The 57,671-nt window shown below is 51.5% G+C and carries 49 protein-coding genes and 1 riboswitch (2 of these 50 cut by a window edge); of the genes, 38 read left to right on the top strand and 11 right to left on the bottom strand.

Annotated features, from left to right (window positions below; translation table 11 throughout):
• A protein-coding gene (locus HMPREF9469_RS10545) for a NanQ anomerase/TabA/YiaL family protein (RefSeq protein WP_007861777.1) crosses the window boundary here: on the top strand, window positions 1–171 show its 3' portion. 288 nt of this gene lie to the left of the window's left edge; 171 of the gene's 459 nt are visible here — the last part of the coding sequence; its start codon lies off the left edge, out of view; its stop codon occupies window positions 169–171.
• A gap of 13 nt (window positions 172–184) precedes the next feature.
• Window positions 185–1,978 carry an L-fucose isomerase gene (locus HMPREF9469_RS10540; RefSeq protein WP_007861775.1) on the top strand — a complete coding sequence of 598 codons (1,794 nt, stop codon included), beginning with the start codon at window positions 185–187 and terminating at the stop codon, window positions 1,976–1,978.
• A gap of 4 nt (window positions 1,979–1,982) precedes the next feature.
• Here HMPREF9469_RS10540 and HMPREF9469_RS10535 read toward each other — a convergent pair whose 3' ends face one another.
• Entirely contained in the window at window positions 1,983–2,774 is a 792-nt protein-coding gene (locus tag HMPREF9469_RS10535) for a creatininase family protein (protein ID WP_007861773.1), read from the bottom strand.
• A 39-nt stretch (window positions 2,775–2,813) separates the two neighbouring features.
• A complete protein-coding gene (locus HMPREF9469_RS10530) occupies window positions 2,814–3,431 on the bottom strand; it encodes an ECF transporter S component (protein ID WP_007861771.1) in 618 nt (205 codons plus the stop codon).
• A gap of 194 nt (window positions 3,432–3,625) precedes the next feature.
• A riboswitch (FMN riboswitch) is annotated at window positions 3,626–3,743 on the bottom strand.
• 214 nt (window positions 3,744–3,957) lie between these two features.
• On the opposite strand from HMPREF9469_RS10530, the gene HMPREF9469_RS10525 reads away from it, so the two are divergent.
• The 9 genes from HMPREF9469_RS10525 (at window position 3,958) to HMPREF9469_RS10485 (ending at window position 11,596) form a co-directional block, all read left to right on the top strand.
• Window positions 3,958–4,629 (top strand): aspartate/glutamate racemase family protein, encoded by a 672-nt coding sequence (locus HMPREF9469_RS10525; protein ID WP_007861758.1) that lies wholly within the window; start codon window positions 3,958–3,960, stop codon window positions 4,627–4,629.
• A 49-nt stretch (window positions 4,630–4,678) separates the two neighbouring features.
• Complete coding sequence (locus tag HMPREF9469_RS10520; RefSeq protein WP_007861756.1) at window positions 4,679–5,698, top strand: DctP family TRAP transporter solute-binding subunit; 1,020 nt, start codon at window positions 4,679–4,681, stop codon at window positions 5,696–5,698.
• 14 nt (window positions 5,699–5,712) lie between these two features.
• Window positions 5,713–6,195, top strand: a complete 483-nt coding sequence (locus tag HMPREF9469_RS10515; RefSeq protein ID WP_007861755.1) for a TRAP transporter small permease — start codon at window positions 5,713–5,715, stop codon at window positions 6,193–6,195.
• Window position 6,196: 1 nt separating this feature from the next.
• A complete protein-coding gene (locus HMPREF9469_RS10510) occupies window positions 6,197–7,468 on the top strand; it encodes a TRAP transporter large permease (protein ID WP_007861754.1) in 1,272 nt (423 codons plus the stop codon).
• Window positions 7,469–7,635: 167 nt separating this feature from the next.
• Window positions 7,636–8,376, top strand: a complete 741-nt coding sequence (locus HMPREF9469_RS10505) for a FadR/GntR family transcriptional regulator (RefSeq protein WP_007861753.1) — start codon at window positions 7,636–7,638, stop codon at window positions 8,374–8,376.
• A gap of 179 nt (window positions 8,377–8,555) precedes the next feature.
• The gene (locus HMPREF9469_RS10500; protein WP_007861752.1) at window positions 8,556–8,909 is read left to right on the top strand and encodes a cupin domain-containing protein; all 354 of its coding nucleotides are present in this window, start codon (window positions 8,556–8,558) and stop codon (window positions 8,907–8,909) included.
• Window positions 8,910–8,979: 70 nt separating this feature from the next.
• Window positions 8,980–9,792, top strand: coding sequence for a beta-keto acid cleavage family enzyme (locus HMPREF9469_RS10495; protein ID WP_007861751.1), 813 nt, complete (start codon window positions 8,980–8,982; stop codon window positions 9,790–9,792).
• 33 nt (window positions 9,793–9,825) lie between these two features.
• The gene (locus tag HMPREF9469_RS10490; protein ID WP_007861750.1) at window positions 9,826–11,247 is read left to right on the top strand and encodes a four-carbon acid sugar kinase family protein; all 1,422 of its coding nucleotides are present in this window, start codon (window positions 9,826–9,828) and stop codon (window positions 11,245–11,247) included.
• 85 nt (window positions 11,248–11,332) lie between these two features.
• Window positions 11,333–11,596, top strand: coding sequence for a hypothetical protein (locus tag HMPREF9469_RS10485; protein WP_157140286.1), 264 nt, complete (start codon window positions 11,333–11,335; stop codon window positions 11,594–11,596).
• 17 nt (window positions 11,597–11,613) lie between these two features.
• Here the strand turns inward: HMPREF9469_RS10485 and HMPREF9469_RS10480 are convergent, their stop codons facing one another.
• The 6 genes from HMPREF9469_RS10480 to HMPREF9469_RS10455 form a co-directional block, all read right to left on the bottom strand.
• Window positions 11,614–13,896, bottom strand: a complete 2,283-nt coding sequence (locus tag HMPREF9469_RS10480) for a GH36-type glycosyl hydrolase domain-containing protein (protein WP_007861747.1) — start codon at window positions 13,894–13,896, stop codon at window positions 11,614–11,616.
• A 41-nt stretch (window positions 13,897–13,937) separates the two neighbouring features.
• Window positions 13,938–14,786: a carbohydrate ABC transporter permease gene (locus HMPREF9469_RS10475; protein WP_007861746.1), complete on the bottom strand. Its 849-nt coding sequence runs from the start codon at window positions 14,784–14,786 to the stop codon at window positions 13,938–13,940.
• Between the two features lie 11 nt (window positions 14,787–14,797).
• On the bottom strand, window positions 14,798–15,709 hold the full coding sequence (locus HMPREF9469_RS10470; RefSeq protein ID WP_007861745.1) for a carbohydrate ABC transporter permease: 912 nt from the start codon (window positions 15,707–15,709) through the stop codon (window positions 14,798–14,800).
• Between the two features lie 82 nt (window positions 15,710–15,791).
• Complete coding sequence (locus HMPREF9469_RS10465; RefSeq protein WP_007861744.1) at window positions 15,792–17,204, bottom strand: ABC transporter substrate-binding protein; 1,413 nt, start codon at window positions 17,202–17,204, stop codon at window positions 15,792–15,794.
• A gap of 95 nt (window positions 17,205–17,299) precedes the next feature.
• Complete coding sequence (locus HMPREF9469_RS30640; RefSeq protein ID WP_007861741.1) at window positions 17,300–19,009, bottom strand: response regulator transcription factor; 1,710 nt, start codon at window positions 19,007–19,009, stop codon at window positions 17,300–17,302.
• A complete protein-coding gene (locus tag HMPREF9469_RS10455; protein WP_007861739.1) occupies window positions 19,006–20,763 on the bottom strand; it encodes a sensor histidine kinase in 1,758 nt (585 codons plus the stop codon). Before HMPREF9469_RS10455 ends, HMPREF9469_RS30640 begins: the two co-directional genes overlap by 4 nt.
• Before the next feature lie 288 nt (window positions 20,764–21,051).
• Here HMPREF9469_RS10455 and HMPREF9469_RS30635 point away from each other — a divergent pair, with 288 nt between their 5' ends.
• The 17 genes from HMPREF9469_RS30635 (at window position 21,052) to HMPREF9469_RS10370 (ending at window position 43,097) form a co-directional block, all read left to right on the top strand.
• Window positions 21,052–22,545, top strand: a complete 1,494-nt coding sequence (locus HMPREF9469_RS30635; protein ID WP_007861736.1) for a serine hydrolase domain-containing protein — start codon at window positions 21,052–21,054, stop codon at window positions 22,543–22,545.
• A 15-nt stretch (window positions 22,546–22,560) separates the two neighbouring features.
• The gene (locus HMPREF9469_RS10445) at window positions 22,561–24,468 is read left to right on the top strand and encodes a sigma 54-interacting transcriptional regulator (RefSeq protein ID WP_007861734.1); all 1,908 of its coding nucleotides are present in this window, start codon (window positions 22,561–22,563) and stop codon (window positions 24,466–24,468) included.
• Between the two features lie 309 nt (window positions 24,469–24,777).
• A complete protein-coding gene (locus tag HMPREF9469_RS10440) occupies window positions 24,778–25,914 on the top strand; it encodes an enolase C-terminal domain-like protein (protein WP_007861732.1) in 1,137 nt (378 codons plus the stop codon).
• Window positions 25,915–25,995: 81 nt separating this feature from the next.
• Window positions 25,996–26,913, top strand: coding sequence for a carbohydrate ABC transporter permease (locus tag HMPREF9469_RS10435; protein ID WP_007861731.1), 918 nt, complete (start codon window positions 25,996–25,998; stop codon window positions 26,911–26,913).
• Window positions 26,913–27,755, top strand: coding sequence for a carbohydrate ABC transporter permease (locus HMPREF9469_RS10430; protein ID WP_007861730.1), 843 nt, complete (start codon window positions 26,913–26,915; stop codon window positions 27,753–27,755). Before HMPREF9469_RS10435 ends, HMPREF9469_RS10430 begins: the two co-directional genes overlap by 1 nt.
• 123 nt (window positions 27,756–27,878) lie before the next feature.
• A complete protein-coding gene (locus HMPREF9469_RS10425; RefSeq protein ID WP_007861728.1) occupies window positions 27,879–29,264 on the top strand; it encodes an ABC transporter substrate-binding protein in 1,386 nt (461 codons plus the stop codon).
• A gap of 110 nt (window positions 29,265–29,374) precedes the next feature.
• On the top strand, window positions 29,375–31,399 hold the full coding sequence (locus HMPREF9469_RS10420; RefSeq protein WP_007861726.1) for a hypothetical protein: 2,025 nt from the start codon (window positions 29,375–29,377) through the stop codon (window positions 31,397–31,399).
• Complete coding sequence (locus HMPREF9469_RS10415) at window positions 31,386–33,068, top strand: glycoside hydrolase family 43 protein (protein ID WP_007861724.1); 1,683 nt, start codon at window positions 31,386–31,388, stop codon at window positions 33,066–33,068. The genes HMPREF9469_RS10420 and HMPREF9469_RS10415 overlap by 14 nt, the downstream gene beginning before the upstream one ends.
• Window positions 33,052–34,179, top strand: coding sequence for a mandelate racemase/muconate lactonizing enzyme family protein (locus tag HMPREF9469_RS10410; RefSeq protein ID WP_007861722.1), 1,128 nt, complete (start codon window positions 33,052–33,054; stop codon window positions 34,177–34,179). The genes HMPREF9469_RS10415 and HMPREF9469_RS10410 overlap by 17 nt, the downstream gene beginning before the upstream one ends.
• Window positions 34,180–34,310: 131 nt before the next feature.
• A complete protein-coding gene (gene spoIIID / locus HMPREF9469_RS10405; RefSeq protein ID WP_007861720.1) occupies window positions 34,311–34,589 on the top strand; it encodes a sporulation transcriptional regulator SpoIIID in 279 nt (92 codons plus the stop codon).
• 97 nt (window positions 34,590–34,686) lie between these two features.
• On the top strand, window positions 34,687–35,775 hold the full coding sequence (locus HMPREF9469_RS10400) for a glycoside hydrolase family 88/105 protein (RefSeq protein ID WP_007861718.1): 1,089 nt from the start codon (window positions 34,687–34,689) through the stop codon (window positions 35,773–35,775).
• Between the two features lie 57 nt (window positions 35,776–35,832).
• Window positions 35,833–37,797 carry a sigma 54-interacting transcriptional regulator gene (locus HMPREF9469_RS10395; protein ID WP_007861716.1) on the top strand — a complete coding sequence of 655 codons (1,965 nt, stop codon included), beginning with the start codon at window positions 35,833–35,835 and terminating at the stop codon, window positions 37,795–37,797.
• 207 nt (window positions 37,798–38,004) lie between these two features.
• On the top strand, window positions 38,005–39,105 hold the full coding sequence (locus HMPREF9469_RS10390) for a TRAP transporter substrate-binding protein (RefSeq protein WP_007861715.1): 1,101 nt from the start codon (window positions 38,005–38,007) through the stop codon (window positions 39,103–39,105).
• Window positions 39,106–39,155: 50 nt separating this feature from the next.
• Window positions 39,156–39,659 carry a TRAP transporter small permease gene (locus tag HMPREF9469_RS30630; protein WP_007861714.1) on the top strand — a complete coding sequence of 168 codons (504 nt, stop codon included), beginning with the start codon at window positions 39,156–39,158 and terminating at the stop codon, window positions 39,657–39,659.
• A 4-nt stretch (window positions 39,660–39,663) separates the two neighbouring features.
• Window positions 39,664–40,962: a TRAP transporter large permease gene (locus HMPREF9469_RS10380; RefSeq protein WP_007861713.1), complete on the top strand. Its 1,299-nt coding sequence runs from the start codon at window positions 39,664–39,666 to the stop codon at window positions 40,960–40,962.
• A gap of 18 nt (window positions 40,963–40,980) precedes the next feature.
• Entirely contained in the window at window positions 40,981–42,018 is a 1,038-nt protein-coding gene (locus HMPREF9469_RS10375; RefSeq protein ID WP_007861711.1) for a mannonate dehydratase, read from the top strand.
• Between the two features lie 23 nt (window positions 42,019–42,041).
• Window positions 42,042–43,097, top strand: a complete 1,056-nt coding sequence (locus HMPREF9469_RS10370; protein ID WP_007861710.1) for a mannonate dehydratase — start codon at window positions 42,042–42,044, stop codon at window positions 43,095–43,097.
• A 38-nt stretch (window positions 43,098–43,135) separates the two neighbouring features.
• On the opposite strand, the gene HMPREF9469_RS32915 is transcribed toward HMPREF9469_RS10370, so the two are convergent.
• The 3 genes from HMPREF9469_RS32915 to HMPREF9469_RS10355 form a co-directional block, all read right to left on the bottom strand.
• Window positions 43,136–43,870, bottom strand: coding sequence for a hypothetical protein (locus tag HMPREF9469_RS32915; RefSeq protein ID WP_007861709.1), 735 nt, complete (start codon window positions 43,868–43,870; stop codon window positions 43,136–43,138).
• A 125-nt stretch (window positions 43,871–43,995) separates the two neighbouring features.
• On the bottom strand, window positions 43,996–45,531 hold the full coding sequence (locus HMPREF9469_RS10360) for a sodium/proline symporter (protein ID WP_007861708.1): 1,536 nt from the start codon (window positions 45,529–45,531) through the stop codon (window positions 43,996–43,998).
• 226 nt (window positions 45,532–45,757) lie between these two features.
• A complete protein-coding gene (locus HMPREF9469_RS10355) occupies window positions 45,758–46,360 on the bottom strand; it encodes a TetR/AcrR family transcriptional regulator (protein ID WP_007861707.1) in 603 nt (200 codons plus the stop codon).
• A gap of 253 nt (window positions 46,361–46,613) precedes the next feature.
• Here HMPREF9469_RS10355 and HMPREF9469_RS10350 point away from each other — a divergent pair, with 253 nt between their 5' ends.
• The 10 genes from HMPREF9469_RS10350 to HMPREF9469_RS10305 all read left to right on the top strand — a co-directional run.
• A complete protein-coding gene (locus HMPREF9469_RS10350) occupies window positions 46,614–47,585 on the top strand; it encodes an ABC transporter ATP-binding protein (RefSeq protein ID WP_007861705.1) in 972 nt (323 codons plus the stop codon).
• A 57-nt stretch (window positions 47,586–47,642) separates the two neighbouring features.
• Complete coding sequence (locus HMPREF9469_RS10345) at window positions 47,643–48,770, top strand: ABC transporter substrate-binding protein (RefSeq protein ID WP_007861703.1); 1,128 nt, start codon at window positions 47,643–47,645, stop codon at window positions 48,768–48,770.
• 18 nt (window positions 48,771–48,788) lie between these two features.
• On the top strand, window positions 48,789–50,450 hold the full coding sequence (locus tag HMPREF9469_RS10340) for an ABC transporter permease (RefSeq protein WP_007861701.1): 1,662 nt from the start codon (window positions 48,789–48,791) through the stop codon (window positions 50,448–50,450).
• Between the two features lie 143 nt (window positions 50,451–50,593).
• A complete protein-coding gene (locus HMPREF9469_RS10335; protein WP_007861696.1) occupies window positions 50,594–51,619 on the top strand; it encodes a branched-chain amino acid aminotransferase in 1,026 nt (341 codons plus the stop codon).
• A gap of 79 nt (window positions 51,620–51,698) precedes the next feature.
• Complete coding sequence (locus HMPREF9469_RS10330) at window positions 51,699–52,124, top strand: protease complex subunit PrcB family protein (RefSeq protein ID WP_007861695.1); 426 nt, start codon at window positions 51,699–51,701, stop codon at window positions 52,122–52,124.
• Window positions 52,125–52,241: 117 nt separating this feature from the next.
• A complete protein-coding gene (cysE, locus tag HMPREF9469_RS10325) occupies window positions 52,242–52,901 on the top strand; it encodes a serine O-acetyltransferase (RefSeq protein WP_007861694.1) in 660 nt (219 codons plus the stop codon).
• 43 nt (window positions 52,902–52,944) lie between these two features.
• Window positions 52,945–53,826, top strand: coding sequence for a tRNA 2-thiocytidine(32) synthetase TtcA (locus HMPREF9469_RS10320; protein WP_007861693.1), 882 nt, complete (start codon window positions 52,945–52,947; stop codon window positions 53,824–53,826).
• Window positions 53,827–53,897: 71 nt separating this feature from the next.
• The gene (locus HMPREF9469_RS10315) at window positions 53,898–55,508 is read left to right on the top strand and encodes a DUF3794 and LysM peptidoglycan-binding domain-containing protein (RefSeq protein ID WP_007861692.1); all 1,611 of its coding nucleotides are present in this window, start codon (window positions 53,898–53,900) and stop codon (window positions 55,506–55,508) included.
• Between the two features lie 183 nt (window positions 55,509–55,691).
• Window positions 55,692–56,603, top strand: a complete 912-nt coding sequence (locus HMPREF9469_RS10310; protein WP_007861686.1) for a DUF2156 domain-containing protein — start codon at window positions 55,692–55,694, stop codon at window positions 56,601–56,603.
• Window positions 56,600–57,671 carry the 5' portion of a GNAT family N-acetyltransferase gene (locus tag HMPREF9469_RS10305; protein ID WP_007861685.1) on the top strand. 41 nt of this gene lie beyond the right edge of the window, so 1,072 of the gene's 1,113 nt are visible here — the first part of the coding sequence; it begins with the start codon at window positions 56,600–56,602; its stop codon lies beyond the right edge, outside the window. Before HMPREF9469_RS10310 ends, HMPREF9469_RS10305 begins: the two co-directional genes overlap by 4 nt.

Below are 57,671 nucleotides of genomic sequence, written 5' to 3'. Positions count from 1 at the left end.
ACTCCGGAGGAAGACATCCTCTTTTATGAACCCAGAAGGGACAGCGGTGCGGATGTCTTAAAAAGCGGAATGTTCGGATACTACGAACCCCAGGACGCCCATATGCCCTGCATAACGTATCTGAACAGCTGTGATGTGGTAAAGGTGGTATTTAAAATTAAAATGATCTAAAGGAGGATATGTAATGTCGGAAAAGAGATTGATAGGAGATTACCCGGTGATCGGCATCCGTCCCATCATAGATGCCAGAAAGGGGATTCTGGATGTGAGGGGCTCCCTTGAGGGACAGACCATGGCAATGGCCCAGGCGGCAAAGCAGCTGCTGGAAACGAATTTAAAATATACGGACGGCAGTCCGGTGAGAGTGATCACTGCGGACCAGACCATTGGACGTGTGGCGGAGAGCGCTGCATGTGCGGAGAAGTTCAAAAAGGAAGGGGTGGATATTACCCTTTCCGTAACCCCCTGCTGGTGTTACGGGTCCGAGACCATGGATATGGACCCCATGACGATCAAAGGTGTGTGGGGCCTGAATGCCACAGAGCGCCCCGGGGCCGTTTATCTGGCCTCTGTGCTGGCCGGATACGGGAGAAAGGGGCTGCCCGCTTTTGGAATCTATGGGAAGGATGTACAGGATGCGGATGACACAGAGATCCCAAGGGACGTGCAGGAGAAGCTTCTGCGTTTCGGACGTGCCGCAGTGGCCGCAGCCACCATGAGAGGAAAATCCTACCTGCAGATCGGCGCTGCCTGCATGGGTATTTCCGGTTCCGCCATTGACCCTGACTTTTTTGAGGAATATCTGGGTATGAGGGTGGAATCCGTGGATGAGGTAGAGGTGCTGCGCCGGATCGAACTGGAGATCTACGATCAGAAGGAATATGAGAAGGCCCTGGCATGGACCAAGGAAAAGTGCCCGGAAGGGTTTGACAAGAATCCGGAACATGCAAGGCATACCAGGGAGCAGAAGGAGAAAAACTGGGAATTTACAGTGAAATGCGCCCTGGTGATCAAGGATCTGATGAACGGAAACAAAAGACTTGCACAGGGCTGTTCAGAGGAGATGCTGGGCCACAATGCACTGGCAGCCGGTTTTCAGGGGCAGAGGCAGTGGACGGATTATCTTCCCAATACGGATTTCCCGGAAGCGATCCTCAACTCCTCCTTTGACTGGAACGGAGCCCGTGAACCGTATATCCTGGCCACAGAAAATGATACGTTAAACGGGGCCAGTATGCTGTTCTTAAAACTTCTGACAAACCGCGCCCAGATGTTTGCCGATGTGCGCACCTGCTGGTCGGGGGATGGGGTCAGACGGGTTACGGGATATGAACTGGAAGGACATGCAAAGGAGGCTGACGGTTTCATCCATCTGATCAATTCCGGGGCCTGCTGTCTGGATGCATGCGCAGAGGCAAGGGATGGATCGGGAAAACCGGTGATCAAACCTTTCTGGGAAATGTCAAAGGAGGACGTGGATGCCTGCCTGAAGGCCACAACCTGGTGTGAGGCGGATCTGGGATACTTCCGGGGAGGAGGCTATTCTTCACGCTTTGAGACTAAATGCGAGATGCCTATGACCATGATCCGGCTGAACATAATAAAAGGGATCGGTCCGGTGGTACAGATTGCAGAAGGATGGAGCGTGGAGCTTCCAAAAGAGGTTTCGGATGTGATATGGAAACGGACGGATTACACCTGGCCCTGTACCTGGTTTGCACCCAGGACAACACCGGCGGGCGTCTTTAAAAGCGCCTATGATGTGATGAATAACTGGGGAGCCAACCATGGCGCCATCAGCTATGGCCATGTGGGAGCGGACGTCATTTCCCTCTGCTCCATGCTGCGCATTCCTGTATGCATGCACAATGTGCCGGAGGAAACCATATTCCGTCCCGCATGCTGGAACGCATACGGGATGGATAAAGAGGGGCAGGATTTCAGGGCCTGCGCCGCTTACGGGCCATTATACAAATAACAGATCAGTTTTTCCAGTTTCGGATCTCCAGCAGGCCGGGCACCAGAACATTGGCGCTGGTCTGCAGGATGATCCTTCCTTTTTCAGCTGTGGCACCGGAGGGATCGCCCCCAATGCCGATGGGTTTTCCCTCCGCTGTTTTCCAGTCCTCCGATACCCAGCCGATGGATACGGGGCCATAGGGCTGCAGGGACTGATTGTCTTTAAAGGCTGCCGGAATGCCTGGTTCTGAGGTCTCAAGCTTTACAAGGGACGGGTCCACGGCCATGACCATGGAAGTCTCCATCTCGCCGCCATGGAAATCCCATATATTTCCTTCCGAAACGGTGGCCTTTACGTCAGGATGGCTGAAGGCGCCGGAGGACAGGATAAAGGGGGAGATCCCCAGTTCACTTCTCAGCTCGCGGCTCAGAACCTGTGCAATGGGGGCATTTCCTCCATGGCAGACAAGGAGGGCCAGTTTTTTGAAGCCATGGTGGGCCAGGCTGGCGCATATGTCATACAGCATGTGGTAGTAGGTATCCGGCTTTAAGGTGACGGAACCGCAGAAATTCCTGTGCTCAGTGCTGAGCCCCACGGGGATGACCGGGAATATGAGCATGGGGAAGTCCGGGTCCTGGGCTTCCAACGCCTTTTTCAGATACTCCGTCATTGCCTGGGCAATGATGTCATCCGTGCCCAGGGGAGCCTGGTTCCCGTGCTGTTCCAGGGCGCCCAGGGGGATGAGGACAATGGTCTCCTCCCTGTCAATTTGTTCCATCTCAAGTCTTGTAAGTTCACTGTAATTTCTAATCATATTCTGCAACATCCTCCTGAACATCCATTCCCATTCGCTCTAGTGCTGGTTCGCCGGTTTCAGGGCCGGATAGACGGCCTTCAGACGGTTATACAGCAGATATCCCACAAAATAATTTAACCCCAGCTTCAGGATATTAAAGGGGATGGTGGCCATGACAATGAAGGTGGTCAGGTTGGTGATGGCCGGGTTTACGGAAGCCACCATGGAAACCACGCTGTCAAGGGATACACCCATTGCCTTTGCGTACAGGGGCAGGGTGATGAATGCGTTGCAGAAACAGGCAAAGGCGGTCCTCACAACAATACTGGCAGCCAGTCCTGTGACGGCAGCTTTGCGGCTTTTGCCCATCTTGTTATATACCGCCCATAATGGAAGGACAAACAGGGCCACTCCGATCAGGTTGGACAGTTCGCCAACGTACATGGAATTTGTTCCCACGGTTATAAGCTTAATAAGGATCTTGATGATCTCCACCCAGGCGGCGGAAGCAGGGCCGAACATGAACAGGGCCATGATGGATGGGACATCGCTGAAATCCACCTTGTAAAAAGGCGGCATCAGGGGAACGGAAAATTCCAGGGACATGAGGGCGCCTGCTATGGCTGCCAGCATGCCGGTGTAGATCAGTTTCTGAATACTCCACTTTGATTTCATAACATAACCTCCTTAAATTCAATATCAGATGTTTTGCAATGAAACAAGTCCTTTGGTAAAACCTTGTTAAACCGTTGGATCATAAAGCTGCGCGGCACGTCTTTACATCAAAAAAACCCAGAGCCATAGGGGCCTGGGAGTCATAAACAATTCAATATAAATAACGGCATATGCTTCATTATCCATATGAATTCAATCGCCTTCTCTCATCCAGACTATACTGTCGGTTTTGGAATCTCACCAAATCAACCGCCTAAGCGGGTCGCGGACTATACCGCCGGTAGGGAATCACACCCTGCCCCGAAGAACTTATTCATTTGCTTATTTTAGCGTAGCACAAATGGCCCCGGAAGTCAATGGGGTTACAGGGAGTTCGTTTGGAAAAACTGCACAATTTTCTTTTTGTAATGATGTGCAGAATCACTGTTTACAACCAACGTAGGATGTAGTATATTAATGACATGAAACATAGAACGTAGGATGTAGGATATATAGAAAAAAGGACAGGGATCAAAGGAGGATCATCATGAAAGTGGCATTGGTTTACACAAGTACAACACCTGAACTGATTGAGCTGGTGGAAAAGGAAGTAGGGGCAGCGCTCCCGGCGGATACGGAGGTTGCAAGCTATCAGGACCCCTCCATTCTGGCGGAAGTCAGGGATGCGGGTTATGTGACGGCCCCTCCCGCAGCCCGGCTGGTGGGGATGTATATGAAGGCGGTTACGGAGGGAGCGGACGCGGTCCTGAACCTGTGTTCATCCGTGGGAGAAGTGGCGGATGCGGCCCAGGATATCGGCAGGTTTACAGGTATCCCCATTGTCCGAGTGGATGAGGAGATGTGCAGGGAGGCGGTGAGGCAGGGCAGAAGGATCGGCGTTATGGCCACCCTTCCAACCACATTAAACCCAACCAAGAATACCATACTGCGGGTTGCCAGGGAGATGAACCGCCGGGTGGAGCTGGTGGATGCACTGGTGGACGGGGCGTTCGGCCTTGACCAGGAGCAGTTTAAGGCCCTGATGAGCCGGTATGCAGGGGAGATCGCGGACCAGGTGGATGTGATCCTCTTTGCCCAGGGGTCCATGGCATACTGTGAAGAGTATATTCATGAAAAGTATGGTAAAGTAGTACTATCCAGTCCCAGGTTTGGGGCGGCCGCTTTAAAAGATGCGCTTGTGAGAAAGGGATTGCTGTAAGGGGCCGGAATGCGGTCTTTAAGTGCTCGTAACGAAAGGAGAGGGAAGCATGTTTAAAAGGTTAAAAAGGACAGCTGCAGTCATATGCGCCGCAGCCCTGATCTGCTCCATGACAGCCTGCGGCTCGGCCCAGGACAAGAAAGTGGTACTTCATTTTACACACACCCAAAGCCCGGGATCCATCAGCGACCTGACAGCCCAGGAGTTTAAGCGGTTGGTGCAGGAGAAAAGCAACGGACGGATCGAGGTTAACATATATTCCAACTGCGGCCTTTCAGGCGGCGACCTGACAAAGGCCATTGAACTGGTACAGGCGGGCAATATCGACATCCATTCCTGCGCGCCGCCTAATATTGCCAACTATGATAAGAAGTTTTACTCCTTCTGGCTCCCCTTCCTGTTTCCCAACTCAGATGACCTGCTGGCTTTCTGCCACAGTGAGAAGGTCTATCAGGTGGTAAACGGGTGGTGCAACGACCTGGAGATGGAGATGCTGGGGATCAACAACGCAGGTTCCAGACAGATTTCCAACAGCAAAAAAGAGATCACAAAACCGGAAGATTTAAAGGGGATGAACATCCGTGTGCCGGGCGCCAATATTTTCATTGATCTTTACAGGAATTATTTTGGGGCAAACCCCACGGCCATGGATTTCTCAGAAGTATATACCTCCCTTCAGCAAAAGACCATTGACGGACAGGAGAATCCCATTGCCGTGTTTGATTCCTCCAAGTTTGCGGAAGTTCAGCAGTATGTAACTTTGTGGGACGGTGTCAGGGATACCACCATCTGGGTGATGAGCCAGAGGACCATGGAGAAGCTGTCGCCGGAGGACCAGGCCCTGGTAAAAGAGTGTGCAACAGAGGCCCTGGACTGGGGGAATGAGTACCTGGCGCAAAACGAGGAGGCCATTATCCAGAAACTGAGGGACGGCGGGACAACCATCACAGCGCTGACGGATGAACAGAAGGCGGAGTTCCAGAAAGCCTGCGCCGGCATTTATGATGATTACGCCCAGTCAGTGGGACAGGATGTGATCGATCTGTTCACCGGCGGTTACAAAGAATAACGAGGAGGAACGTTATGAAGGAAAAAGGCTTATTAAAGGATTTCTGGGAGAACTTTGAGGAATACCTGTGCTCCGCTGCACTGCTTATCATGACCCTGGTTACGTTTATGAATGTATTTTCCAGAAAGATCTCCTGGTTTAACATGTCATTTACCCAGGAACTGGTGACCACCATGTTTGTGTGGGTGTGCTGCCTGGCAGCTGCCAGTGTGTTTAAGACAGATTCCCATATGGGGTTTAATTATCTCACAGATAAGTTTCAGGGCGCGGCCCGAAGAACTTACCGTATGTGCCGGCTTTTGCTGTGTACGGCCAATTATGGGATCTGGATCATATGGGGAATCCAGATGGTTTACAGGCAGTATCATTACAATCTGCTGACCGGCGTCCTGGAGATGCCCCAGTGGACCATCGGGATCGCCATTCCCCTGTCGGCCGTGTGTTCCATTATCCGTATGGTACAGTATGAGATCAGGTTAGCAAAGGAGGGAGAATAGTATGTCAGCAGCAATTCTTTTTGGTTCCATGGCAGTGATGATCGTCCTTGGCATTCCCATTGCCATTGTGCTGGGAGTATCCAGCGCCCTCACCCTCCTGTTCTCGGGAGCGCCCTTGGGGGTGATTCCGTCCATGATGCAGGCCACGGTGCAGAAGTTTTCCCTCCTTACCATCCCTTTGTTTGTGCTTGCGGGGGCGATCATGGATAAAGGCGGCATTTCCAAGCGCCTGATCAACCTGGCGGACAGCATCATCGGGCCGGTTCACGGTGGACTTGGGTACGTGGCAGTGGTGGCAGCCCTGTTCTTTGCAGCCATATCCGGCTCCGGTACGGCCACGGTTGCTGCCATGGGTTCCATCCTGATACCGGCCATGGTAAAGCAGGGGTATGACGCAGGATTTTCCAGCGCCCTTTCCGCCATATCCGGCTCCCTGGGAACCGTGATCCCGCCCAGCATCACTTTTATCATCTATGGCATGATCACCGGTGAATCCATAGGGGATCTGTTCCTTTCCGGTATTGTTCCGGGACTGATATTCGGATTTGTACTCTGTATCATGGTCTTTATCCAGTCCAAAAAGCATGGGTGGAAGGGCGAGACAAAGAGGGCGTCCGCCAAGGAGATCGGAAGGCTGTTTTTAGACACGGTGTGGGGGCTGTTAAGCCCGGTCATTGTACTGGGAGGCATCTATTCAGGGCTGTTTACACCCACCGAGGCAGCGGCCGTTGCCGTTGTGTACAGCCTGATCGTGGGGATCTTTGTCTATAAGGAACTGCGCTTTAAGGAACTGAAGGAGACGCTGTTCTCAACCGCCAAGACAACGGGCATGATCCTTCTGATCATCATGAACGCAGGTATCTTCTCCTGGGTACTGACCCAGCAAGGCATAGCCGCTAACCTTACGGAGATGGCCCTGGCCCTTACGGATAACAAGTATATTATGCTGTTTATCATCAATATTGTGTTCCTGTGTGCCGGCTGCGTAATGGACAACACCAGCGCCCTTTATATCCTGGTCCCCATCATCATGCCCATTGCCAAGTCTCTGGATATCAACATGATCCAGCTGGGCGTGATCCTGGTGCTGAACCTGTCCATCGGCCAGGTGACACCTCCCGTAGGGCCAAACCTGTATGTGGCCGCGGACATCGGAAAGGTGAAATTCGAGGTGATCTGCCGGAAAATGGTGCCGTTGCTGCTGATGTCGCTGATCGCCCTGTTTGCCATCACATACATACCGGCGCTGAGTCTCTGCCTGATTCCTTCATAACAGTATTTTAACGTAAGATTGCGCTGAACCAACATATGATGTATACTTATGGATAAGTGGGCCGCCCGGCCGGTTAGCAGGGAAGCTTACCGGACCAGGACGGTATACATCCCGCGTAAGCGGCCGCAGCAGGCAGGCTGACGCGTTTGCAGCAAAGGAGGTTCAGCATGGAGAAAACCAGTTTTTTAAAGGAAGCTGTCGGAGGACAGTCGGTTGTAAATAAGATTGTAGATAACATTACCAATGCTATTATAAATGGAGAACTTAACCCGGGAGATAAGATCCCCACAGAGGCAGAATTGTCGGAGTCCATGGGAGTGGGAAGAAATTCGGTCAGGGAAGCCATTAAGGTGCTGGAGGCTTACGGCGTGGTACATATCAAGCGGGCGGAAGGTACTTTTGTGAGCCAGGAGTATGACAGTAAGATGATCTATCCCGTACTGTACGGGATCATTTTACAAAAGGATTCCACCAAGCAGATCGTGGAGCTGCGCAAAGTAATTGACGTGGGGCTTCTTCAGCTGGCCGTGGACAAATTAAAGTCCAGGGAACTGGAAAAGTCCCAGATGGAAGCCATCGAACATGCCATGGAGGAGCTGGAGCGCCAGGCCCATATGGATATGCCCCAGGTGAAGAACCTGTTTGAGGCGGATGTGCAGTTCCATATGGCCATTGTGGGGATTACGGAGAATGTGATGCTCCAGTCCATCTGCAATTACGTGGATAAGATCACACGCCGTTCCCGCATGTCTACCATAGACCAGATATTCCAGGCAGGGGATGTTGAGAACTTTCTGGATATGCACCGCAGGATCGTAAAGCTTTTGCAGGACAGGGATGCCGCGGGGATCTACGGGATCGTGGAGGAGCATTACCAGTACTGGGCAAAAGTAAAAGATGAATCGTGAATGATCGTGAATGGTAACAGCATGGCAATGCACCGGGTCTGAGACAGTGGGGCGCCGGCTGGCGGTTGCTGCAGAGGATGACTGTGGGCGTGAAAGTCGCTGTGAAGGTCGGTAATGCAGCAGCCGCTTTTTATTTACCAGGATAGAAACAAAATGAAAATGAAACTTGGAGGCAGGATATGATATACAGAAAAAAATGTGAACTGGAAACAGTCCCCATAGAGGGATGCATGGGCGGCAAGGGAACCGTCAAAATGGAAAAGCTTCTCTGCGCACCGGAAGAAATGATGGGAAAGGGAAGGGCCTATGTGCGCCACACCTTAAACCCGGGTGTTTCCATTGGGATGCACACCCATGAAGGCGAGATGGAGACCATGGTGATTATCAGCGGAAAGGCGGTGCACACGGTCAACGGGCAGGAGCAGCATCTGGAGGCCGGGGATATGATCGCGGCCCAGCCGGGGGATACCCATGGGATCGCCCAGGAGGGAACGGAGCCTCTGGTACTCATTGCACAGGTCCTTTACGCCTAGACCAGAGAACAGAGGGCATAGAGAAAGACATGAACGCTATAAATGATGTAAAAGGATAGGGAGAATGACCATGAAAGATATGGAACAAAAGGTCCTTGTAAACGTTGCCCCGGTGGCGGCCACGGACAAGGTGATCATACCGGAAAAGATTGCAGAAGATGTATATGAATGCTATAAGGCAGGGGCCGCCATGGTGCACCTGCATGTGAGGGACAGGGAGGGGAACCTGACCAAGGATATGACATTGCTGGAAGAGACACTGGCCATGATAAGAAGGGATTCGGATATTGTGATCGAGGTGTCCACAGGCGGTGTTTCTGACCTGACCATTGAGGATCGGTGTGCCCCGCTGTACTCTGGCCTTGTGGAGGCGTGCTCCCTGAATGTGGGCTCCACCAACCTGGGAAAGGCCGTTTACTGCAATCCCATGGATGATGTGGAATACTGCGTCAGGGAAATGCTGAAACAGAAAAAGACGCCTGAGGTGGAGACCTTTGAGATCGGACATACCTGGGCCATGACGCAGCTGATGAAAAAATATGAGTTTGCGGACCCGGTACTGTTCAGTGTTGTGCTGGGGCATGAGGGGGAAGCGCCCGCCACCCCGCAGGCATTGGCAGCCATGATCCAGATGATCCCCGCAGGCACGATCTGGGGCATCACACAGGCAAACCGAAGGGATTTTTCCCTTTTGGCCGGAGCAGTCGGAATGGGGGCCAAGACGGTGAGGATCGGCTTTGAGGACAGCAATTATCTGAATGCCGTAACGCAGGCGGATACCAATGCGCCCCTTGTTGCAAAGACGGTGCGGATGCTGCGGGCCATGGATAAGGAACCCATGACGCCTGGTGAAGCCAGGGAGTTTTTTGGTATAGGAAGATAGGAAATCTATACCGGGGAAGAGAGGAAGACAAATATGCTGGATGCAGATGTGTTAAAACAGTACCCTCAGATCGACTGCGGTGCTGTCCAGGCTTTACTGGAAACCAGATGCCGGGAGGACCGGCATAAGATTGTAGTGTTGGATGACGACCCTACCGGGGTACAGACGGTACACGGCATTTCCGTGTATACGGACTGGTCCTATGAAAGTGTAAAAAAGGGCTTTGAGGAGGAGAACAAACTCTTTTACATACTGACCAATTCCAGGGGCTTTACAGTGGAGCAGACCACCAGGGCCCATGTGGAGATCGGGGAGACCGTGGCAAAGGTGTCTGAGGAGACGGGGATCGATTATGTGATTGTCAGCAGGGGAGATTCCACCCTGAGGGGACACTATCCCCTGGAGACAGAGCTCCTTGCCCGGGTGGAGGAGAGCCATAGGGGAAAACCTGTGGACGGTGAGATCATCTGCCCGTATTTTAAGGAGGGCGGCCGTTTTACCATTGACAACATACACTATGTAAAGTATGGGGAGCAGCTGGTACCGGCAGGGGAGACGGAGTTTGCAGGCGATAAGACCTTTGGATACCATTCCTCTGATCTGAGGGAATATGTGGAGGAAAAGACAGAGGGCAGATACAGGGCCGCTGATGTGTTGAGCGTTTCCCTGGAGGAACTGCGCAGCCTGGATTACGATGGAATTACCCAAAAACTCCTGTCTCTCAGGGATTTTGGGAAAATTGTGGTCAATGCTGCGGATGCATGTGACCTGAAGGTATTCTGCATTGCTCTTTACAATGCCATGGATCATGGACACAGGTTTATGCTGCGCACAGCCGCCGGTTTTGTGAAGGAGTTTGGAGCGGTCAGTGACCGGCCCCTGCTCACCAGGGATGAGATGGTGGAAGAGGACCGGAAAACCGGGGGGATCATTGTGGTAGGCTCCCACACAAAAAAGACCACCATCCAGCTGGAGGCCTTAAGGCAGGTGCCTGGAATTGAGATGATCGAATTTAACTCCGACCTGGTTCTGGATGAGGCTAAATTCCAGGAGGAAATAAACACTGTCCTCATGCATGAGGAGGAATTGCTGGAGCAGGGCGTGACAGCAGTGGTATACACAAAGCGGAAGCTGCTTTCCCTGGAAAGTGACAGTCCCGAGGCAGCGCTTTTGAGGTCGGTCCGGATATCGGATGCGGTACAGTCACTGGTAGGACGGTTAAAAGTTACTCCCGCGTTTGTGGTGGCAAAGGGAGGGATCACATCCAGCGATGTGGGGACCAAAGCCCTTAAGGTCAGACAGGCCACTGTCCTGGGACAGATCCGCCCGGGGATACCGGTGTGGAAAACAGGCCCGGAGAGCCGGTTCCCAGGTACGCCCTATGTCATTTTCCCCGGAAATGTGGGGGAGGCGGAGACGCTGAGGGAAGCGGTGGAGGAATTGATGGGAAGATAGTAAGATATATAAAGAAGTTAAAACCCATTGGAGAAGCGTGATTTCTCTGATGGGTTTTGTTTGTTTTCTGTTGGAGAAAGAGAAGATGTATGACAGGTTTCTGGAGGAGGTGCTAAACTGTGGTTCTATCCATACTCTGAATCAGTATGAAACCGTTCTGAAAAGGATGTACCCGGACAGAGAGATGTCGGCTTACATTGCTTATGTAATTAAAGAAGGCCGGCTTTTAATATGTATGGGCGCTATTCTCCTTGCTGAGAGCATAGCGCCGTATGTTGTCAGATTTCATCCCATCCGGACCGGAAAACATGTAGTGCAGGTGATGCCAGGGAGGCTTTGGTGGTCTTGATCACATGGGATCAGCCGTTACTTCACCAACCTTACATCCACCTCATATACCATCCCGGATCCACATGGAAGATAAGGCTCTGTCCAGGGGGACCCGTTAACCATAACAGAAGCGATCCGGTTGCATCCGTGGTCCTCGGTCTGGGTATAGCGGATGTTGTAAACCGCTCCCCGGAACTCCTTTGTGACAGAGCATTCCTTCCAGTCCGGCGGCAGGCATGGCTCCAGGCGCAGGCCGGGGATTTCGGCTTTGAGGCCAAGGACGTATTGGAACAGGGCCTTGGTCAGCCAGGCTCCGGTTGCACTCCGCCAGGTCTGTCCCGCCGTTCCCAGACGGTAGCCTGTCTCCTCTGTAAAATAGGAGTTGCACATAATGTAGGGCTCACAGTATTTTTTATGGTATTCATGGTGGAAGGGAAGGATCTTTTGAAGACCCATCTGTACCTTTTGGTTGTCCTTTTGCATACTGTCCACAGCCAGCTTCCAGCAGCAGGGATGGAGGTAAACGCCCCCGTTTTCATGGACGCCTGCGGGTTTCTGGGTCATCTGGCCAATGGTATCCACATAGCTGTGGTAGGAGGGCCAGGATACCAGGGTCCCCAGATCGGTTTCCAGGTATTTGTCCACGGCATCCATTATCTTCTGCTTTCTCTCACCCTCGGCAACCTGGGCCAGGACTGCCCAGAGCTGGGGGATCAGATAGATCTTTCCCTCCCGGCAGGACATGGAGCCCAGAGGCTCGCCCTGGTCATTAAAGGCATCGATGTAGTATTCACCGTCCCATCCTGTCTCGTTTATGATATCCTTCATTTCCTGGCCGCGGAGCCGGGAGAAGAACAAGTCTTCTTTCCTGTCAAGGGCCAGGGCCAGGGCGCCGAATCTCTCATTGGCCCGGCACCACGCAAGGGAAAGCCAGACGCTGGAGCCTTTTCCCTCTAATCCGGCCTGGTTCATCATATCATTCCAGTCACCGCCCCATAATTTGACCAGCCCATGGATTCCCCGGAAATCCCAGAGAAAATCCACGGCGCGTTTTACATGCTCATAGACGCTGGCTTCTGAACCGTCATTAAAGGGCACGGATTCCTCCAGGCATTTGACATCGCCCAGTTCCTCAATGATGGAAGCCGCAGCCATGGGGATCCATACCGCGCAGTCTGCAAAGTTGTTGTCACGTATCTCCCCGTCCAGCCAGGTTCTGGGAGCATACCCATTGCTGTACTGAAAGGTCAGGGCACGCTTGAAACGTTCCCAGGCCAGCTGCGGGTTAAAGGAAGCCAGGCATTCGCTGTCGCTTACCATGTCCCTGTATCCGTTGTGGCGCACCCTGGCCCAGCGGCTGCCCATGTTGGTCTGGTGCTTGGTCCAGAAGTTGATGAGGCAGTTAAGGGACTCGTCAGGGGTGCGGATGGTTACGCCCTTTTCCTGTGCGGCATACTGCTCCCTGACATCCATGAGTCTCTGCTCCACGGTCCGGGCATTGTTTCTGCGGGCGGCTTCCTCCAGTTCACCGGAGGCTAGGGCCACGCCCAGTGCGTAATGGAACTGGGCCTCTTCTCCGGGCTTAAGGGTAACGGTGTGTTCAAGGGCCAGACAGATCTTTTCCCCAATGCAGCAGCTTCCCGTACATCCGCCCATTGCCAGGGCGTCAGGCTCCTGTTCATTGCCGTAGGTTCCGATAAAAGCGTTCTTTCTTGTATCATATCCGCTTACCTCGCGGTCTGCCAGGAAGTAGGCGGAAACTTCCTGGAAGTTTTCCGACTGGATCTTGGCATAGGAGCGGGTGGCAACCCCGTTTAATTCAGGCCGGAAACCGGCTGTGTCCACGTTGTAGCCCTGGGGGCGGTACACACCATCGGTCTCAGTCTTGGCGTAGGGGATGACTTTGATGGTACGGATTCGGTTGGATGTATTTTTTACTTTGATGCTCCATATCTCCTCATTGGCATCCTGAGGCACAAAGATGCGGAAACTGCTGGAAATACCCATATATTGGGAGAATATCTCCGTATAACCGATTCCGTGCACACAGGAAAAATCCTGGTATTCCTTTTTTACGGGCAGTCCGTTGGCAGTCCAGTATTGGCTGCTTTCCGTGTCCAGGATATAGACCTGGCGGCTGTCCGCCAGCAGGATCCGCCGTCCCAGATGTCCCTGGATCAGGCTTTCGCCGTAGCCCACCTGGGAGGTAAATGTTATATAGCTGTCATTATATAGGTAGTTGTACCAGTGGCGGGGCGTATGGGGGGTGGTAATGACAAACTCGCTGCCCTGGTTTCTGAAATATCCGTATTCTTTCATGTGTTTATACTATCTCCTTCCGGGCCATAACCCTTTGTGCATTACCCTTTGATCGCTCCTGCGGTGATCCCCTCGATAAAATACCGGTTCAGAAACAGATAGACGATCAGTATGGGGACAATGGACATTACGGTTCCGGCCAGCATGGTACTCCATGCAGCCACGCCGTCACCCTGGTCCTTGAGCAGCACCACGCCCACTGTCAGGGGACGCAGTTCGGAGCGGGACAGGGTAAATGCCAGGGGCATCATATAGTTGTTCCATGTATCCCTGAAGGCCAGGATACCGGTGGTTGCAAGGATGGGTTTCATGATGGGCATCAGGATCGTGGTATAGACCTTAAAGAAGCTGGCGCCGTCAATGGTAGCCGCCTCGTCTATCTCCTTGGAGATCCCGTTGCAGTATCCCATGACCAGGATACAGTAAAAGGGCTGGGCGGTTGCGATCTGGGTGATGACCATTCCCCAGATGGAATCCAGAAGCCCGAGCTTGCGGCAGAGCTGGAAAATAGGGAATAGGGTAACTGCCCCGATCAGGAACATCATAAAGCCAAAGGTGCCGGTGAGCAGTTTTTTGCCCGGGAAATCGCACCTGGACATGGCATATCCTGTCATGGAGGATGTGATGATGATACCGATCACCGATGCCACGGCAAAGAACACGCTGTTTAAGGTGTATCTGGCAAAGTTGGCCTGCTTCCAGGCTTTCATATAGTTCTCGGGACGCCATGTTTCCGGAAATATCTTAAGACCGCCTAACAGGAATTCCTCTGTGGATTTAAAGGAACCGCCCACTGCGTATACCAGCGGAAATACCAGCAGGAAAATGATGACTGCCAGCAGGGCGTATAATAAGATCATATCTCTTCTGTGGTTTGCTTTTTTCGACATGAAGATCCCTCCTAGTAATTCATGTTTTTGGTGGCGCGGATATAGAGCAGCGTAATGAACATAACCAGCACCGTGGACAGGATACTGATGGCAGAGGCATAACCCTGCTGGGCAGTGCCCATGGTCTCAAAAAAGTATCTGTAGATGTACATGGTCATGACTTCCGTGGAATTTCCCGGACCTCCGTTGGTCAGGGCTTTTACGGAGTCAAACAGCTTCAGCGCGTTCATGATGCACAGGGCCGTGATGGTCTGGAACATGCTTCCCATCATTGGGATGGTGATCCTGAAAAAGGTCTGGATCTTGTTGGCCCCGTCCACCCTGGCGCTTTCGTATACATCGGATGGGATGCTCTGAAGGGCTGATAAAAACAATACCATGTAAAATCCCACGCCGCTCCAGGTACAAAAGAGCACAATGACGATCTTGGCCATGGTTCCGTTGCCGAACCATTCAATGGCTTTTTCGATCAGGCCCATTTTGATCAGCACACCGTTGATAATTCCGTTGTAGGAGGCGAACATAAAATAAAATACGATTGCCATGATGGCAGTACTTGTGATATTGGGTACAAAGATGATTGCCCTGGCCAGGCTCTGGCCTTTGAACCGCTGGTTTAACAGCACGGCCAGCAGCAGTGAGCAGGGGATCTGCACCAGCGGGATGGCAACACCCATCTGCAGTGTGTTGATCACCGAGTTCCAGTAGGTCGCGTCCTTAAACAGGCGCGTGTAGTTTCTTAGCCCCACGAACACGGCGGGGGAAAAACCGTCATATTTGAAAAAGCTGTAATACAGTACGTACAGCAGCGGATACACTCCAAACAGTATTACCATGAGGATGGTGGGGGACATCATCAGATACGGCTGTTTATATTTGCCCAGACGGGCCAGGAAACCCTTATTTGTTCCGGCAGTTTTCACTTTTTTTACCTATCCTTTCTGAATTTTGGTCAAAAATAGAGCTGCTGCAAAACATTACATTTTACAGCAGCCCTGCTTTCTCCTATTTCACGCTGCTCTCATCAATGGATCCGCTGGCAATGGCGTCCTCCAGGCCTAATGTATAGCGCTGGTTCAGGTCTTCCACGGCCGCATCCAGGTCAGCCGAAATATCGGCTCCCTCAGCAGCCTTGGCAAACAGGTTGGTGAATACCGTGTTACGGTCATCACCCTCCAGGCTGATGAATTTGTGAGGTTCAAATTTAGGGATATCCAGGTCATCTGTCTTAAAGCTGTACTCCACACCCTGCAGGTTCAGATCCTCGATGCCCAGGGAATCCAGGTCATTGGCGCGGTTGTCATTTCTGGGAACCGGCATGTACTGGTTGGCAATGGTCTGGTTGGACAGCCAGTAGGTGTAGAACTTCTTGGCAGCCTCCACGTTTTTGCCGTTGCCCACAACCCAGTTTACGCCGCCCTCTGCCCAGTACTTGTCGGCAGTATCGCTTTCAAATACGGGAAGGGGTGCTGAATCCCAGTTGCATTTTGCATCCATCTGGGTTGCGTAGCTTCCGGGCATCCAGGTTCCGTCAATATACATTCCAATGGTCCCCGCTGCAAAGTTGGCCCTCAGGGTGTCGATTCCCAGTGTCAGGTATCCTGGGAACAGGGAGCCGTCCTTCATCATATCCACATAGAAGTTAAAGTAATCCTTGTTGGAGCCAAAGTCATAGGACTTGGTGGCATTGTTCCATCCGTAACGCTGTACATCGCTGGTGGCGTAGAGAATGGGGTCGATCACACGTTCCCAGATCTGGGCCACGCCCAGAGGCAGCCCGAAGCCGTATGCTTCCCCGCCGCCTGTCTCGGTGATCTTCTTGGCATATTCCCGCATTTCCTCCAGGGTTTTTGGCGGTTCCTCAGGATTTAAACCCGCCTTCTCAAAAAGGTCTTTGTTGTACAGCAGACGGTAGGCGCTGACACGTACCGGTACGGAGTAGAGTTCGCCGTTGAGATAGAACTCCTCTGGTGTAAATGCGCTGGGGTTGTAGTTTTCCTTTATCTCATCCGTGATGCAGTCATCCACGGGAACGATCTGTCCCTGCTTTGCCAGGGTCTGGACCGTGATGCCGCCGCTGCATTCCAGAATATCGGGGGCTGAATCCCCGGAGATGGCCATCTGTACCACGCTGGAATAGTTTTCTCCATAATATTCATAGGTGGCATGGACTTCACTTTGTGACTCGTTAAAGGATTCGATCAGTTTCTGGATGCCCTCATCCGGGCCGCTTCCCTTGGTCCAGATTCGTATTTCCGTGGTCTCTCCAGACGCTGCAGAGCTTCCTGCCGAACTTCCGGCTGTCCCTGCCTCGGAACCTGATTTTGTGCTGTTGGAAGATGTGCTGCCGCATCCGGCGGTGGTAAATGCCATTGCCCCGGCCATGGCAAGAATGGTGATTCTTTTTAGGTTTTTCATAACTCCCTCTCCTTATATTTGATAGTGACATTATATCGGATTGAAAAACCCTTTTGTGAACCTGAGATTATATGGTTTTAACTTTTTGTTAGGTCTTATTTGTGTTTCCGGTATTCCACCGGGAGCATGCCCGCGTACTTTTTAAAGGTACGGGTAAAGTGCTGGTTGGATGTATAACCCACCAGTTCCGCTATGTACTGTATCTTGTGATCCGTTGTGGACAGCAGCCGTCTGGCTTCCTCCATGCGTACCTGGGTCACATAGTCGGTAAACGCTTCTCCTGTCTCGGATTTAAACAGCTGGCTCAGGTAGGAGGGGTTCAGGAAAAAGTAATCAGCGGCCTTTTGCCTGGTCACTGTCTGGTAATTCTGGGAAATGTAATGCTTCATCCGGTCAATGAGACGGGTGGAGGCTTCCAGGGACTCCTGCCCCAGGAACGCTATGATCTGTTCCGTGACAGTCTCCAGCCAGCGGCGCAGTTCCCCCGAGGTCTTAAACTGATACAGATAATCGGGCTGGAAGATCTGGGATGTGTCGTAGGCTCCGTTTTCAATCTGGTGCTGGAGCAGGATACCCTGGTAATCCGTAAGCAGCCGGATGATCTCCGTGTAGATGCCCTCCCTCTCCATGCCCATTCCGTCAAACATACCGTGACAGAAACGGCCCAAGCGGACCATGGCATTTTTCTGTTCCCGGTGCTGTACCGCGTCCAGCAGTTTTTCTTTCCATTCCAGCAATTCCTTGTAATCCACATCCTCCCTTTTTCCGCCTCTTTGAATGCCTCCCTGGTAAATACCGGTTTCCCCGGATTCATAAAAACGGCGCTCCAGGGCTTTTTCAGCCTCTGTATAGGCGGTGCGCACATTGTCCGGAAATGTAACCCCGCTGCTGATCCCGGCTGACATGGGTACGCGGCAGAACTGTTTTACGGTGTCAAGGAGACGGGAAATAACGGACTGAAAGGAATCCTCCGCCCTTTCCCGTGTCTGCCCATGGCTCTGTACCTCATGGGAGGAAGGAGCATGGAGAGAAGGAGCATGGAGAGAAGGGTCATGGAGGGAAGGATCATGGATGGAGGGGAGATGGATGGAGGGGGTATACAGAAACAGGATGGCGGAAGTTTCATTGCCCAGGGAAACGCACTCGCAGCTGCCCGCCTCCAGGCAGATCTCCTCGATCATATTGTCAATAGCAAACTTGATAACGGCCTGTTCCGTGTCCCGAAGGGGAATGTCCGTATCCAGCAGGGCCACCATGGCCATGGATTTGGGAGGACACAGTTCCATGTTTTCCCACATATGCAGGATATGGGAAGGGGAGAGGTCTTCCCTCAGCAGCTTGCGCAGAAAATTCTCCTTGGCCCCGCGTTTCAGGTGGTAGAGGCGGACCGTGGCCTCCTCCTCCTTTTGTTTCTGCAGGCGTTTTTCATCCAGTTTTTTTACCGCCTGAAGGATCCTCTCCCGCAGATCCTTTTCCAGCACAGGCTTTAGCATATAGCAGGCAGCGCCTTTTTCCAGCGCTTTCTGTGCGTATTCAAAGTCACTGTAACCGCTCATGATCATGATCACCACATCAGGAAACTGTTCCTTTACATGGTCGATCATTTCCAGTCCGTTCATGGACGGCATGCGGATGTCCGTAATAATGATATCCGGTTCCGTCTCATTGATGATGTCAAGGGCCTCATCCCCATCATAGGCAGCCCCTTCGATCCGGCATCCCAGGGATTCCCAGTCCACCAGCTGCTTCATTCCTTCAATGATCAGCTCCTCATCATCCACTAAAACCACTTTGTACATGTTCATACTTCCCCCTTATCCTGTGAAGCCCGCGGCAGATGCAGGCTCAGTGCTGTTCCTATCCCCTCCTGGCTGTCAATTCTCAGTCCGTATTCCTTTCCGTAATACAGCTTCAGGCGGGTGTTGATATTGTTTAGTCCGATGTGCTCGCTTTCCAGCGTGTCCGGCTGGTCCAGGGTTGCCCGTATTTCTTCCAGCCGCAGGGGGCTGATCCCTTTTCCGTTGTCCTCCACCGTGATATCCACGGTCTGATCCGTGCACTGGGAACTGATGCGGATCTGCCGGTTCATCCTCCGCTTTTCCAGTCCGTGATGGACCGCATTTTCAATGAGAGGCTGCAGGGAAAATTTAGGGATGATCATGTCCATGACATCCTCCGGAATCTGTACATCCAACTGGAACTTGTACCTGAACCTGAGATTCTGCAGTTCTATGTAACAGGTGACATACTCCAGCTCTTCCCGTACTTTTACGTACTCGGTTTTCATATCTGTTGTGCGCCGCAGCAGAAGGCTGAGCTTTTCGATCATTTCAGCCGCCTCGTGGTCCTGGTTCAGCAATGCCTTCATACGGATGCCGTCCAGGGTGTTGTAAAGAAAATGGGGGCGTATCTGGCGCTGGAGCATCATGATCTCCGCTTCCTTTTTCTTGATCTCAATCTGGGCCTTTTCCTCCATCAGTACTTTGATCCGGCCCGCCATGTGGTTCAGGCCCGCGGCAATGGTTCGGATCTCATCATTGCTGTCCACCTGAATCTCCACATCCAGGTTTCCCCGCTCAATGGCTTCGATGCCTTCCATCACCCTGGAAACGCCCCGGCTCATCACCTTGGAGGAGCCCACAGCCAGGGCAACGGCCAGACCGCCGCCCAGGACCAGGAGCATGACGGCAATGCGGCTGAGTTCATTGAGATCCCTGAGCAGCACATCCTGGGGAACAATGTAGGCCACATACATGTCCAGATAGTCGGAGTGTTCCATGCTGATATTCCATGCCTGACCGCCCAGAACTACCTGGAACGGGCCTGATTCCCTGTCCAGCCTGTGTTGGATCTCCTCCATGACCCGGCTGCCCGGGTCAGTCCCGGAAAGATAGAACAAATTCTGCTTCCGGTCAAACAGGGCCACGCTGTTCTGGTCCAGCCTGTTTTTGCGGCATATCTCGTCCAGAAGCCGCCGCTTCATATCCACCCGGACCACCCCGTTGATCTTCATCTCGCTGTAGCTTCTCAGCTTTCTTGCAATGGAAAACACCTCGTCCGCATTGGTCTTGTGAAGGGGCATGACACAGAACATTTCCGGGTCATCCATAAAGGTGAGGTACCATTCCTCCTGGGAAATGTTGACGCCCTGGCGGTAAGGCACATTGGGGCCCCCGGTGAACACCCGGCCGCCGGAATCCGCTATGAGGATCCCGTCCGCATCGATCCTTACATTGAGGATCCGCTCAATGGAAGCCATAACCTCATTGTAGTAATCCACATACCTGGGGCTGTCCTCAGGGATCTGTTCCCCCAGCTTTCTGATCATATCCTCCTGAAGCAGGAAGGTCATGCTCAGGCGGTCGATCTCCCGCACCATATTGGTGATGGAACTGGTAATGCTGTCCACATAGACCTCGGAATATGCGATCATATTCTTTTTCAGCACCTGTCTGGATATTCCATAAAAGGCGGCAAACACGCTGCCTGAAAGCAAAATTGTGCCCAGCAGAAGAAGCATCAGCTTTTTTTGGAACCCCATCTTCTGTTTTTCCCGCATTTATTATCCCCCCGCAATAGCATTTCCTTTGTTTTTTGACTAAAATTATAACATACAAAGAAGGGAATTACGAAAGATGGGGAATTTTAATGTTAACATGGTTATCAACCCTGTGGTATTCATGCTATAATTGTAACTGTTTAGGACATCCGATGTAAAAATGGGTCTGTTACCTATAATTTAGGGATTAAGGAATAGGCGGAGCCGAAAAGGGCGGACCGGGATACCCGGAAGACAGGGAAATGTAATGGGGATGACCGGAAGATAAGGAATGGGGGAGGGCTTGGCATGGACAAGATCATGGGACGGTTTATCAGGGAGTTGGAGGAGGCGGAGGTCTGTCTGCACAGCGTGGCCCTTATTTATAGAGGGAAGGTTATAGGTGAGCGGTATTTCGGACCCTTTGGGCCGCATACTCTGCAGCGCATGTTCTCCGTGAGCAAAAGCTTTGTATCAGTGGCGGTGGGGCTTTTGTGTGAAGAGGGCAGGATCGGGCTGTCTGATCCAATCCTGCAGTATTTTCCGGAATATGCCCCGGACATCATTCCTCCTCAGCTGGCCAGGATGACCATCAGGGATATGCTGAGGATGCAGACCTGCTATGATAAGACCACGTACAAAAGGGACCCCGGACAGCCATGGGTGCCCAGTTTTTTCCATACACAGCCCCATCATGAGCCAGGGATGGTCTTTATGTATGACACGTCATCCTCCCATACCCTCTGTGCGCTGGTGGAAAAGCTGTCAGGAAAAGAGATCATGGAGTATCTCAGGGAGAAGTGCCTGGACGAGATCGGATTTTCTAAGGAGGCATATTTCATAAGGAATGAGTTTAATGAGGCCATGGGGGGCAGCGGCCTTATGGCTAAAACAGGGGATATGATCAAATTTGCCAGGCTGCTGATGGAAGGGGGAGTGTTCCGGGGAAAGCAGCTCTTGCCAAAGGGATATATGAAACAGGCTGTCTCCTTTCAGACTCCCACCCGGATGAGGGGAGCTGTGAAGGAAGAACGCCAGGGATACGGCTACCAGTTCTGGCGCCTGACCCATCACGGATTCGGTTGTTACGGCAAGGGCGGACAGCTGGTCCTGTGCTATCCGGATCATGACCTGGCCGTGATCACCACCGCGGATACCACCAGCCTGCCTGAGGGAAACCAGGCGATCTACGACAGCTTGTACCGGAATATCTTTCCAGCACTGTCCTCCCGGGGACATTCAGGAAATCCGTCCCGTGGGAGCGATGGACCATGTCCAGGCGGTTTGTCCTGTGGGGACACCTTGGCCGGTTACCGCGGCCGGTCCTGCGCGGGCAGGGGATCATCGGAGGATGCCGGGGCTGGCGGCATGACCTGGTCCGGGGAATGCCCCGGGGATTTCCTGTCCGCCAATGCCAGAAGCAAGGATGCCAAGGAAGCAGGATCCGACCTTTGGGGAAAAGAGTATTGGTGCGAAGATGCAGGCGTCTGGAAAAAGATAGTGTTTTTCAGCGACAGGATCTGTTTTTGCACAGGGGATGAGGTATATGAACTGCCGGTGGGATGGGAAACCGCCCGGCCCGGAAGCTTCCCTCAGTACAATGATGCCTGTGTCACAAAGGCGGAGTGGCTGGATTTTTGCTCCCTTTACATAAGATCAGACATGCTGGGCGAAAACATGGCTGTTTTTGAAATGCAGGCTGTCTTTAAGGGCGCCGGGCTGCTGTGCTATATGAAACATACCCAGGAATTCCGGTTTGAGGAGTTTGCCGGGATATGGGAGGGGAAGCTGAAGAAGAAATAACCAGGAGGTATTAGCGTGTCAGGGATTGCTGTATTTTTACCCAATGAGACCATGTGCCGTCAGGCGGAGGCCATTCTCAGCAAACGGAAAAACCATGTGATTGTCAACAAGCCCACCACCATTGACAATGTGGTGGAGGAAACCAGGAAAGCCATTGAACTGGGGGCGAACATTGTTGTGGCCAGGGGACATCAGGCCAGTGACGTAAAGCTTTATACCAGCATTCCCACGGTTGAGGTGGTGATGACCGCCCAGGAGCTGGGACTGCTTATCGTTAAGGCAAAGAAGATGGTAAACAAACCGTTTCCCAAAATAGGGATCTTCTGCTGGGAGGGAATGCTCTGTGACACTACTTATTTTGAGCAGCTCTACGAGGTAAAGATCACCACCTATCATCTGGAGAATCAGGATGATTGGTATGAATTGGTGGAGCACGGCATTGCGGAGGGGATCGATGTGCTCATAGGAGGAGAAAAATGTGTGCGCTACGCCACGCAGAAGGATTTTCCCTCAGTGTTCCTCTCAACCACAGGAGAATCCATTGAAATTGCCATCAACCAGGCAGAGACCATGTATGAAATGGCTGAGTCTGAAAAGCACAGTTACGCCCAGTTCTCCACAGTACTTGACAGCTCCTTTAACGGTATTGTAAAGATCGGGGCGGACGGGCAGATCCAGACCATGAACCGGGTGATGGAGGAAATGCTTAAAACCAGCGTCAAATCAGCTGCCGGCCAGCACATATCAGAGATCATGCCATTCATGGACGGGGAAAAGATCGGGAAAGTGCTGGCAGGGGAAGAGGAAACCTATTCCGCCTTTATCAGCAATGAGAAAAACGCCATGGTGGTGATCGCGGAGCCTATTGTGGTAGAGCAGGTGATTACAGGCGCTATCATATCCTGCAACCGGACCATGAGGCTGGACTGGTCGGAGGACAAAATGAAGGAAAAACTTCTGGCCGGGTTTGTAGCCCATGAGAATCTGGACCATATGCTGCTCAAACGGCCGGGGTTTAAGGATGCCGTGGCCCTGGCCAAAATCTACGCCCAGTCCAGCAGCCCCATCCTGGTGGAAGGATATTCCTACGAAGAACTGGAACAGTTCTGCCAGGGAATACACAATTACAGCCTGCGCAAAAACGGTCCCTTTGTGGTGGTGAACGCGGGCAATATACCGGTGGAGCGCCAGATGCACGCTTTATTTGGGATCTCGGAAGCCGGCTTTGATAAAAAGCAGAGAGGTGCGTTACTTAAGGCAAATGACGGAACCCTGGTGATACGCGCCGTGGATAAGCTGGAGCTGCCCGTGCAGAGATATCTTCTCAGCGCGATCCGCAAAAAAAGGTTTGGTCTCCTGGACATTGAAAATGAAAGCGTGCAGCGGGTGGATACCCGTATCATTGCGTGCACCTCCAAGGATCTGAAAAAAATGGTCAATGAGGGAAGGTTCCGCAAAGACCTGTACTACCTGCTAAAGGCCTTTGGGATCACACTTCCCAAAGCCTCGGAGCGCAGAATGGATCTGGAGATCCTGCTGGATGAATATTATAAGAAATACCTGGAACGTCATACCAGATACCATGTGCTGACACCGGAGGCCAGGGAAAAGATCCTCAGTTTCCAGTGGGATAACAATGACGTCCAGTTGGAATCCTTTTGTGAGCGTATGATCCTTACAGCCACCAGGAGGAAAATCTCAGGGGAATATGTTCAGGACCTTCTGGACTCCCTGTACGATCTGTCGGAGCAGGAGGTAAAGATACCCCAGACATCATCAGACAGAGGTTTTCTGGAGGAGGCAAAGATAAAGGATATCCGGGATGCCTTGATGCGATATAACGGGAACAGGATGCTTACGGCAAAGCATCTGAATATCAGCACCTCCACCCTTTGGAGATACATGAAGAAGTATGGGATCTGACCATAGTACGGCCTAAAACAGCGTTGCAGACCTCAGGCAACTGGCGGATGCAGCGCTGTTTTAGGCTGTTTTGCTGTTTTTAAGGGATTAATAAATAAAAAATTTTTATTCTATATCTGCATATAGATTTCAGCGGTGAGATGATATGAAGCGTTTTGTTTTTAAATGAAATAAATTGAACGGCTAAATGAGAAAATAGATATATTGATTAAAAAATGTCTCGGATATCGTATAATATGTCAATTCTCACAAAAACAAAGCTCTGATATAATGATTTTCAGTTAAAAACATATGAAACGGGGAAGAAAAATGTTTGAATTTGCAGACAGAATATGTTTTACAAAGGCCGTATATTACAGTATGAAACAAATTCCTCTTTACAAACCGTTTAAGGACGGGACAGGGGGGATGGGAAAGTTTGCACCGGAAACAGGTTTCCTGGATTTATATGATGATGAAGGATGCTGCGCACACCATCTGGCCATTGGAAGAGGGTTTGTGGAGACCATGCTTCCAAAGCTGTTCGGCGGTGGAAAAAAAAGTTACAATGATTGGCGGCATGATCTGTACTGGCAGGTACGCAATGCCGGTTTTCAGAGCAGCCAGGCAGTGGATGTGGGGCAGGTGGACCTGATGATGCTGGATATCCTTGCCCAGAGACATGGAAAACCCCTGCACCGTTTTCTGGGGGCTGATAAGGACTGGGCTGTCTGTTATAAAGGGGGAGGTTCCCTGCTCCTGACCGATGATGAGCTGGTGGATGATATGACCAGATATGTATCGGAGGGATATAAGACAGTAAAGTTTAAAGTGGGCAGTGACTGCGGCAGGGATATGGAGAGGGACATCCGCCGGATCGCTAAGGTCAGGGAAGCTGTGGGCAGTGAAGTCGGAATAGCGGTGGATGCGAACCAGGTATTTGGGGTGGAGGATGCGGTGCGGTTTGCAAAGATGGCGGAGTCATATGACCTGGAATGGTTTGAGGAACCCATCCACGCCCATGATATGAACGGCATCAGGGCACTGAAGGAGATGGGCGTCAAACAGCCTCTGGCATTTGGGGAATCCATGCGTATCTCCTATGCATATGAGACTTATCTGGAAAAAGGAGTGGATCATCTGCAGCCTTCCGTGGGCAGGATGACAAGAATGGATGACCTGTTGGCCATCAGGGATATGTGCAGGGCCCAGGGAAAGACATTTTCTTCCGGCGGACGCTTGTACCTGAATCTTTTGTTCGGATGCTTATATAATGAGGACGAGCGGATTGAGTACCACGAACCCATCAGCGCGCCTGTGGGGGCATACACATTGTATCCGCCCACCAAAAAAGGAAATCGTTTTTACTGGGAGGATGGTTTTGTGGGAAATCCCCTTCGCATGAATATAGAGAAGCTGGAAAAGGACGGTCTTTTACTCAGCAGGGAAATTTATCTGCCGGATTAAGAACTGGAACTGACGGCAGCAGCCCGTGATCTGAAGATGCGGGAGTCTTGACCAGAGGGAAAGGTGAAAAGGAGGTTATGAATGAAGAGGACAGGAAGACGGGAGAAATATCTCTATTATAAAAGGCAGGCCACACCTTACATACTGCTTGCGCCCATATTGCTTTTTGTGTCACTGTTCCTGCTCTGGCCCATGATCAATGTGTTTGTCATGAGCGTTCAGGAATACAGGCTGCTAAAGCCGGATGAGAGACATTTTATAGGGTTTCAGAACTTTGTGACCGTGTTTACGGAAGACAAAGTATTTATGAAAGCGATTAAGAATTCAGTGGTATGGGTGGCTGTCAGCGTTGCGGCCCAGACCATACTGGGATTTTGGCTGGCTTATCTGCTGAACCAAAAGTTTAAGGGAAGAGGCCTGTACCGGGCCCTGGTCCTGTCCCCCTGGGCAGTGGCAGGCGTTATGGTGGCCATTATCTGGTCCCTGATCTACGGAGAGACCTTTGGGGTCCTCAATGACCTGCTGTTAAAGCTGGGGCTGATCGACCAGAATATATCCTGGTTCTCAGACAGCACCAGGGCTATGACAGCTGTCATTATTGCCAATGTGTGGAGAGGGATTCCCTTCTTTACCATCAGCTACCTGTCGGCACTGGCGGGAATATCCGATGATATCTATGAATCCGCCAGAATTGATGGCGCCAGGACAATGGTGACCCTGTTTAAGATCACCCTGCCCATGATCAAGGATACCATTGTCATCACCACCTTGCTGCGCTCCATCTGGACCTTTAATGCGGTGGATTTGATCAATACCCTGACAGGAGGCGGACCCAATAACGCGACCATGACCATGCCCCTGTATATTATGCAGAAGTTTAAGCTGGAGTATAATTACGGATATGCGTCCGCCCTGGCAGCCATTGCAAGCTGTATCATGATGGTGGTGGCGTTCACCTATATTAAAATCGGTAAACTGGGCAAGGAGGAGATGTATTGATGGGAACAAAAAGAAAACAAAAACTCAACAGGTTTTTCTTCCTGGCAGTGCCTCTGGCAATCTTTCTGCTGATCACCCTGGCACCATTTTACTGGATCCTGGTAACTGCGCTGAAAACCAGCACCGAGGTGTTTGCAAAACCCCTCACCTACTGGCCTGTCAATATCACCTTTGACAATTTTGTGAACCTATTCAAAAAGCTTCACTTTGAACAATATTTTATTAACAGCTTTATCGTATCCATCTCCGTTACCACACTGGTCAGCGTCATGGCACTGATTGGAGGATATGCCATGTCCAGGTACAAATTCAGGGGAAAGTCATTTGTATACGTGCTTCTTCTATGTACCCAGATGTTTCCGGCAGTGGTGCTGATGATCCCTCTGTTTCAGAGCATGAACAATCTGAAGCTGATCAATGACCTGCGCTCTCTGATCATTGTCTGTTCCTGTACAAACCTTCCTTACTGTATGTTTATGATGATGGGTTACTACAATGCGATCCCCCGGACATTGGAGGAAGCGGCCCAGGTGGATGGCTGCAGCCTTCTCCAGGCAGTGTTCCGGATCCTGCTTCCGGCCATGAAACCAAGCATTGTGGCCACCGGAGCCTATGCGTTTATTAACTCATGGAACGTGTATGTGTATGCCACTGCATTTATCACCAGAAAAGAAAAATATACGATTCCCCTGGCACTCAGCATCTTTCAGGGGGAGGCCAACACCAACTATGGGGGAATTGCCGCAGCCTGCGTGGTTGCCCTGATCCCTGCGCTGCTTTTATTTTCCATTATACAAAAGAATCTGGCAGGAGGAGCTACCAGCGGCGCTGTGAAGGGTTAGTCAGCCCGAAATGGAATGTCACTTTCCAGTCCCGGACCTGTTTTGGCCACAACGTCCGCTTTATGGACAGAATACCGGGGCATGGAGGAAATCACAATAAAAATTAGTAGGAGGAACTATACTATGAAAAAAACATTAGCATTGATCCTGGCAGCCTCTGTGGCAGCAGGAAGCCTGACCGGCTGCGGCGGTTCTGGAAAGGATTCATCTTCTGCAGCACCTGACAGTGGAGCGGGAACAGCAGCGGGAACAGAGACAGGTACGGCGGCGGCCGCTGGTGAGAAGCAGACGATCGAGTTCTGGTATCACGCATCGGACGAGCAGTCATCCGTTATGTTTGAGGAGATATTTGATGAGCTGAACGCGTCACAGGATCAGTATGAGTTTGTGTATACCGGATTTGCCAACAAGGACTTCCCGGACGCATTTGCAACAGCGGTGGCAACCGGAACCATGCCGGATGTGGTAAGCCTTGGTTTCTCCAATGTGATGACCTATGTTGCGATGGATGCATTACACCCCATCCAAACCGAATTTGAGGCATGGGAGGACTCGGGAAAGATCGTCCCATCCCTTATTTCCACATTAAAGGACTTGGCAGGAGGAGAGGACCTGTACGGTGTTCCCTACGGATACAATCAGGACCTTTCCTGGTACAACGCAGGGGTATTTAATGAAAAGGGGATCCAGGTTCCCCAGACACAAAAGGAGTTTTTGGCAGACTGCGAGAAATATGCGGATAAGGACAGCGGAACATACTTTTTCAGCCTTCGGGGCAATAAGCCCTATGATAACCTTCTTGGATGGCTGTTTACCTACACGGACGGCCTGGGTTATGAGGGCTCCTACTTTGATGAGAACGGGCAGTGCATTATCAATGCGCCTGAGTTTGCGGAGGCCATGGATGCATATGTAGACATTTATAAAAACGGATGGGTATCCGGGGATAGTGTCAACAATGGATTTAATGAGATGGTGGCTGAGTTTGGCGCAGGCACAGCCCTGTACATCATGCACAACTCATCCTCCGAGAAGAGCCACAAGGCTAATCTGGGCGATGGAAACTATGGGATCACCAAAGCCTTGACCAATGACAAGGGCAGGTACTTTACATCCGCCATGCAGCCCAACATCTTCTCCGTGTGCGACAAAGGCGAGGGCGCTGATTACAGCGGCGCAATGTACCTGATCAAATATCTGTGTTCAGCAGATATCATGAACCATATGGATGAGCTTATGGCTAAGGTCCCCACCAACACGGACTGCTACGAGACAGACTGGTTTAAGGCAGACCACACAATGCAGACCTGTATGGAGATCGTGCAGGATGAGAATTTTGTACAGATCCAGAATCCGTATTGGCTGACCTCATACTTCTCCTTTATCAACGGAGATATGACAACTGACTTCCAGGCCGTTATGCTGGGTGAGATGACCTCTCAGGATTGCCTGGATAAGTGGGCGGATTTCCTCACAAAAGAGCAGGCCGCTTACAAATCAGGACAGTAAGACACAAGGCGCAGGCAGCTGGACTGGCTGCGCCTTTTACATGAAAGGTTGCCGGAGGGGGGTCTGAGGCATACGGGACACGCCCCGGCAATATAAAGGAGGATGCATCAATGGATTGCATATTATTACAGGATGATTTTACATCATTTCCAATCGGCTCATTTCCCTACGACCATGCCCATACGGCCATGGGAGAATATCATTATTATCCGGTTCAGGGCTACACGGGCCAGTGGTATGATCCGATCGTAAATGCCAATTACCGGGGACCTAGCTGGCTGATCACGGAAATGGACGGGGACAGGTATATGGAACAGATGAGGGTGCGTAATCCCCTGACAAAGAATGTCAGCCCTCTTCTGGTTGCCGGAGAGGTGGAATGGAGGGATTACACGGCACAGGTCAAGGTGCGGCCTTTGTGTACCACGGAGGAAGCCGGGCTGGTATTCAGATACCAGACATCCCTGATGAATTATGCATTCTATCTCAATGACCAGAAAGTACAGTTCTGGAAGATTCATAAAAAAAACAGATACCTGATAGCCGAGGCAGAGTACGCATTTACGTCTGACGAACATTACCTTTTGGAAGTAGAGTGCAGAGGAAGTCATTTCACAGGCAGGATCAACGGGGAGACCGTGCTCACAATGGAGGATTCAGACTACGCCTATGGAAAGATTGCGATTTCCAGCTATATGCCGGCCCAGTTCACCGATGTCCTGGTCCGGACAAGTGAGGAATCCTACGAAACCTTTCTTAAGGAAAAACGGGAAAAAGAACTGCGGGTGGCAGAAAAGCGGAGCAGATATGCGCAGCCAAAGCTTCATAAGGTGATCGACCTGAAGAATTATGGGGCAGCAAGGCAGATACGTTTCGGACACCTGATGGGGGGAGATGACTGGTACTTTGTTATGGCCCAGCACCAGAAACGTGTCCATAAGGATCGCTATTCCAATATCAGCTGCCTGACTGCGGTGAATATGGATACAGGGGAGATCCTCTGGCAGGTGGGCGAGCCCTCCGGCCTGAAGGAGAACCAGAATGTCACAGCCGATCTTCCATTCCAGGTCTATGATATTGACGGGGATGGGTATGATGAGGTGATCATGGCCAGGGACTTTAAACTGATGGTGCTGGACGGCCGTACGGGAGAGGTAAGAAAATGGATCCACACCCCAATGAATGAGATACCCGGGGACCAGCTTCTGGGAATCGAATTCCAAAAGCACGGATTTGACCGGCTTAACGTGGATGCTGTCAGGATCGTAAATGTGTCAGGCAATGAGCGCCCATCAGACATCCTGATTAAGGACCGGTATTCGCGCCTCTGGGTGTATAACAGCAATCTGGAGCTTTTGTGGAAATTTAATTACAAAAATACAGGACACTTCCCATATGGTTATGATTTTAACGGGGATGGAAAGGATGAAATTTTCAGCTGCTATAATATGATAGGCAGTGACGGGAACCTGATCTGGACACTTCCCATTGAGATTGACCACACGGACGAGATCATTGTGGGAAAATTTGACCCGGACGAGGATGAGATGATCGCAATGGTTTCCGGCTGGGAAGGCTTTATGATTGTGGATAAGCAGGGAAATATCAGACACCGGGACCTGAACGGGCACGGACAGCGGATCAGCGCGGCCAATTACTGCCCGGATAGGAGAGGACTTGAGATCTGCACCACAACCTACTGGGAGTACCAGGGTATCATCTATCTCCATGACTGTAAGGGAAATGAGCTGTGGCATATGGAGCCGGGATCCAATGGTAATATTATAGCGCCTGTGAACTGGCAGGGGGACGGGACGGAATTGATCCTCCTTAACGGAAATATCAAGTACGGAGGTATGCTGGACGGTGATGGTGACGTGGTGGTTACATTCCCGGACGATGGCCATCCGGATCTGTGCGCAGAGGTGATCAACATGACCGGTGATGCCAGGGATGAGATCGTGCTATGGGACGCCGGACGTATGTTTATCTACACCCAGGACCGTCCATGCGCTATAAAAGACCGGGAATATATCCCGGAAAAATATCCCCATTATAATTCCTCCAATTACCGGGGAGAATATTCCTTTGCCAGGTGGACCCGGAGAACAGGGGAGGAACATGAGATATCGTAATCCGGTGCTGCGTGGATTTCACCCGGATCCCAGCATATGCAGGGTGGAAGAGGACTTTTATATGGCTACCTCCTCCTTTACCTATTGGCCGGGGGTGCCAGTGTTCCATAGCAGGAATCTGACGGACTGGTCTTTGGCCGGGCACTGCCTGACCAGGGACAGTCAGGTACGGCTGGAGGAGAGGCGTAGCTCCAGGGGAATCTTTGCACCCACTCTGCGCCATCATGAGGGCAGGTTTTATATGATCACCACGGATGTGGACGGGATCGGAAACTTTATTGTGCATTCCCCATCCATTGGCGGGCCATGGTCCGACCCTGTGGTCATTGACCAGAACGGCATCGATCCGTCCCTGTTCTGGGATGAGGACGGGACCTGCTGGTACTGCGGGAAGGGGAGTCTGGAAGGAAAACGGGGGATTATTGCATTTGTGCTGGATCCCCTGACCGGTGAGATCCTATCGGATAAATATGTGATCAGTAAAGGCTGTGGTGGAAAATGCGCGGAAGGTCCCCACATTTATAAAAGGGATGGATGGTATTATCTGCTGACCGCGGAGGGCGGCACGCAGTACAGCCACAGGGCAGTGATACAAAGGTCCAGGAACCTGATATCAGGATATGAGCCCTGTCCCCACAATCCGCTGTTATCCCATCAGGAGGAGAACTGGAGGGTGGTCCAGGCCGTAGGACACGGGGACCTGGTTCAGGACCAGTACGGAAACTGGTGGGCTGTGTGTCTGGGAATCCGGATGTTTGGGGATTACCTGCTTCATAACCTGGGCCGGGAGACATTTCTGGTCCCTGTGGTGTGGAGGGACGGATGGCCTGTTATGGGAAAGGACGGACGCGTGGAACTAATGATGGACAGCAAAACGGAACGAATGATGGATGGACCGCCCGGAACAGAGAGGGATGAAATGTGTGCGGCCGAACCTGAAGGGGACGGAACCGGGACTGCAAAAGCGGAGGAAACAAAAGCGGAGGAAACAAAAGCGGAGGAAACAAAATCAGAGGAAACAGAGTCAGAGGAAATTGTCCGGGAGCAATGGGAATTGGATTTCAGAGCGGACAGGATGCCCGGGGATCTATGGTACATACGCAATCCTCACCCACACTGCTATGAAATCGGGGGCGGGCGTCTTGTGCTCAGGGGAAATGATACCGGGCTTGACAACGCTACGGGAAGCCCTGCCTGCATTCTCAGGGAACAGAGGGAGTTTGTGATAGATGCGCGCTCCTGTGTGGACCTAAAAGACTGCGGGCAGGGGAGATTTGGGATGACAGCCTATTACAGCAGCTATAACCACTACGATATGGCGGTTGTGAAAGATGAAACAGGATGCAGGCTCACCCTGTATAAGCACATACATGACCTGGGCGCTGTCACCGGTGAGATCCGGCTGGACCGGGAGAGGGAAAAGCTGTGGCTCAGGATACGGGCAGACAGAGAAGGATATTATTTTGACTACAGCTTAAACAGCAGGGACTGGACAGAGCTGGGCCGGGGAGCGATTGCTGGTTTATGCACGGAGGCCATGATGGAACGGTCATATACGGGAACCATGGTGGGACTGTTTGCAGAGCATGGACAGGGCGTGTTTGAAGAGGGATTTTTAATCATTAGTGAATGGATGGAGGGGGAAATGATCCATGGAATACCAAGATGAAATACTGTGTTTTACAGGAGCAGCCGTCATAAATATAGCGCCGGTTCCCCAAAAGGAGCATTTTTATGACGCCACAGGAGGGCCGTTTACCCATTCCAAGGTAAACAAGTATCTGGAATTGTACACAGAGGACGGAATCATAGGCGTATGTCCCTGCTCCGGCATTATGGAGCTTACTATACTTCCCCTGATTCTTACAGGAGAGAAAAAGACTTTCAGGGAGTGGATGCACAAGGTCTATTGGGCGTGCAGGAACTCCGGGTTTGATGGGGAAACAGCGGCGGAAGTGGGAAGACTGGAGTATATACTAATCGACATTCTGGCAAAACGGGTCCGGATGCCCTTCCACCGTTTCCTGGGGGCTGTAAGGGACAGCGTGGCCGTGTATGGCAGCGGGGGAAGCACTCATCTGAGCGGCAGGGCCCTGGCAGCAGAGATGGAGCATTTTTTGGAATGCGGCTACCGCACTGTTAAGATGAAAGTGGGAACAGAATTTGGGACCCGTTTGGATTATGACGTGGAGCGGGTGAAACTGGTCCGGGCAACCATTGGTCCGGATGTGTCCTTGGCGATTGACGGAAACCATGTGTTTTCGCCGGAGGGTGCCAGGCGGTTTGCAGACAGGGTGGAGGCTTATAACATTGCATGGTTTGAGGAGCCTGTCCACGCATATGATTTTGCAGGTTACTGTGAGTTGGCCCGGGATCTTCCCATAATCGTGGCAGCGGGGGAATCTGTGAGAAACCACTACCTGTTTAAGCCTTATTTGGAAGCGGGCGTCAGGCACTTCCAGCCCACGCCTTCCACTTTTTCCGGGGTAAAGGAATGGATGATGGTAAGGGATATGGCGGCAGATAACGGACTGGATTTTTCCTCCGGCGGCCTTCCTCTGTTTGCCTGTCCTCTCATGGCCACTGCAGGGGAGGATACCATGGAGGAGTTTCTGGAGGTATGTAACCAGCCGGTTCTGGACTGCATGGAAGTTACCATTGAGAACAGGGATGGAAGGTTTCATATCCCCGACCTGCCCGGACTGCCTTTCCGTTTGGATGTGGAATGGCTCAGGCGGAAAGGATTTTTGTTGTCCCATATGTTTTACAAGGCTTTTTAATATATTGTAACAGTTCAGGAAGATGAGCCGTCCTGAACAATTACAATATTTATCACAGAATAATCCGTACAGGGTGTGCTATTCCTACCATCTCCCGCATAAGATATAAAAAAATCCTCAGGAGACTCATTTTGAAGGAGTATATTGAAGAACGTGCGGTAGCCATCGCCAATTACATCATAGACCACAATGCCACGGTAAGGCAGACGGCGAAGAAATTTGGGATAAGCAAATCCACAGTACATAAGGATGTAACCGATCGGCTGGAACACATCAATCCCACCCTGGCTGCCCAGGCAAGGATTGTACTGGACGTAAATAAGTCCGAGCGCCATATCCGGGGAGGTCTGGCTACCAGGGAGAAATATCAGCACAGGCTTCAGATGTGCAGCAGGGAGACAGAAGAGTAGTAGCTGGATAAGGGTGCATTTGCAGGTAGAAGGATATTCCTTGCCTGCAACTGCATCCTTTTGTTAATGAGTACAATACAAAAGAACGGAGGTTGCGATGAAAGAGACGGCCACAGGATTTGAGACATACTTCAGGCAGTATTTAAAGCGAGGTATTTCCGGGGGCGGACCATGGAGTCGTTGGGATTATAAGGATGATCTCATAGTTAAGGGGTGTTATGACCTGTTTTGTGTCACGGGGGATTCCTTTTACCGGGACGTTATTTTTAAAATAACAGAGGGCAGGCTGCTCCCGGATGATGCGCCCTGCCCCTATAATCTGGACATGATCAGCGGAGCCAGGACGGATATGGTCTTTGAACGACTGACTGGGGAGGATAGGTTTCACCAGCGATTTTTGAAGAAGATGGAGTTGTTTAAGGAATATCCCAGGACCAGAAACGGCAATTTCTGGCACAAGGATATTTACCCCAACCAGGTGTGGCTGGACGGACTTTATATGGCCATGCCGGTTTATCTTCAGGATCCCGTTAATTCAGAAGACGCAATGTCCCAGTATGAGAATGTGAGAAGAATACTGTTTGTACCGGAAAAAGGGCTTTATGTCCATGCATGGGATGAGGAACGAAGGAGAGAGTGGGCCGACCCGGAAACCGGCCTGTCTCCCAATGTATGGCTGCGGGCAATGGGATGGTATCTCATGAGCCTGGCGGACTGTTATGAGCTGGTGGAACAAAAACAGGAAGAACGTCTGGCTGAGCTGCTCCAGGAAGCGCTGGATCACTTGATGAAATTCCAGGATCCAGGGACAAGGATGTTTTACCAACTGGTGGACCTGCCCGGGGAGAAGGGGAATTATCCGGAGACATCCGGCAGTGCTATGGCGGCATATGCCTGTATGAAAGGGGAACGCCTGGGAATGCTGCGGTCCGGCAGCTTTGAAGCAGGTGCGCAGATCCTTAAGGGTATTGGGGACACTTGGCTTCGGAACAGGAATGGGACCTGGACACTGGGAGGCATCTGCGAAAGCGCGGGCCTGGGACCGGGGCCCTATAACCGAAGGGACAGGGATGGCAGCGTGAAATATTATCTGAGTGAACCGGTGGTGGAGGACAACCAGCACGGAGTGGGTGCGTGCATGATGGCCTGGAGCGAGTGGCTTCTGGGAGATAATCCCCCACACTAGATATGATGATAACAATCTGCTACAATTATTTTATCAAGGGGTAAAATGGGGGCAGATATGTTAAAGGATAAGATAAAATTGAAGATCGTGCTGATCGCGCCTACTCCGGGCTGGGATTCTATTTTTCAGGAGGTATTGAAAGTTTATCAAACCAATAATCCCAGGACTTATGAGGAGTATACGTTTTCCCTGGAGACGATTGCCAGGCCGGATTATGTAAATTTCCAGAACTTTCATGTGCCCATGGACGCGGATGTGCTGATAACCAGGGGAAGCGCCGGGGTCATGCTGCGAAAGATTGTGGAGATACCAGTGGTTCAGGTCCATATTGGCTTTAACTCCCTGGAACGGGATGTCAAGCGGGCGGTCAGCATGTTCCATTCAAGGAAGATCGGTCTGATCGGCCACAATTTTATCATGTTTAATCTGTCGGACATTAAGAAGATAGGAGGTGCACAGTTAAGTATCTACAATGTTGCGATCCCCAATGATCCGGAGGAGATTAAGCCTGCGGTGGAGGCGGCAATGGACCAGGCGGCAGAGGATGGATGTGATACCTTTATCTGCGGCAACTATGGATATTCTTATGGAAAAAGAAAAGGGTTGAACGTGATCTTCCAGGATATCAGTTTTGAGGAGGCATGGCACGCCATTGTGGAGGCTCAGCACAGCGCGGTGGTCTATAGCCGGCAAAGGCTGAAAACGGAGTTCTATAAGAATATTCTGGATCATTCCTTTGAGGGGATCATCTCCCTTGACAAGGAGTTGCATTTTCGTGCCTATAACAATGCAGCGGTCAAGATCCTGCTGGGGGACATTCCTCCATCTGACAAAGTGGAAGAGCTGATGCTTAAGGTGCTGGAACAAAGCGGGATCATCGGGCGCCTGCAGTCAAAAAAGAGCGAGACGGACAGTATTATTTCCTGCGGAAACCGCTTTTTCGCGGTCAATATTGTGCCGATGAAGTCAGGGGGCAGATTTGACGGAAGCATGATCATGATCCAGGATGTGACTCACATCCAGCAGCTGGAAGGACGGATCCGCAATCAGATCTATGCCCACGGGCATGTGGCAAAACGCTCATTTGACGATATTGTGGGGACAAGCCCTGCCATGTGCGATGTGATAAAACGGGCCAGGGAATACGCAAAAACCAGGGCCAATATCCTGATCTGCGGAGCCACAGGAACGGGGAAGGAGGTGTTTGCCCAGAGTATCCACCAGGAAAGCCTGTGCAGCCAGGGACCTTTTGTGGCTGTGAATTGCGCAGCCCTGACCGAAAGCCTGCTGGAGGCTGAACTATTCGGCTATGTAGGCGGGGCCTTTACCGGGGCAAATAAAAACGGGAAAGCCGGTTTTTTTGAACTGGCCCATGGGGGTACCATCTTCCTTGATGAGATATCTGAGATCCCTCTCAGGGTACAGGGAAAGCTGCTGCGTGTGCTGCAGGAGCGGGAGATCATACGTGTGGGGGATGACAAGGTGACTCCGGTAGATGTAAGGATCATATGTGCAACTAATAAAAACCTGGAGGAGATGATCGCCCAGGGCAAATTCCGGGAGGATCTGTATTACCGTCTGGATGTACTGCACCTGAGGCTGCCAAAGCTTTGTGAGAGAAAGGAAGATATTCCCCTTCTGGCAGAAAGCTTTTTCAGGGAATACATGAAAACAAATCAGAGACAGATGAGTGTGGATCCGTCTGCCTATGCCAGCCTGCAGCAGGCAGAGTGGAGCGGAAATGTAAGGGAACTGCGCAATATCTGCGAGCGCGTCTGTGTGGTTGCGTCTGAAAATATTATTATGGGTCAGCAGATTGAAGACGCCCTGCTGCAAAGAAACAGTGGACAGCATAGTATTCCTCCTGTGATGGAGGGCAAAAGAAATCCCCTGGAGGAGGCTGAACTGCGCTATCTCCAGGAAGAGCTGCATAAAGCCGGAGGAAATCCTGCAAAGGCGGCAAGCCAGATGGGAATCAGCCGGGCCACTATTTACCGCAGGATAAAGAAGTATGGCTTGTGATTTCCTGGGAAACAGATGGAATTGATCATGGGAAAGCGTATCATAGATGAGACATATTCTCAATTATAAAATAAAATTCTCATAAATGAGAAGCTATCAATGTAGAAAGGCGGATAAAGTGCAGTAAACGGTACTTTACCTGCCTTTTCCATTTGGCATCATATTTGCTTTTATAAAATTGTAAATAAAATAAAAGGAGAGAGTAAGATGAAAAAATTTAAAGTCCTGTTAACCTGTGTACTTTCCATTTCTATGATATGCGGATGCAGCCAGCTTTCCGCACCTGAGAGCACCACGTCCGCACCGACTTCTGCTCCTGCAACCACCCAGGCTTCCCAGGCATCAGATCAACCGGAAGCATCAGAAGCGCCGGGGCCTGAACTGGAACCCATAACCTTTAAGGTTGGATTTATTTCCTCCCAGGCAGCCACGGATGAGGCCCACAATCTGATGTGTGATGAGATCGAGCGTCTGTCCGGAGGGGCTATTAAGATTGAGCGTTACCTTCAGGGACAGCTGTACACCGCTGATTCAGACGGGAGTATTGCATTGTCCGAGGGCACATTGGACATGGTTATCATGGGGGACCTTATGGTATCTGCCGCTGCCCCCGAGATCGCGGGATTTACCCAGATCCCATTTGCTTTTGATTCCAAGGAGCAGTGTGAGGAGTTCTGGGAGACCATTGCGGACCAGTGCAATGAAAAGATGCTGGAAAAATATGGGTGCCGCATTCTCTTTGACCACCTTGCCATGCGGGGACCCCGTGTGGTTGCGGCCAACCGTCCATTGATAAAGGCTGAGGATTACAAGGGGTTAAAGATGCGCCTTCCCTCTATTGCGGCCAGTGTGGCATCCTTTGAAGCCCTTGGGGTGAGCCCCATGACATCTTCTATGGGAGAGTTATATCAGGTTTTGCAGACAGGCACGGCCCAGGCGTGTGAATCCCCCATATCCACACTGGATTCCATCGCGATTTATGAGGTCTGTGACTACGCCATGCTGACAGATCACACCTATTCGTTCCGCGCAGCCCATGTGAATGAGAAATGGTGGAGTTCCCTTTCACCGGCGCACCAGGAGATCATCCAGCAGGGCATCAAGGTGGGATTTGACCGCTTTAATGAGCTGGAATCCAATGGTGACGAGGCAATTCTTCAAAAATGGCGTGACAATGGAATGACTGTCATTGAGAACAGTGAGATCGATACCCAGAGCATCAAGGATGTGGTAACTCCGGTGATCCTGGAAAAGTATAAAGATGAGTGGGATATGTCTATATGGGATGTCATTCAGTCACTTAGATAATTGCAAGAGGATGCGTCCTGATCCTCAGAGTCATCCGGGAGGTGTTTCATATGGGGACATTAAAAAAGATTGAAAAACTGGTTTTGGATATCTCGATCCTTCTTTTTGTTGTGATGCTTGGAATTGTGCTTTTTCAGATCCTGGTTCGCAACCTGTTTGGAAAATCCTTTGCCCAGCTGGAGGAGCTTGCCATCATCATCCTGCCCTGGTTTGGTTTTTTCTGTGCCACCTACACGCTCTACCGGGGTAATCACGTGCAGATCGAGTATATCTATGGAAAACTGCCAAAGACCGTGCGCAGGGTCATATTCTGTCTGATCCAGGCGGTGCTTCTGCTGCTTATCGGCGCCATCTGTTATTACAGCTTTGGGCTGGCCATGCGCCAGATGAAGGTGGTCACACCAGCGTTGGGGTGGCCCAACGGAATATCCTATATAGGGTTTCCGATCTGCTCGCCTTTGATGGCGGCGCCGCTGGTCTATAACATTTATAAGATAGTCTGCTGGCCGGAGGAAGACGGGCAGGGGATTGATTTATTACATAAGGGGGATTAAGGGTATGGCAGGTGATCTGTTAGCGTTTTTACTGTTGTTTTTTCTGGTCCTGATCGCTCTAAGAGTGCCGGTATCCTATTCCATGCTGCTCACCAGCCTGGTGTATATCCTCTTATCCCACCGAATGCCCATGTCCTTTATCCCCCAGGGAATGGTCTCAGGTCTTGCAAGCTACAGCGTGATGTGCTCCCCGTTTTTTATCGTGGTGGGCTGTGTGATGAATAAGGCAGGTGTTACGGATGAGATATTTGAGTTTGCAGATTGCCTGGTGGGCCATATCAAGGGAGGACTGGGACATGTGAATGTGGTTGCAAGCCTGATCTTTGCAGGCATGTCCGGCTCTGCCAATGCGGATGCTGCCGGTCTGGGGAATATTGAGATCAAGGCAATGACAGAGAAGGGCTTTGACCGGGATTTTGCCGTGGGCATCACGGCGGCATCCTCTGTGATTGGTCCCATTTTCCCGCCGTCCAATCCAATGGTGTATGTGGGGATTATGGCAGGAGTATCCATCGGCGCCTTGTTCCTGGGCGGTATTGTGGTAGGAGTATTGATGATGCTGTTTATGTGCATCACGGTCTACGCGGTTGCGCGCAAACGCAATTACCCGGTGAGGAAGCGGGCCACGGTCAGGGAAATATGCCATGCGTTCCGCAAAGGCTTCTGGGCACTGATGACTCCGGTCATCCTGATCTTCTGCATCCAGAATGGAAATGTCACGCCCACTGAGGCCGGGGCAGTGGCCCTTGTATATGCGCTTTTTATCAGTATGTTTATCTACAAGACCATTAAGTTTAAAGATCTGTACGGCATCATGGCACAGGCCATAAACAGCATTGGCCTGGTGCTGATGCTGGTTTCCTCGGGAAAGGTGTTTGCCTGGGCCTTGGGGGACCAGCAGGTTGCTGAGATCGTGTCCAAAGGGCTGTTTTCACTGACCACCAATCCCTGGCTGATCCTGCTGCTGATCAACCTGTTCCTGCTGTTTCTGGGGACGTTTATGGAGTCTGTTGCCGCCATTACCATTGCAGCTCCCATCCTGTTCCCCATTGCCCTCTCCATAGGGCTTAATCCGGTGCAGTTTGGGGTTATCTTTGTGCTGAATCTGATGATAGGGGTCTTGACCCCGCCCATGGCAGTCGTCCTTTTCATTACATCGAAAATCGGAGAGATCAGTTTTGAGAGAGCTTTTAAAGCCGTATTACCCTACTATGTGGCATTACTCCTGGTGCTTGTGTTGGTAAATCTTTTTCCGGTGCTTACCCTGGGATTACCTGATTTAATGCTGGGCGGCTACAAGTAATTTTCAGGAGGTATATATATGCATAGCAAAATGAGAGTCGTGCTGGGCCAGTTCCAGACGTTTGATGAGGAGATGGCAAAGTTTGCCCTTCAGCTGGGAATATCGGAGATCCAGATGAATACACCGGCTCTGCCCGGGGAAAAGATCTGGACTTTTGAAGCTCTTAAGGACCTTAAGGAGCGGATTGAGAGCTACGGCCTTAAGTGGACAGCCATTGAAAATGTTCCTCTTATATTTTATGACAAGGTGATCCTGGGTCTTCCCGGGAGGGATGAGCAGATTGAGAACTATTGCCAAACCATACGGAACATGGGAAAACTGGGGATCCCCATGCTGGGACATCATTTTTCCCCTACCTTTGTGTGGCGGACCACCACACAGGCGCCGGGCCGCGGCGGGGCAAGGGCCACTGCCTTTGATGAAAGACAGCTCCGGCCCGGGGACAATGCGTTCCGGGAGATGATGGCCCGCAAACGCCATCTTCTGGATTATGATGTGTTTGAGGCAGTGGATGGAATGACGGCTGATGACCTGTTTGACAATTACAGGTATTTTATGGATGCAGTCCTTCCCACAGCAGAGAAGGCAGGGGTCATGCTGGCCCTGCATCCGGATGATCCTCCCCTGAGAAGGTTCGGGGGGATCCAGCGTATGGTGACTTCCCTTGAAGATTATAAGAGGGCCATGGAGATCGGGAACAGTCCGGCATGGGGCGTCAACCTGTGCCTTGGCTGCTGTTCCGAAAAAGGGGGAAGGGACTGTGCTCTGGAGATGATCCGTTATCTGGGGGTAAGAAAAAAGATACTTAGCGTGCATTTCCGGGATGTGCAAGGTACATTGCCCTGCTTTCAGGAGTGTTTTCTGGGAGAGGGAAACTATGATCCCGCGGAGATCCTGTATGAGTTGGGGAAGGTGGGGTATGAGGGGATCATTATGGAGGACCATGTGCTGAAAATGGATTATGACTCGGACTACGGCCACCGCGCCCGGTCACACGAGATCGGATACATACAGGGGATGATCCAAATGATGGACTTTGCCTGTGGCGAAAAATGAACTTAGTAGGAGGAACATGTTTTATGGCTTGGAATTATCAGTTTATCGCGCGGCTGCCAGAGGATTTTAAGGAGGAGGATATCCTGTTTCTCCGGCAGCTGGGTATTCCGAACGCGTATCTTGCATTGCCCCGTGACCAGCACGACCATCAGTCCCTGAAAAGGATCAAGGAGCAGATTGAGGCAGGAGGAATTAAATTTACATATGTTCACAGCAACCGTTTTACCTTTAATTCGGCCATTGCCCTGGGGACTGAGAACAGAGAAAGGGAATTGGAAGCATATCTGGAATTTTTGGAGATCATGGCAAGTCTGGGGCTGAATATGATTGAGCTGAATATGATGCCGTTTTTTGTATACTCCTCCAACCTGACCTCCTATACCAGGGGGGCGGTGACCAGAACCGTGGACCTGCAGACCATTCTGGACAGCAAGACCGCGCCCCTGGCCAGGTCTGCCTATATACGCAAAGGGCAGGAGGAAGAAAATCTCCTGCTGGAACAGGAATACCAGAGGGCGGCGGCCAGAGGATATACCAGGGAGGAATTGTGGGAAAACTTTGCAGTCTTTATGGAGCGTGTCCTTCCCACTGCCAGTAAATTGGGCATCCGGATCTCCCTGCACCCAAGCGACCCGCCCTGTGTTGAAACCGTGGGAGGTGTTCCCAATCTGATCCGAAGCTTTGAAGATTATAAAAAGGCGTTCCGGATCGCTGACAGCGATTCCCTGGTCATGACCTTTTGCTGCGGGTGCTGGCTGGAAGGAGGGGAGAGATTCGGCGATATAATGGAAGACGCCAGGTGGGCGCTGGAGCATAGCAAGATAGCCACCGTTCATGTGAGGAACATAACCGGTCCGCTGCCCCATTTTGACGAGACATTTTTAGACAATGGATTTTTTGATATGTATCCTTTTTTTGAACTTCTCAGGCAATACGACTACCAGGGTTTTATCAATCCGGACCATCACCCCATTATGGTAGACGGACCCATAAGAAGGATCCCTCAGGGATACGCCTACGGCTATATGAGAGCGCTGGCCAATTGTGCGGACGAAGCAGCACGGGGCAGGATTTTTTAGAATCCCGCCCCGCCCTAATTTGCTCCAGCTGTTGAAACTCAGGAACCGCTCACCATAACCCCGTCCCCTCCGATGACATATCCGTCTACCGTGGTGTTTGTCAGCATTTCTCCGGTGTCCGTGCTGAGATAGTACCACTTTCCATCACTGTCCTGGAACCATCCTGTCTGCATACAGCTGTTTTCGTCAAAATGATACCATTTACCATCGCCTGGATTTTTCACCCAGCAATTGGCGGCATAGGAGCCGTCTGTTTTTCTGTATTTATAGTGTCCGTTGTCATTGATCCACCTGCCCTGGGCTTCATCCGCAGAGAGCATGGATGCTTCCTCCTGATCATAGGCGGCCATAATGATCATGATGGTGCCGCTGCTTTTGTAATATCCAACCCGTGTAAACCAGGTGTTCTGGACAGCGGCAACTGCATCCTCCGTGAGATATACATAGCTTTCCCTGTCGGTGGCCGTGGCGCGGATAAACGCAACGTGGCGGATGTTATGTCCGGTGGCGGATGCCAGGGAGTACACCTTTGACAAAGTGATGCCGCTGCCGTAATCGTAGGCAGCCTTGGCAACGCCGGTCAGATCCGAATCATAGGACAGATCAGACACGCCTTTCTGCCTGCGGTAGGTGTTCAGGTAGGTGAGCTGGTCCGACTGGCCGGAGGGGAAGGGATTCTCCAGGGTCTTGTCCGCGATGTTGCTGATCACACGGCCGTTCTCATCCGTGTTATAGTTTTTACCGTCAATGGTGATGTTCCTGTTTTTCAGCACAAAGTTCTGATAGCCAAATACCTTACTATTCTACTATTAAGTATACCATATTTGGGAAAAAAGGCCAGGCAGAATCCTGCCCGGCCGTTTATTTGCCAACAAAACCAAACGTTCCGACCGGCAGCCTATTTGCCCACGGAATCAAACTCCCTGCAGATTTCCTCACAGGGTGCTGCAGTGGCCAGGGATACGATCACAATGGCAGCGCAGGCAACCAGGAATGCAGGCAGCAGCTCATAGATATTCCAGGCGCCGCCCAGAGGACGCACGCCGTATTTCCACACAAACACCATGACGCCTCCGGCGATCATGCCGGCCAGGGCGCCCTGGAGGTTGCTGCGCTTCCAGAACAGAGCGAACAGCATGACCGGGCCAAAGGATGCGCCAAAACCGGCCCATGCAAAGGATACGATGGTAAATACGGAGCTGTCCGGATTCCAGGCCAGGGCAATGCCCACCAGGGCGATGGCGATGACCGTAAGGCGGGCACTTGCCATGGATGTTTTGCTATCCATCTTGATCTTCAGGAAGTCCTGCAGCAGGTTCTGTGACACGCCGGATGCGGCGGTCAGAAGCTGGGAGTCGGCGGTGGACATGGTACATGCCAGGATTCCGGCCAGGACCACGCCTGCCACAATGGACAGCAGGACCCCCTGGCGCCCAAGCAGGTCGGCCAGGCGGATGATCACGGTTTCCGATTCGGAGCTGGAGGCAAATGTGGGAATACTGCCTGCAACGGAAGCGCCGTAACCGATGATGCCGATAAGAATGGCCACAAACATGGAGATGACCACCCAGACAGAGGCAATGCGCCGTGATGTCTTTAGCTTATCCTCATGGCTGATGGCCATGAAACGCAAAAGGATATGGGGCATCCCAAAATATCCCAGTCCCCATGCCAGTGTGGATAGTATGGTGATAAATCCGTAAGGGGAGGAAGTGTGATCCTGCATGTTGTGGATATGGGTCATGCTCAGATAGCCTGTGAGGGAGCGGGCATTGTCAGCCACCGCTTCCCATCCCCCGGCAACGCTGATGCCAAAGAACACAATGATCACCAGGGCAATACTCATGACAATGCTCTGGATCAGGTCCGTGGTGGATACGGCCATGAAACCGCCCAGAACCGTATAACCGATAATGACAACAGCGCCTGCGATCATGGCAACATGATAGTTCACGCCAAACAAACTGTTAAACAGTGTTCCCACTGCCTTGAAACCCGATGCCGTATAGGGGATGAAGAAGATCAGGATCACAATGGCGGCAATGCACATCAGTATATTCTTTTCATCACGGTAGCGCCGTGAGAAGAAGTCCGGGATAGTGATGGCATTACATGTAACGGAGTAGCGTCTCAGACGCTTTGCCACGATCAGCCAGTTCAGGTATGTACCCGCTGCAAGACCGATGGCGGTCCATCCGGCATCAGCAATACCTGTGAGATAAGCCACGCCCGGAAGACCCATCAGAAGCCAGCTGCTCATATCCGATGCCTCCGCGCTCATGGCGGTCACCAGGGCGCCCAGCTTGCGCCCGCCCAGATAAAACTCATCCGCGGAGTCGCCGCCGCCCTTTTTGCTGAAATAAAAACCTACGTAGACCATGGCAGCCAGATAGATGATAATGGCAGCCAAGATTCCTATTTGTCCAGTACTCATATGTTCCCTCCTGTTATGCAGATCTGCATTTGGCCATGAATGCGTTTCCCCGGACAGGTGCCCGGGGATAAGTAAAACAGCCATAATGTGCACATTATAGCATGGAGAAAAACAGAACGCAATACAGAACGAAGTATAGACTATATACTAGACGATATATATAATAAACGATAAAAAATTAAGTAAATAAAGGGAAAAATAACTGTACGATAATAAAAATATTTATTTATACTTCCTGTGAGGGAAGAAAACTGCTGAGAAATGCAGGCATGACAGACACGCTGTACCTTCTCAGTGAGTACTCACCCTGGCACAGACACCAGTCATAGAGAAGGGCCCGTTCCGATAGGGCATACAGTTTCACCATCTCGCTGACGCTGGAGCCGGTATTCAGTTGTCCGCTGTCCTGTCCCTGGGCAATGATCTTTCTCAAAAGCTTATAGTAGGTGCGGTTGTGGTCCAGCAGATGCTTTTCACCATTGGTAATAAGCTGGGTGGATAACAGGCGCGCAAGCAGATCCATGGAAATACTGTTCTCGATCATGCCAAACAACTCACTGTTAAGGAAGAGAAGCCGGTCCATGGCACTCATCTGCGGCCTGGCATCCAGTATTTCCATAAGCTCCTCGTATTTTTCGTCAAACAGCAGGCTTAGGGTGCTTAGAAGAGCGTCCTTCCCGTCAAAGTAATGGTAAAAGGAACCTTTGGAGGTGTGGGACAATTCAATGATCTCTTCCACCGTGGTATCTTCATACCCCTGCTCATAGAACAGTTTCCATGCTGCGTTTACAATCTTGCCCCGGGTGTTGCGGGTATTTTTTTTTGCCATTTTTCTGATTCTCCCTGTACCTTTCCAGATGATCTGTTGTTTGGATTGCCGCATGATGTACTACATGGGTTATCACTTACCATGTATAACTTAGCATAGTTTCAGGGGTTTCGCAATGCCCGGCCAAAGTGGGCTTGGCCTTATCAAAAATTTTACGTTCATTTTACCGGAGCTTGATAGCCGGGTTTCCAGCAGGGGGATATACTTTAAAACAATGTAATTGAAATGTAAAGACGGAAAGACGGGGAAGCGTATGAAAATAGATCTCAGGAACCTTTCAAAATCATTTTCAGGTAAACAAGTTTTAAACAATATCAGCCTTTGCATTGAAAGCGGAAGCTTTACCACGCTTTTAGGTCCCTCCGGGTGCGGGAAGACAACCCTTTTGCGGATGATCGCAGGCCTGGAGACACCGGATCAGGGGGATATTTATTTTGATGATACCTGTGTGTTCTCCTCCTTCAGCGGCATCAACCTTCCTCCGGAAAAGAGGGGGCTTGGCTTTGTGTTCCAGGATTTTGCCCTTTGGCCTCATATGACCGTATTTGAAAATGTGGCATTTGGGCTTAGGGTAAAAGGAAAGGTGCAGGGGTTGGATCAGCAGGTTAAGGATGCGCTGGAAGCAGTACAGCTTAAGGGGTTTGAGAAACGGTATCCCCACCAGCTGTCGGGGGGACAGCAGCAGAGGGTGGCGTTTGCCAGGGCCATTGCCATCAGGCCGCCCTGCATCCTGTTTGATGAACCGCTGTCTGCTCTGGATGCCATCTTAAGGGAAGAAATGAGAACAGAACTGAAAAACCTGGTGTCACGTCTGGGCACAACCTCGGTGTTTGTTACCCATGACCAGATAGAAGCCATGACCATGAGCGACCGGATCGCGGTTATGAATCAGGGGAATGTGGAGCAATACGAGGAACCTGAGAAGATTTATGAATGTCCGTCCACCCCCTTTGTTGCCCGGTTTGTGGGCAAATCCAATTGGATCAGCCCCAGCGCCATGATACGGCCGGAGCATCTGTCCCTGACTCCTACACAGAGATGGGAGGCCCGTGAGATGGAGGTGGAAGGGGTCCAGTATATGGGAAGCGCCTATGAGGTCATCCTGAGATCCAGGGAGCGGAGCTGGAGCCTGGTCACCCACAAAAGGATGGAACCGGGGCAGCGGCTGACGGTTTTTGTGGATCCGTCCCATGTATTATATTTTGCATCGGAAGGCCATGCCTGATACAGACATATCTCAGGCGGCATGAATGATAGATTGATCAACAGGAGAGGAAAGATAATGAAAAAAGCAGGAATAGTACTGACAGCAGCAGCGTGCGCCTTAAGCCTTATGGCATGTGCAGGAGGAGGGACAGAAACAACGGCGGCCCTGACAGAAGCGCCCGGCACAGAGAAAACAGCAGGCACAACAACAGGCACAACAACAGGCACAACCACAGACGCAGCCACAGACACAATAACCGCCCAAACAGAGGCTGAAGCCAAACCGTCCGCCGGTCTCAGCGGCAAGGTAGTGGTATATATGCCCAGCCCGGCCGGTCTTGCGGATAAGCTGGCGGCCGGTTTTGAGGAAAAGACAGGGGTGAAGGTAGAAAGCTTTCAGGGAACCACTGGGGAGATACTGGCGCGTCTGGAAGCGGAGCAGGCCAACCCGGTGGCGGATGTGGTCATACTGGCGAGTTGGGCAGACGGCTTATCCATGAAAAAAGACGGGCAGCTTATGGCTTATGAGGCAGTGGGAACAGACCGGATGAATCCGGATTGGGTAGATGAGGAACACATGCTTTACGGCACCAGCGCTTCAGCGGTAGGTGTGATTTACAATACCATGGTATTCCCTTCCCTGGACGCGGACTGGAAGGATCTGGCAGATGCTGCTTATAAGGACCAGCTGGCCATACCGGATCCGGAAAAGTCCGGTGCATGCAAGGATTTCCTGTCCGGTTTCATAACAGCCCAGGGTGAGGGCGGGTGGAATATATGGCAGGCCCTGGCGGACAACGGAATGACCGTTCCGGGAGCCAACAAGGCTGCGCTGGAAGCTGTGACCACGGGAGAAAAGGGGATCCTGGTGGCTGGTGTTGACTATAATGCCTATTCCTCCAAGGAAAAGGGGGAACCCCTGGATATCTACTACCCTGCCAGCGGGACAGTGGTAAATCCCCGGCCGGCCATGATCTTAAAGACCAGCCCCAATGTGGACAATGCCAGGGCATTTATGGATTATCTGATCAGCGATGAGGCCCAGCAGCTGGTGGCCGATGCATACCTGCTTCCCGGGCGCAGTGATGTGAAATGCGAGAACAGGACCAATCTGGAGGAGATTCCCCGGATCCGGACGGATTGGGATAAGATGATGGAGATTTCAGCAGATACAGCAGCCAGACTCAATGAGATCTGCCGGTGACAGTCAGGAGAAAACCATATGAAACAGTCGGACAATTGGAAGCACAGAGGTCCTCTTTGTATGCTGGGCCTGCTTCTGGCAATATTGATCGTCTGCCCATTGGTCATGATATTTGCCAGAGCGGTCATCCCTGATGGCCGCTTTGATCTATCCGGGGCATGGGCAGCGGTCTCGGACAGGGATAATCTGAACACTATTTTTAACTCATTGGTGCTGGGAGCATGTGTGACAGCCCTTTCCACGGCAATTGCGGCGCCGCTGGCATACCTGTTTGCCAGAACCTCGCTGTCCAGGGCCAGATGGCTGGATATTGTATTCATGATACCCTTTATGACACCTCCCTACATAGCCTCCATGGGATGGATCCTTTTTATGCAGAAGAAAGGTCTGTTCCAACAGCTGTTCCCGGGAAGCGGCAGCATTTCGGAGGGGTTCTTTTCATTCGGCGGACTGGTGCTGACCATGAGCCTGCACGTATTCCCGTTCATGCTCACCATTCTTAAGAATGCTATGCTCAATATCCCGGCCAGCCTGGAGGAAAGCGGGGCTGTGTTTGGAGCCGGTTTCCGACAGCGGCTGGAGAAGATATTCATGCCTCTCTTGTCCGGGAATTATGCCATTGCAGCCCTTTTGGTATTTGTTAAGACACTGTCTGAATATGGCACGCCCTCAACCCTTGGAAGAAGGATCGGCTTCTATGTATTTACCACAGACATTCACCGCCACGCCACCACAGCGCCTGTCGATTTTGGAAAGGCAGCCAGCTTATCCTCTGTCCTTGTGGGCATCTGCCTGGTACTCTGGTGGGTCCAGAATTATATTACAGTAAAAAAAAGCTACCGGCTGGTCAGCGGAAAGGGCAGCAGAAGCCATATGACAGAGCTGAAAGGCGGGAAGGGTTTCCTGGCCTGGTTTTATGTGATCTTTGTACTGGCCGTGGCTGTGGGGATCCCCTATTTTTCCGTTATATCCACCTCCCTGATCAAATTAAGGGGATATGGGCTGGCGGCCGGGAACTTTACCGTCCGGCACTATGTGGACCTGTTTATGAAAAATCCCAAAGGGTGCCAGGCGCTGATTAACAGTCTGGGACTGGCAGCCGGTTCAGCTACCATAGCAGCTGTCCTGGGCACCATGACCGTGACCGCCGTCCGCCGAAGCAGCAGGAAGGCAGGGAAAGCCCTGGAGGCCGTGAGCCTGCTTCCGGAAATGCTGCCCGGCATTGTTCTGGTCATTGGCATCATGCTGTTTTGGAATGCCGTCTACAAGGTGGTCCCCCTCTACAATACCATGGGGATCATGATACTGGCCTATGTGGCGCTGTTTCTTCCCTATACCATCCAGTATGTCACATCCTCATTTACCCAGATCAACGACAACCTGATATGGGCGGGCAGGACCTTTGGAGGGGCGCCGTCCTATGTGTTCCTGCATATAACCCTTCCTTTGATCATGAAGGGGGTTGCAACCGGATGGATGATGACATTTATCATTGCGTTCAGGGAACTGGTCACAGCCAGCCTGATCGCGCCGCCCAACACTCTGGTGGTTTCCACTTTCATTATGAGGGAATTTGAACAGGGGAGCGTCTCTGTTGGAATGGCCATGGCTGTGCTCTGTATGCTGTTTACCACAGCAGCTCTGGTGCTGCTTAACCTGGTTCTGGACAGACGCAGATAAGACGGACCAAAGTTTCCACGGGTTATGGCAGATATGCCGGAATTGTATACCATATTTGCATTCAACCCATTGATTTTACCGTCTAATGCGATTATAATTGTGTTCAAAATACACTTACTTCTACCTGAACGGAGGAATTGACTATGGAAAAGAAAGAGCTGGACTGGGGCAACATTGGATTTACGTACATGACAACGGACAAGCGCTACGTGGCAGAATATAAAGACGGGGCATGGGGAGAGGGAGCGCTCACCTCCGATCCCAATGTGGTGATCAATGAATGCGCCGGAATCCTGCAGTACTGCCAGGAATGTTTTGAAGGCCTGAAGGCATACACCACGGAGGACGGAAGTATTGTTACCTTCCGGCCCGACCTGAATGCGGAGCGCATGATGGATTCCGCGGCACGCCTGGAGATGCCTCCATTTCCAAAGGAGAGATTTTTAGAGGCAGTAGATGCGGTGGTCAAGGCCAATGCTGCATGGGTTCCTCCTTTTGGTAGCGGTGCGACCCTGTATTTACGGCCCTACATGTTTGCCTCAGGCCCGGTGATCGGTGTTAAACCCTCTGACGAGTACCAGTTCCGCTTGTTCGGAACCCCGGTTGGCCCCTATTTTAAGGGCGGCGCCAAACCATTGACCCTGTGTGTCAGCGATTTTGACCGTGCCGCTCCCCAGGGAACAGGCCATGTAAAGGCCGGGCTGAACTATGCCATGAGTCTGTATGCCTCTGTGACAGCCCATGCGGCAGGATATGATGAGAATGTATTCCTGGATCCCGCCACCAGAACCTGTGTGGAAGAGACAGGCGGAGCCAACTTCCTGTTTGTCACCAAGGACAATGAGGTGGTTACCCCCAAGTCTGATTCCATCCTCCCATCCATCACCAGGCGTTCCCTGGTCTATGTGGCAGAGCACTATCTGGGCCTTAAGGTGACTCAGAGACCGGTTAAACTGGCTGAGCTTGAGAACTTTGCCGAGTGCGGACTTTGCGGAACAGCCGCTGTCATTTCCCCTGTGGGCAAGATCGTGGACCATGGAAAGGAAATCTGCTTCCCAAGCGGAATGGACGAGATGGGACCTGTTACCAAGAAGCTCTATGAAACCCTTACCGGTATCCAGATGGGAACCATTGAAGCGCCTGAGGGCTGGATCAGAAAAATCGTATAAGACGTTTCCACGCATATTCATAGCCTCCCGGAATATATTGATAGTAATCGTATCATAGATTCCGGGAGGTTTTATTCATATGAAAGGTAAAATGAAAGGTAAGATGTACCTGGTGCTGCTGACGCTCATTGCCGCTACCCTGTGGCTGGCCGGCTGTTCCGCTTCAAAAGATAACGGTGATAAGGTCCGGGACCTGGATTTTACAGTGGCCGGCGACATGGATGTACCGGATGAACTGAAAAAGCTGATTGCGGAAAAGCAGCAGCAGCCCTTTAAGCTTACGTACAGCGATGAACAGAACCTGTACATAGCGGTGGGTTACGGCGTCCAGCCCACAGGCGGATACAGCATCAGCGTCAATGATCTGTATCTCACCGACAATTCCATTGTCATCAACACCGAGTTAAAAGGGCCGGAAAAAGGGGAGAATGCCGGGACCGAACAATCTTTTCCATTTATTGTGATCAAGACGGAGTATTTGGAAAATCCTGTCGTATTCCAATAAAAAGTTCTTTTTAATTTGAATATCATATGCTATACTATACGATACTTAATATTTTCAGCAAATGTCGTATTACCGTTGCAATGTTTTAACTCGTAAAAGAGAGGGTGGAGTATAACTATGATATTCAAAGATATCTGGCTTGATATTAAAGCCGTACAGGAACGTGACCCCGCTGCCCGCAATGCCCTGGAGGTGTTTCTTCTCTACCAGGGAGTCCACGCGCTGATATGGCACAGGTTTGCCCACTGGTTTTATAAGCACAGGATGTATTTTATCGCAAGGCTTATTTCCCAGATCGCGCGTTTTTTTACCTTAATCGAAATACACCCCGGCGCACAGCTGGGCCATGGCATCCTTATTGACCACGGATCAGGAGTGGTGATCGGAGAGACCACCGTGGTAGGGGATAACTGTACCATCTACCAGGGAGTTACCCTGGGGGGCGTGGGAACAAAAAAGGGAAAGCGCCACCCCACTCTGGGCAACAATGTCATGGTGGGAGCAGGCGCCAAGATCCTGGGCGCTTTTGAGGTGGGGGATAACTGTACCATTGCCGCCAACGCAGTGCTTTTAAAACCCCTGGAGGACAATGTGACCGCGGTGGGGATCCCTGCCCGTCCTGTGAAAAAGGATGGGGTCACCATACCCAAGAATAAAAGAAGCCTTACTTTGGAAGAATATGAGGATATGAAATACCGTCTGGAGCAGATGGAAAAAGAGATGGCCCTGCTGAAGGACGCACTGGTGGAAAAGAACAGCGCCGGCGGCAAAGTATAACGCCGCACAGCAAAGGGGCACTGGGAGGATACACGGAGAAAACATGGCAGATAAAAAGAATGAAGCACCACATGTAAATATAGAGCGGAGCATCATCAAGCAGTTCCGCAAGGAGATCTGGCGCCCCTTTGTAAAGGGGCTGCAGGATTATAAGATGATACAGGACGGGGACAAAGTGGCTGTCTGCATTTCCGGGGGAAAGGACTCCATGCTACTGGCCAAATGCCTCCAGCAGTTAAAACGCCAGAGTGATACGGAGTTTGACCTGGAGTTTATTGTCATGGATCCGGGTTATCATCCTGATAACAGAAGGATGATCCAGGACAATGCAGCCCTTATGAACATTCCCATCCGCATATTTGACGCTGATATTTTTGATATTGTGGTGGATGTGGATCAGTCCCCCTGTTATCTCTGCGCCCGGATGCGCCGGGGATACCTGTACTCCCATGCCAGGGAGCTGGGATGCAACAAGATTGCCCTGGGCCACCATTTTGATGATGTGATTGAGACCATCCTTATGGGGATCCTCTACGGAGGGCAGATCAATACCATGATGCCCAAGCTCCACAGTACCAATTTTGAGGGCATGGAGCTGATCCGGCCCCTGTACTATGTGAAGGAGGAGGATATACTGGCGTGGAGATCCTGCAACGGCCTGCATTTCCTCCAGTGCGCCTGCCGGTTTACAGAGCAGATTGCCAGGGAGCAGGCCGCCGGGGGAATGGATGGGGCGGCCGCTGATATCGTACACACGTCCAAGCGGCAGGAGATGAAGGAACTGATACGCTCCCTGCGAAAGAACAGCCCCTTTGTGGATTCCAATATCATGAAGAGTGTGGAGAATATCAATCTGGACGCCTGTCTGGGATATGTTGCAAAGGGAGTCCGCCATCATTTTATGGATGAATATGATGAATCATAAGATATAAGCATAAACCACCTGCTGTCCGCATAGATTTTCTAAAAGACTATGAGAGATGGCAGGTGTTTTTTATGGAATTAATAAAGAAGCAGATACATATGAACCAATGGAAGGGAAATGTAACAACACAGATTACACTGGATGATGACTTCATTGTGCCAGACACCATGGACGATATGGAACAGGTGATGCTGGACACCGGGGAGATACAGATCGAGACAGTAAAAAATCAGGGAGACAAGGTTGCGGTAAAGGGAAAATTGGAATTCCAGGTCCTTTACCGTAGGGAGACAGGCGGACTTCAGACCCTGGGCGGCAATATCCCCTTTGAGGAGGTAGTAAATGTGCCGGGCCTGGAGGAAAAGGACTATGTGGGCCTTAACTGGATGCTGGAGGACCTGAATACAGATATGATCAATTCCAGGAAACTGGGGGTCCAGGCCATCATCACCCTGCAGGTTCGGGTGGAAACTTTGAGGGACGTGGAAGCGGCAGTGGATGTAAACCTGGAGACAGGCAGCCGTGGAGCCGGTCCCGGTCTGTCCGATACAGACGCATCGGGCCAGGTCCAGGTGGAGACCCTGAAACGCACGGCTGACGCAGCCGCTATTGCGGTCCGCCGCAAGGATACATACAGGATCAAGGAAGAACTGAGCCTGACGGGAGGAAAACCCAATATAGGACAGCTGCTGTGGCGGGAAATGAAGCTGCGTGACGTGACTGCCAAACCTTTGGACGGGCGGCTTCACCTGGACGGTGAGCTGAGTGTGTTTGTGATCTACAGCGCCGAGGATGAAAACATGCCCATGCAGTGGCTGGAAGAGACCATGCCGTTTTCCGGCGATATGGATATGAGCGATGTGAAGGAGGAGCAGATCCCCATGGTCACGGTCCGTCTGGCCCACAAAGACATAGAAGCCAAGCCGGATTATGACGGGGAAATGCGCGAAATGGACGTGGATGCAGTACTGGAACTGGATATCAAGCTCTACGAGGAGGAGGAGGTAGAACTTCTAAGCGACATGTACTCCAATAACCGGGAGATCGAACTCACCCGGGCCGAAGCGTGTTTTGACCAGATCCTCACCAGAAACATGTGCAAATCCAAGGTGGCGGAAAAACTGAAACTGCCTCAGGCAGAGCGCATCCTCCAGATTTGCCACAACGAAGGAACCATCAAGCTGGATGATGTGGAAGTGGGGGAGGACTGCCTTCAGATAGACGGCGTCCTGGAGATCACCCTCCTTTATCTTACCAGTGACGATACATCCCCGGTCCAATCCTCCGTGGAACAGGTTCCCTTCCGCTGCACGGCGGAGGCCAGAGGCATCCGCGAGGACAGTGTGTACCAGCTGGATGCAGGCCTGGAACAGCTCAGCGCAGTGATGATGGGCGGGGATATGGTAGAAGTAAAAGCAGTCATTGCCCTGGATTTCCTGGTACTTCAGCCCGTACGGGAGCCTGTGATCACCGGGGCCACCGTAACACCCATGGATCTTCAGAAACTCCAGGAGCTGCCGGGTATTGTAGGCTATATCGTACAGCCCGATGACACGCTGTGGGACATTGCCAAAAAGTTCCACACAACTGTGGGGACCATTATTTCCACCAACGAACTGGCAGACGACCAGGTGAAAAGGGGGCAGAGGCTGCTTCTCGTAAAAGAGATCGCCCAAAGTTAGACTGGCTGTTGGCAGAAAACAGGCGGCTCACAAAGGAAAAAAATCAGGAACTTAGACTCAGGGACCTGCCTCTGAGGCTAAGTTCCTGTCCTTTTCCCGGAAGGGTTCCATTTTTTAAAAACCTTGTTTCAAGATTTGAAAATATGGTATACTAACAGCAGATAAATGGAAAAGAGGTACGCTATGGATTTGGAATTTAAGCCGGTTGTGGCCGAAGATATTGACAGGCTCAGGCCGTTTTACGGACTCAGGCCCAATAAGACGTGTGACAGTGTGTTTTTGGACTGCTTTCTCTGGAAGGACTACTATCATGTAAAATGCGCCGTAAGTGAGGACAGGGCAGTTCTGTGGCTCATGGAACGGGACGGGCAGACTTCTACCGCCATGCCCATGTGCAGGGAGGAGGACCTGCCTTATTTCTTTCACCAGCTGGAGGAGTATTTTGCCACAGTGATCCACAAGCCCTTTTATATTGCCCTGGCTGACGAGGAAGCGGTGCAGTACCTGGGACTGGACCCCAGGGAATATGAGGTGGAGGAGCAGGTGGACCTGAAGGACTACCTGTATGACGGGGAGGCCATGAGGACCTTGTCCGGTAAGAAACTCCATAAGAAAAAGAATCATTTAAACGCCTTCAAACGGGAGTATGAGGGCAGGTATGAATACAGGAGACTCTGCTGCTCGGACAGGCACCAGGTCTGGGAATTTATGGAGCGGTGGAGGCGGCAGAAGGCAGATGGGGATGTTCTGGAGGATTCCCTGGAGTACGAGGTAGCCGGTATCCATGAGATCCTTAAGAACTGCTCCAGCCTATGCGTGCGTATGGCTGCTGTTTATGTGGACGGGCAGATGGAGGCATTTACCATTGGAAGCATGAACGAGAGGGAGAATATGGCTGTGATTCATATTGAGAAAGCCAACCCGGATATCAAAGGGCTTTACCAGTTCATCAACCAGCAGTTCCTTGTTAATGAGTTCCCGGATGCAGCGCTGGTGAACCGTGAGGATGATGTGGGGATGGAGGGCCTTAGGAAGGCAAAGATGAGCTATAATCCGGTTGGATTTGCAAGAAAGTATATGGTGAGGAAACGATGATCCGCTATTTAGGACAGGAAGAATATGGAAAATGTCTCCCCCTCTGGCAGGAGGCATTTCCCGAGGATTCCCAGGCATTCCTGGGGTATTATTTTAATAAAAAACTGCCTGGCAGCAGGGTGCTGGTAAAGGAGGATGGGAGTGGCTCCATCCTCACCATGGCCCATCTGAATCCCTATACGGTAATGGTCAGGGGGCGGCGGTACAGGCTGTCTTATATCGTGGGGGTTGCCACCGCTGCCTCCAGCCGTCATCAGGGGCATATGAGGGATGTTCTGGTGAAAATGCTTCAGGATATGCATGACAGCAGAGAGCCGTTCTGCTACCTCATGCCCGCATCCCCGGATATCTACAGGCCGTTTGGGTTTACCTATGTGTTTGACCAGCCGTTATGGGAGCTGGGAGATGACGGTCCGGCCGGGGAGAAGGTGGAACTGCGCCTGGATGGTCCCGAGGCGGAGTGGTTGTCTCAATGGATGAACCGCTGGCTGGACGCACGGTTCCAGGTCTATGGGCTGAGGGACAAGGCGTACCTGGACATGCTTCAGGCAGAGCTTGACAGCGAGGACGGACATGTGTGGGGATGGCTGGATTCTCAGAGGGAATTGGCGGCTCTTCAGGCGTTCTGGGGGATCCGCAAACAGGAACAGAGATTTCTCTACAGCGACAGGGAAGAATGGCTCCGTCCCGCAGAATCAGGCCGGAAAAAGGATCCCGGGATCATGGCGCGCATTACGGATGTGACGGCCATGGCAGAGCCCATATCTTTAAATGAGGAATGCCCCTGCCCGCGGATGGAAGTCTTGGTAAGGATCCACGACCGCCTCATAAAAGAAAATGACGGTTTATGGCGCTGGAAGCTTGATATGGATAGTTCATCCCTGGACCGGACATCTCCGGTCCACGAACAGGAATCTGGCAGGCCGGGCGGCAGCGGGAACTGCCTCATGTCCACAGAGGTGCTGGATATCACCGTAGACCAGCTGGCTTCCTGGCTGTTTGGATACATGCCGCTGGACGGGATCTTGGAGGAGGATGGGACAGAGCCGCCCTTCTGGTGCAGATATA

Source organism: [Clostridium] citroniae WAL-17108, assembly GCF_000233455.1.
GTDB lineage: Bacteria > Bacillota > Clostridia > Lachnospirales > Lachnospiraceae > Enterocloster > Enterocloster citroniae.
Note: the sequence above shows the minus strand (reverse complement) of the source record. Positions and strands in the feature narration are given on the sequence as shown.

What these genes read in the sequence shown, in the direction of transcription:
- HMPREF9469_RS10540 (WP_007861775.1), top strand. Translation starts at nt 185, where the DNA reads ATGTCGGAAAAGAGATTGATAGGAGATTACCCGGTGATCGGCATCCGT.
- HMPREF9469_RS10535 (WP_007861773.1), bottom strand. Translation starts at nt 2,774, where the DNA reads ATGATTAGAAATTACAGTGAACTTACAAGACTTGAGATGGAACAAATT.
- HMPREF9469_RS10530 (WP_007861771.1), bottom strand. Translation starts at nt 3,431, where the DNA reads ATGAAATCAAAGTGGAGTATTCAGAAACTGATCTACACCGGCATGCTG.
- HMPREF9469_RS10525 (WP_007861758.1), top strand. Translation starts at nt 3,958, where the DNA reads ATGAAAGTGGCATTGGTTTACACAAGTACAACACCTGAACTGATTGAG.
- HMPREF9469_RS10520 (WP_007861756.1), top strand. Translation starts at nt 4,679, where the DNA reads ATGTTTAAAAGGTTAAAAAGGACAGCTGCAGTCATATGCGCCGCAGCC.
- HMPREF9469_RS10515 (WP_007861755.1), top strand. Translation starts at nt 5,713, where the DNA reads ATGAAGGAAAAAGGCTTATTAAAGGATTTCTGGGAGAACTTTGAGGAA.
- HMPREF9469_RS10510 (WP_007861754.1), top strand. Translation starts at nt 6,197, where the DNA reads ATGTCAGCAGCAATTCTTTTTGGTTCCATGGCAGTGATGATCGTCCTT.
- HMPREF9469_RS10505 (WP_007861753.1), top strand. Translation starts at nt 7,636, where the DNA reads ATGGAGAAAACCAGTTTTTTAAAGGAAGCTGTCGGAGGACAGTCGGTT.
- HMPREF9469_RS10500 (WP_007861752.1), top strand. Translation starts at nt 8,556, where the DNA reads ATGATATACAGAAAAAAATGTGAACTGGAAACAGTCCCCATAGAGGGA.
- HMPREF9469_RS10495 (WP_007861751.1), top strand. Translation starts at nt 8,980, where the DNA reads ATGAAAGATATGGAACAAAAGGTCCTTGTAAACGTTGCCCCGGTGGCG.
- HMPREF9469_RS10490 (WP_007861750.1), top strand. Translation starts at nt 9,826, where the DNA reads ATGCTGGATGCAGATGTGTTAAAACAGTACCCTCAGATCGACTGCGGT.
- HMPREF9469_RS10485 (WP_157140286.1), top strand. Translation starts at nt 11,333, where the DNA reads ATGTATGACAGGTTTCTGGAGGAGGTGCTAAACTGTGGTTCTATCCAT.
- HMPREF9469_RS10480 (WP_007861747.1), bottom strand. Translation starts at nt 13,896, where the DNA reads ATGAAAGAATACGGATATTTCAGAAACCAGGGCAGCGAGTTTGTCATT.
- HMPREF9469_RS10475 (WP_007861746.1), bottom strand. Translation starts at nt 14,786, where the DNA reads ATGTCGAAAAAAGCAAACCACAGAAGAGATATGATCTTATTATACGCC.
- HMPREF9469_RS10465 (WP_007861744.1), bottom strand. Translation starts at nt 17,204, where the DNA reads ATGAAAAACCTAAAAAGAATCACCATTCTTGCCATGGCCGGGGCAATG.
- HMPREF9469_RS30640 (WP_007861741.1), bottom strand. Translation starts at nt 19,009, where the DNA reads ATGAACATGTACAAAGTGGTTTTAGTGGATGATGAGGAGCTGATCATT.
- HMPREF9469_RS10455 (WP_007861739.1), bottom strand. Translation starts at nt 20,763, where the DNA reads ATGCGGGAAAAACAGAAGATGGGGTTCCAAAAAAAGCTGATGCTTCTT.
- HMPREF9469_RS30635 (WP_007861736.1), top strand. Translation starts at nt 21,052, where the DNA reads ATGGACAAGATCATGGGACGGTTTATCAGGGAGTTGGAGGAGGCGGAG.
- HMPREF9469_RS10440 (WP_007861732.1), top strand. Translation starts at nt 24,778, where the DNA reads ATGTTTGAATTTGCAGACAGAATATGTTTTACAAAGGCCGTATATTAC.
- HMPREF9469_RS10435 (WP_007861731.1), top strand. Translation starts at nt 25,996, where the DNA reads ATGAAGAGGACAGGAAGACGGGAGAAATATCTCTATTATAAAAGGCAG.
- HMPREF9469_RS10430 (WP_007861730.1), top strand. Translation starts at nt 26,913, where the DNA reads ATGGGAACAAAAAGAAAACAAAAACTCAACAGGTTTTTCTTCCTGGCA.
- HMPREF9469_RS10425 (WP_007861728.1), top strand. Translation starts at nt 27,879, where the DNA reads ATGAAAAAAACATTAGCATTGATCCTGGCAGCCTCTGTGGCAGCAGGA.
- HMPREF9469_RS10420 (WP_007861726.1), top strand. Translation starts at nt 29,375, where the DNA reads ATGGATTGCATATTATTACAGGATGATTTTACATCATTTCCAATCGGC.
- HMPREF9469_RS10415 (WP_007861724.1), top strand. Translation starts at nt 31,386, where the DNA reads ATGAGATATCGTAATCCGGTGCTGCGTGGATTTCACCCGGATCCCAGC.
- HMPREF9469_RS10410 (WP_007861722.1), top strand. Translation starts at nt 33,052, where the DNA reads ATGGAATACCAAGATGAAATACTGTGTTTTACAGGAGCAGCCGTCATA.
- HMPREF9469_RS10400 (WP_007861718.1), top strand. Translation starts at nt 34,687, where the DNA reads ATGAAAGAGACGGCCACAGGATTTGAGACATACTTCAGGCAGTATTTA.
- HMPREF9469_RS10395 (WP_007861716.1), top strand. Translation starts at nt 35,833, where the DNA reads ATGTTAAAGGATAAGATAAAATTGAAGATCGTGCTGATCGCGCCTACT.
- HMPREF9469_RS10390 (WP_007861715.1), top strand. Translation starts at nt 38,005, where the DNA reads ATGAAAAAATTTAAAGTCCTGTTAACCTGTGTACTTTCCATTTCTATG.
- HMPREF9469_RS30630 (WP_007861714.1), top strand. Translation starts at nt 39,156, where the DNA reads ATGGGGACATTAAAAAAGATTGAAAAACTGGTTTTGGATATCTCGATC.
- HMPREF9469_RS10380 (WP_007861713.1), top strand. Translation starts at nt 39,664, where the DNA reads ATGGCAGGTGATCTGTTAGCGTTTTTACTGTTGTTTTTTCTGGTCCTG.
- HMPREF9469_RS10375 (WP_007861711.1), top strand. Translation starts at nt 40,981, where the DNA reads ATGCATAGCAAAATGAGAGTCGTGCTGGGCCAGTTCCAGACGTTTGAT.
- HMPREF9469_RS10370 (WP_007861710.1), top strand. Translation starts at nt 42,042, where the DNA reads ATGGCTTGGAATTATCAGTTTATCGCGCGGCTGCCAGAGGATTTTAAG.
- HMPREF9469_RS10360 (WP_007861708.1), bottom strand. Translation starts at nt 45,531, where the DNA reads ATGAGTACTGGACAAATAGGAATCTTGGCTGCCATTATCATCTATCTG.
- HMPREF9469_RS10355 (WP_007861707.1), bottom strand. Translation starts at nt 46,360, where the DNA reads ATGGCAAAAAAAAATACCCGCAACACCCGGGGCAAGATTGTAAACGCA.
- HMPREF9469_RS10350 (WP_007861705.1), top strand. Translation starts at nt 46,614, where the DNA reads ATGAAAATAGATCTCAGGAACCTTTCAAAATCATTTTCAGGTAAACAA.
- HMPREF9469_RS10345 (WP_007861703.1), top strand. Translation starts at nt 47,643, where the DNA reads ATGAAAAAAGCAGGAATAGTACTGACAGCAGCAGCGTGCGCCTTAAGC.
- HMPREF9469_RS10340 (WP_007861701.1), top strand. Translation starts at nt 48,789, where the DNA reads ATGAAACAGTCGGACAATTGGAAGCACAGAGGTCCTCTTTGTATGCTG.
- HMPREF9469_RS10335 (WP_007861696.1), top strand. Translation starts at nt 50,594, where the DNA reads ATGGAAAAGAAAGAGCTGGACTGGGGCAACATTGGATTTACGTACATG.
- HMPREF9469_RS10330 (WP_007861695.1), top strand. Translation starts at nt 51,699, where the DNA reads ATGAAAGGTAAAATGAAAGGTAAGATGTACCTGGTGCTGCTGACGCTC.
- cysE (WP_007861694.1), top strand. Translation starts at nt 52,242, where the DNA reads ATGATATTCAAAGATATCTGGCTTGATATTAAAGCCGTACAGGAACGT.
- HMPREF9469_RS10320 (WP_007861693.1), top strand. Translation starts at nt 52,945, where the DNA reads ATGGCAGATAAAAAGAATGAAGCACCACATGTAAATATAGAGCGGAGC.
- HMPREF9469_RS10315 (WP_007861692.1), top strand. Translation starts at nt 53,898, where the DNA reads ATGGAATTAATAAAGAAGCAGATACATATGAACCAATGGAAGGGAAAT.
- HMPREF9469_RS10310 (WP_007861686.1), top strand. Translation starts at nt 55,692, where the DNA reads ATGGATTTGGAATTTAAGCCGGTTGTGGCCGAAGATATTGACAGGCTC.